This is a genomic window from uncultured Maribacter sp., assembly GCF_963974015.1.
Lineage (GTDB): Bacteria > Bacteroidota > Bacteroidia > Flavobacteriales > Flavobacteriaceae > Maribacter.
The window spans coordinates 1-57,671 of record NZ_CAXBBZ010000017.1 but is presented as its reverse complement, the minus strand read 5'-3'; the positions used below and the strand labels follow the sequence as shown (position 1 = coordinate 57,671).

The 57,671-nt window shown below is 32.2% G+C and carries 43 protein-coding genes (1 of these 43 running past the window's edge); 21 read left to right on the top strand and 22 right to left on the bottom strand.

Annotated features, from left to right (window positions below):
* A protein-coding gene (locus AACZ41_RS15860) for an Ig-like domain-containing protein (protein WP_339629584.1) crosses the window boundary here: on the top strand, nucleotides 1-1,391 show its 3' portion. Its footprint begins 196 nt before the window's first position; only the last 1,391 of its 1,587 coding nucleotides appear in the window; the start codon falls outside the window, past its left edge; it ends in the stop codon at nucleotides 1,389-1,391.
* Nucleotides 1,392-1,568: 177 nt separating this feature from the next.
* Nucleotides 1,569-2,381: a glycosyltransferase family A protein gene (locus tag AACZ41_RS15855; RefSeq protein ID WP_339629583.1), complete on the top strand. Its 813-nt coding sequence runs from the start codon at nucleotides 1,569-1,571 to the stop codon at nucleotides 2,379-2,381.
* 52 nt (nucleotides 2,382-2,433) lie between these two features.
* On the opposite strand, the gene AACZ41_RS15850 is transcribed toward AACZ41_RS15855, so the two are convergent.
* Nucleotides 2,434-3,441: an NAD-dependent epimerase/dehydratase family protein gene (locus AACZ41_RS15850; RefSeq protein WP_339629582.1), complete on the bottom strand. Its 1,008-nt coding sequence runs from the start codon at nucleotides 3,439-3,441 to the stop codon at nucleotides 2,434-2,436.
* 470 nt (nucleotides 3,442-3,911) lie between these two features.
* On the opposite strand from AACZ41_RS15850, the gene AACZ41_RS15845 reads away from it, so the two are divergent.
* The 8 genes from AACZ41_RS15845 to AACZ41_RS15810 all read left to right on the top strand — a co-directional run bounded on the left by AACZ41_RS15845 (nucleotide 3,912) and on the right by AACZ41_RS15810 (nucleotide 13,864).
* Complete coding sequence (locus tag AACZ41_RS15845) at nucleotides 3,912-5,171, top strand: O-antigen ligase family protein (protein ID WP_339629581.1); 1,260 nt, start codon at nucleotides 3,912-3,914, stop codon at nucleotides 5,169-5,171.
* 19 nt (nucleotides 5,172-5,190) lie between these two features.
* The gene (locus AACZ41_RS15840; RefSeq protein ID WP_339629580.1) at nucleotides 5,191-6,645 is read left to right on the top strand and encodes a lipopolysaccharide biosynthesis protein; all 1,455 of its coding nucleotides are present in this window, start codon (nucleotides 5,191-5,193) and stop codon (nucleotides 6,643-6,645) included.
* A complete protein-coding gene (locus tag AACZ41_RS15835) occupies nucleotides 6,635-7,732 on the top strand; it encodes a glycosyltransferase family 4 protein (protein WP_339629579.1) in 1,098 nt (365 codons plus the stop codon). The genes AACZ41_RS15840 and AACZ41_RS15835 overlap by 11 nt, the downstream gene beginning before the upstream one ends.
* 51 nt (nucleotides 7,733-7,783) lie before the next feature.
* Nucleotides 7,784-9,016 carry a glycosyltransferase family 4 protein gene (locus AACZ41_RS15830; protein ID WP_339629578.1) on the top strand — a complete coding sequence of 411 codons (1,233 nt, stop codon included), beginning with the start codon at nucleotides 7,784-7,786 and terminating at the stop codon, nucleotides 9,014-9,016.
* 132 nt (nucleotides 9,017-9,148) lie between these two features.
* A complete protein-coding gene (locus AACZ41_RS15825; protein ID WP_339629577.1) occupies nucleotides 9,149-10,270 on the top strand; it encodes a glycosyltransferase family 4 protein in 1,122 nt (373 codons plus the stop codon).
* Nucleotides 10,271-10,331: 61 nt separating this feature from the next.
* Complete coding sequence (locus AACZ41_RS15820) at nucleotides 10,332-10,937, top strand: sugar transferase (RefSeq protein WP_339629576.1); 606 nt, start codon at nucleotides 10,332-10,334, stop codon at nucleotides 10,935-10,937.
* A 5-nt stretch (nucleotides 10,938-10,942) separates the two neighbouring features.
* Nucleotides 10,943-11,947 carry a GNAT family N-acetyltransferase gene (locus AACZ41_RS15815; protein ID WP_339629575.1) on the top strand — a complete coding sequence of 335 codons (1,005 nt, stop codon included), beginning with the start codon at nucleotides 10,943-10,945 and terminating at the stop codon, nucleotides 11,945-11,947.
* Between the two features lie 195 nt (nucleotides 11,948-12,142).
* Nucleotides 12,143-13,864: a hypothetical protein gene (locus AACZ41_RS15810; RefSeq protein ID WP_339629574.1), complete on the top strand. Its 1,722-nt coding sequence runs from the start codon at nucleotides 12,143-12,145 to the stop codon at nucleotides 13,862-13,864.
* 60 nt (nucleotides 13,865-13,924) lie between these two features.
* Here the strand turns inward: AACZ41_RS15810 and AACZ41_RS15805 are convergent, their stop codons facing one another.
* From AACZ41_RS15805 to AACZ41_RS15770, 8 genes are all read right to left on the bottom strand, one after another.
* Complete coding sequence (locus tag AACZ41_RS15805) at nucleotides 13,925-14,881, bottom strand: glycosyltransferase (protein ID WP_339629573.1); 957 nt, start codon at nucleotides 14,879-14,881, stop codon at nucleotides 13,925-13,927.
* Nucleotides 14,868-15,974 carry a glycosyltransferase family 4 protein gene (locus AACZ41_RS15800; RefSeq protein WP_339629572.1) on the bottom strand — a complete coding sequence of 369 codons (1,107 nt, stop codon included), beginning with the start codon at nucleotides 15,972-15,974 and terminating at the stop codon, nucleotides 14,868-14,870. Before AACZ41_RS15800 ends, AACZ41_RS15805 begins: the two co-directional genes overlap by 14 nt.
* 42 nt (nucleotides 15,975-16,016) lie before the next feature.
* Nucleotides 16,017-16,883, bottom strand: a complete 867-nt coding sequence (locus AACZ41_RS15795; RefSeq protein ID WP_339629571.1) for a glycosyltransferase family 2 protein — start codon at nucleotides 16,881-16,883, stop codon at nucleotides 16,017-16,019.
* 18 nt (nucleotides 16,884-16,901) lie between these two features.
* Nucleotides 16,902-18,083, bottom strand: a complete 1,182-nt coding sequence (locus tag AACZ41_RS15790) for a glycoside hydrolase family 88 protein (protein WP_339629570.1) — start codon at nucleotides 18,081-18,083, stop codon at nucleotides 16,902-16,904.
* A 110-nt stretch (nucleotides 18,084-18,193) separates the two neighbouring features.
* A complete protein-coding gene (locus AACZ41_RS15785; protein WP_339629569.1) occupies nucleotides 18,194-19,375 on the bottom strand; it encodes a glycoside hydrolase family 88 protein in 1,182 nt (393 codons plus the stop codon).
* Nucleotides 19,376-19,410: 35 nt separating this feature from the next.
* Nucleotides 19,411-20,556, bottom strand: coding sequence for a polysaccharide pyruvyl transferase family protein (locus AACZ41_RS15780; protein ID WP_339629568.1), 1,146 nt, complete (start codon nucleotides 20,554-20,556; stop codon nucleotides 19,411-19,413).
* Nucleotides 20,557-20,617: 61 nt separating this feature from the next.
* Entirely contained in the window at nucleotides 20,618-22,135 is a 1,518-nt protein-coding gene (locus tag AACZ41_RS15775; RefSeq protein ID WP_339629567.1) for an oligosaccharide flippase family protein, read from the bottom strand.
* 57 nt (nucleotides 22,136-22,192) lie between these two features.
* Nucleotides 22,193-23,383, bottom strand: coding sequence for an O-antigen ligase family protein (locus tag AACZ41_RS15770; RefSeq protein WP_339629566.1), 1,191 nt, complete (start codon nucleotides 23,381-23,383; stop codon nucleotides 22,193-22,195).
* Nucleotides 23,384-23,755: 372 nt separating this feature from the next.
* Between AACZ41_RS15770 and AACZ41_RS15765 the strand changes: the two genes are divergently transcribed.
* The 7 genes from AACZ41_RS15765 to AACZ41_RS15735 all read left to right on the top strand — a co-directional run bounded on the left by AACZ41_RS15765 (nucleotide 23,756) and on the right by AACZ41_RS15735 (nucleotide 34,538).
* Complete coding sequence (locus AACZ41_RS15765) at nucleotides 23,756-25,423, top strand: N,N-dimethylformamidase beta subunit family domain-containing protein (protein ID WP_339629565.1); 1,668 nt, start codon at nucleotides 23,756-23,758, stop codon at nucleotides 25,421-25,423.
* Nucleotides 25,424-25,455: 32 nt separating this feature from the next.
* Entirely contained in the window at nucleotides 25,456-27,093 is a 1,638-nt protein-coding gene (locus tag AACZ41_RS15760) for a hypothetical protein (protein WP_339629564.1), read from the top strand.
* 12 nt (nucleotides 27,094-27,105) lie between these two features.
* Nucleotides 27,106-27,876: a glycosyltransferase family 2 protein gene (locus AACZ41_RS15755; protein ID WP_339629563.1), complete on the top strand. Its 771-nt coding sequence runs from the start codon at nucleotides 27,106-27,108 to the stop codon at nucleotides 27,874-27,876.
* A 221-nt stretch (nucleotides 27,877-28,097) separates the two neighbouring features.
* Complete coding sequence (locus AACZ41_RS15750; RefSeq protein ID WP_339629562.1) at nucleotides 28,098-29,324, top strand: DegT/DnrJ/EryC1/StrS family aminotransferase; 1,227 nt, start codon at nucleotides 28,098-28,100, stop codon at nucleotides 29,322-29,324.
* Nucleotides 29,325-29,327: 3 nt separating this feature from the next.
* Entirely contained in the window at nucleotides 29,328-29,915 is a 588-nt protein-coding gene (locus AACZ41_RS15745) for a sugar transferase (RefSeq protein ID WP_339629561.1), read from the top strand.
* Between the two features lie 274 nt (nucleotides 29,916-30,189).
* Nucleotides 30,190-33,864: a PQQ-dependent sugar dehydrogenase gene (locus tag AACZ41_RS15740; protein WP_339629560.1), complete on the top strand. Its 3,675-nt coding sequence runs from the start codon at nucleotides 30,190-30,192 to the stop codon at nucleotides 33,862-33,864.
* Nucleotides 33,861-34,538, top strand: a complete 678-nt coding sequence (locus tag AACZ41_RS15735; RefSeq protein ID WP_339629559.1) for a hypothetical protein — start codon at nucleotides 33,861-33,863, stop codon at nucleotides 34,536-34,538. The genes AACZ41_RS15740 and AACZ41_RS15735 overlap by 4 nt, the downstream gene beginning before the upstream one ends.
* A gap of 117 nt (nucleotides 34,539-34,655) precedes the next feature.
* Here AACZ41_RS15735 and AACZ41_RS15730 read toward each other — a convergent pair whose 3' ends face one another.
* The 9 genes from AACZ41_RS15730 to AACZ41_RS15690 all read right to left on the bottom strand — a co-directional run bounded on the left by AACZ41_RS15730 (nucleotide 34,656) and on the right by AACZ41_RS15690 (nucleotide 45,481).
* Nucleotides 34,656-35,837 (bottom strand): OmpA family protein, encoded by a 1,182-nt coding sequence (locus tag AACZ41_RS15730; RefSeq protein ID WP_339629558.1) that lies wholly within the window; start codon nucleotides 35,835-35,837, stop codon nucleotides 34,656-34,658.
* Nucleotides 35,838-35,957: 120 nt separating this feature from the next.
* Nucleotides 35,958-36,299 carry a hypothetical protein gene (locus AACZ41_RS15725; RefSeq protein WP_339629557.1) on the bottom strand — a complete coding sequence of 114 codons (342 nt, stop codon included), beginning with the start codon at nucleotides 36,297-36,299 and terminating at the stop codon, nucleotides 35,958-35,960.
* Nucleotides 36,300-36,393: 94 nt separating this feature from the next.
* On the bottom strand, nucleotides 36,394-37,533 hold the full coding sequence (gene bshA / locus AACZ41_RS15720; RefSeq protein ID WP_339629556.1) for an N-acetyl-alpha-D-glucosaminyl L-malate synthase BshA: 1,140 nt from the start codon (nucleotides 37,531-37,533) through the stop codon (nucleotides 36,394-36,396).
* Nucleotides 37,534-37,551: 18 nt separating this feature from the next.
* Complete coding sequence (locus AACZ41_RS15715; protein WP_339629555.1) at nucleotides 37,552-40,461, bottom strand: glycoside hydrolase family 3 N-terminal domain-containing protein; 2,910 nt, start codon at nucleotides 40,459-40,461, stop codon at nucleotides 37,552-37,554.
* 93 nt (nucleotides 40,462-40,554) lie between these two features.
* Nucleotides 40,555-41,037 carry an ABC transporter ATPase gene (locus AACZ41_RS15710; protein ID WP_339629554.1) on the bottom strand — a complete coding sequence of 161 codons (483 nt, stop codon included), beginning with the start codon at nucleotides 41,035-41,037 and terminating at the stop codon, nucleotides 40,555-40,557.
* A 41-nt stretch (nucleotides 41,038-41,078) separates the two neighbouring features.
* On the bottom strand, nucleotides 41,079-41,870 hold the full coding sequence (locus AACZ41_RS15705; protein WP_339629553.1) for a (Fe-S)-binding protein: 792 nt from the start codon (nucleotides 41,868-41,870) through the stop codon (nucleotides 41,079-41,081).
* 8 nt (nucleotides 41,871-41,878) lie between these two features.
* Entirely contained in the window at nucleotides 41,879-43,204 is a 1,326-nt protein-coding gene (locus AACZ41_RS15700) for a (Fe-S)-binding protein (RefSeq protein ID WP_339629552.1), read from the bottom strand.
* A 4-nt stretch (nucleotides 43,205-43,208) separates the two neighbouring features.
* The gene (locus AACZ41_RS15695) at nucleotides 43,209-44,174 is read right to left on the bottom strand and encodes an MlaD family protein (protein WP_339629551.1); all 966 of its coding nucleotides are present in this window, start codon (nucleotides 44,172-44,174) and stop codon (nucleotides 43,209-43,211) included.
* Nucleotides 44,175-44,221: 47 nt separating this feature from the next.
* Nucleotides 44,222-45,481: an N-acetylmuramoyl-L-alanine amidase gene (locus tag AACZ41_RS15690; protein ID WP_339629550.1), complete on the bottom strand. Its 1,260-nt coding sequence runs from the start codon at nucleotides 45,479-45,481 to the stop codon at nucleotides 44,222-44,224.
* Nucleotides 45,482-45,624: 143 nt separating this feature from the next.
* Here AACZ41_RS15690 and AACZ41_RS15685 point away from each other — a divergent pair, with 143 nt between their 5' ends.
* Both AACZ41_RS15685 and AACZ41_RS15680 read left to right on the top strand, forming a co-directional pair.
* Complete coding sequence (locus AACZ41_RS15685; protein WP_339629549.1) at nucleotides 45,625-48,387, top strand: putative LPS assembly protein LptD; 2,763 nt, start codon at nucleotides 45,625-45,627, stop codon at nucleotides 48,385-48,387.
* Nucleotides 48,388-48,405: 18 nt separating this feature from the next.
* Nucleotides 48,406-48,786, top strand: coding sequence for a RidA family protein (locus AACZ41_RS15680; protein ID WP_339629548.1), 381 nt, complete (start codon nucleotides 48,406-48,408; stop codon nucleotides 48,784-48,786).
* Between the two features lie 4 nt (nucleotides 48,787-48,790).
* Here AACZ41_RS15680 and AACZ41_RS15675 read toward each other — a convergent pair whose 3' ends face one another.
* The 4 genes from AACZ41_RS15675 to AACZ41_RS15660 all read right to left on the bottom strand — a co-directional run bounded on the left by AACZ41_RS15675 (nucleotide 48,791) and on the right by AACZ41_RS15660 (nucleotide 56,332).
* Nucleotides 48,791-49,642 carry an N-acetylglucosamine kinase gene (locus AACZ41_RS15675; RefSeq protein ID WP_091627211.1) on the bottom strand — a complete coding sequence of 284 codons (852 nt, stop codon included), beginning with the start codon at nucleotides 49,640-49,642 and terminating at the stop codon, nucleotides 48,791-48,793.
* Nucleotides 49,643-49,730: 88 nt separating this feature from the next.
* Nucleotides 49,731-50,732, bottom strand: a complete 1,002-nt coding sequence (gene gap, locus AACZ41_RS15670) for a type I glyceraldehyde-3-phosphate dehydrogenase (protein WP_339629547.1) — start codon at nucleotides 50,730-50,732, stop codon at nucleotides 49,731-49,733.
* Nucleotides 50,733-50,755: 23 nt separating this feature from the next.
* Complete coding sequence (gene pfkA, locus AACZ41_RS15665; RefSeq protein WP_339629546.1) at nucleotides 50,756-51,742, bottom strand: 6-phosphofructokinase; 987 nt, start codon at nucleotides 51,740-51,742, stop codon at nucleotides 50,756-50,758.
* Between the two features lie 162 nt (nucleotides 51,743-51,904).
* A complete protein-coding gene (locus tag AACZ41_RS15660) occupies nucleotides 51,905-56,332 on the bottom strand; it encodes a translocation/assembly module TamB domain-containing protein (RefSeq protein WP_339629545.1) in 4,428 nt (1,475 codons plus the stop codon).
* 86 nt (nucleotides 56,333-56,418) lie between these two features.
* Here AACZ41_RS15660 and tsaD point away from each other — a divergent pair, with 86 nt between their 5' ends.
* Both tsaD and AACZ41_RS15650 read left to right on the top strand, forming a co-directional pair.
* Nucleotides 56,419-57,444: a tRNA (adenosine(37)-N6)-threonylcarbamoyltransferase complex transferase subunit TsaD gene (tsaD, locus tag AACZ41_RS15655; protein WP_339629589.1), complete on the top strand. Its 1,026-nt coding sequence runs from the start codon at nucleotides 56,419-56,421 to the stop codon at nucleotides 57,442-57,444.
* Between the two features lie 16 nt (nucleotides 57,445-57,460).
* A partial coding sequence (locus AACZ41_RS15650; RefSeq protein ID WP_339629544.1) for an RNA methyltransferase PUA domain-containing protein occupies nucleotides 57,461-57,671 on the top strand: 211 nt, incomplete at its 3' end.

The following is a 57,671-nucleotide window of genomic DNA, read 5'->3' as shown; positions in this document are numbered from 1 at the left end:
CAAATGACAATTTCTATAATGGAAATAATATTAAAATTGTTAGTGTTTCAGAACCAAATAATGGTATTGTAGTAATAAATGAAAACAACACCCTAACCTACACCCCTAATACCGCTATAACAGAACCACCTACTACTCCTTCTGAAGAAATTTCTTCCACCCCTGAGGTTACGCCTGTAGAAGATGTACCCTCTGCAGAAACTCCTGCTGAAGAAGTGCCTACCGTGGAAATACCAGCAGATACATTTACTTACGATATAGAAGTACAAAACGAAGATACTAGTACTACCACATCATCTGCAAACGTCACCGTTACTACAACTTCAACCGATAAAATTTCAGATGATGTAGCTTTTTGGCAAAGGAAATTCGATGAAGAACTTAATGATCCAGATGGTCAGATTGATAGTGCTGATGCTACCCAAAAATCACAAAGCGCAAATGAAAATCAAGAATATTACTTTTTAGCATATTATTTAGATGCACATGTATCAATGTGGCAGGCCACTGGGGAGTATAAGTATTTGGATAATGCACTTAAACTTATCGAAAATACAATTGACGATGCCCAATTCGTAGACATTAAAGGTAAACAATTTTTGGGTTGGCCGACAGACCCGAATCACTCTGAACCATCTGCGAAGGGATATCCACTTTGGGAGTCTTTTATGTTTAGATTTGTTTCTTCCCTCTTAAGGGTTATGGATAAATCACCAAACCTTCGTTCTACCAATAACTTACAAGAACGATATAACAATATCCTAAATTTTACAATTGAAAACATTTGGAACAAATGGGAATATGACGGTATACATAATTTGTATAGAATAAATACACATATGTCATCCCATTGGGCAAGAATAGGTATGGACCTTTATTTAATTACCGGTGAGGCTAAATATAAACTTGTATTTGATAATATATCACATGGTACGATGGTAGGTTGGCCGTCTAACTTAAGAAACCAAATTAAAGTAAATTCGAAAGTATCTTCTGCCTTTGTTTGGAATCAAAATTGGACTAATGCAACAATGCAAGATACTTCACATGCAGGAGCTATAGTCTCCTTTTGGGTAGCGGCATATGAAAATTCGATGTATTGGAATAAAAATGACATAGATGGTTTAGTTTCAACATTAAAGAATGTTATTTGGACAGATGCTGACGGCTCAAGGTTTAACAGAAATGTTGATGGATCTGGAGGTTATGATTATTATGGCAGACTTCACGAATGGTTACATTTAGGAAGATTTGACTCCGAATTACAACAACAAATAAAAGATAATTATACCGGTGCTAATTTAACGTACTATGGCATACAACCACTAGGCATTGCAGCTTTAAATGCAAAAATCTTGTTAGATGGTGCTCCTGTGTATCCAGAACAATAAATATCACAAACTTTTTTAAATAAAAAATGGTCGGATAATTTATCCGACCATTTTTGTCTATTGTGAAAACATAGGCTAATTTCACACACTATTATGTCAAAAAAAATACGATATAACACGTTTCGTATTGTTAATAGTATTAGATTTTTACTTTAGCATATTAATTTAATCAATACAATGATTGATATTTCCATAATTGTACCTACATATAAACCTAAGGATTATTTGTATGAATGTTTAGAGTCATTAAGAAATCAAATATCCACCAATTTTACATACGAGGTAATTATTGTATTAAATGGTTCTGATGACTCTTATCAACATCAAATTGAAAAGTATTTAAAAACCAAAAATCTATCGAATTTTTATTTTTATAACTTAGAAAGTGCTGGGGTTTCCTATGCTAGAAATTTGGGAATACAAAAGGCTAAAGGAAATTACCTCTTTTTTATGGACGATGACGATATTTTAAATAATTCTTATTTTGAATTATTGTATGAACATACTAAGCCAAATAGAGTCATTTGCGGAAACATGAAGAATTTTGAGAAAAATATTTCTGTCACTGAGAACAGCTATATGTCTAAATTATTTACGAATGATAATAATTTTGAACAAGGGTCCATACTGAAATTCAAGCGTGTTTTTTCTATCTGTACCGGAAAACTTATTCCGAAATCAAGCATCTCTAAAACTCTTTTCGATACAAAAATACAGATTGGTGAAGATTCGTTATTTATGACTACAATTTCCAGTAAAATACAGGATGTTGTTTTAATAAAAGAAGCAATCTATTTTAGAAGAATACGATTAGGTTCAGCTATGGGACAAAAAAAAAGTTTAAAATATCAACTTAAAAATTCAACCTATTTAATCGGAAAACATTTTAACCTTTACCTCTCGCAACCTAAAGCCTACAACTTCAAATTTTTTACACTCAGAATTTTGGCTATTTTAAAAGGTTTTATTTGGCGATTAATTTTCAGTTAAAACTTTTTTCAACAAATATGTTCCTATCAATTTATTTAAAAAAATCAAAAACTCACAAATAATAGCTTTTATACCATTCTATAAATTTTGAAATTCCATATTTCAATTCTGTTTTTGGTTTAAAACCATAATCTTTTGACAATTCATCTGAATCTGATAATGTTCTGTATACATCACCAGGTTGCATCGGTAACATTTCAATTGTTGCTTTTTTATTAAGTACTTTTTCGATCGTACCTACCATATCCAATAACTTAACAGTTTTATTATTTCCAACATTATAAATTTTATTCAAATTATCAGCTCCTTGTTCTGACTGCACAATTCTAACAATACTTTCAATTACATCATCTATAAAAGTAAAATCCCTTTCTAATTTACCTTGATTAAAAATTTTGATAGCTTCATTATTTAAAATTGCTTTTGTAAAAAGAAATATTGCCATATCCGGCCTTCCCCATGGACCATAAACCGTAAAAAAACGAAGTCCTGTTGTTGGTAGCTTATACAAATGGCTATATGAATGCGCCATTACCTCATTACATTTTTTTGTAGCTGCATACAGACTAACAGGCTTATCTGTATTGTCAGTTACTTTAAAAGGTATCTCGTTATTTAAACCATAAACACTAGAACTGCTAGCATATATGAGGTGTTTTATCTTAAAAATCCTACTACATTCTAAAATATTAAAAAAACCTACCAAATTACTATCAATATAGGCTTTTGGGTTTTCTATACTGTATCTAACCCCGGCTTGAGCTGCAAGGTTACAAACCACATCAAACTGCTCATTTTTAAAAATTAATTGAAGCTCTTCAAATTCTTCAAGTTGAATTCTAATAAACTTAAAATAACCAGAACCATTATATACTTCAGATTTCCACTTCTCTGCTTTTATTTTGGCTATACCTAATTGCCCTAACCTAGCATATTTTAAATTGGGGTCATAGTAGTCATTGATAGAATCAATTCCAACTATAGTATGACCAGCATTCAAAAGTGAAAGGGTTAAATGATAACCTATAAATCCTGCAGCTCCTGTAATAAGTATTTTCATTAATTAATTTATCTAGTATAGTACTTTATCATAAAGTATTACTCAAAAATACCTAAGTTTACTCTTATGGCATTATCTTTTATTACTTATAAGTTGGCCTTATAAACTTAAAATATTTTCAGTGAATAGCTAAACCGAAATTTTGCAAATATCATACTTTTCAAAATCTCAGTAAATGCAAATTTTATAAATTAATTGTGTTATATATAAATCTTCATTTCTATTCATAACCGATTTTATTACGATTTATCCAATTTATTAAAGATAGATAAATGCTTATATCTAATTTAGCTGATATTTATTAATGACCTCTGGTGATTAGTGCTAACTAATTATAGAACTTTTTATTATTAATTCTAAGTTACCTATCCTTAGATAGTGAAATGTTTTATTTTGGCAGCCTTTTAAACTGGAGTAATACCAAGTTGCAGAATTTCAATATGCACAAAATTTTAGATTAATAAATTAAGATGCAATTTTATAAAGAAAATGGTTTGGAATTTAAAAATAATTTGGGGCTTGGTCTACTAATTATTTTAACAATTGTATTTCTAAATGCATTAGGACCCTATCTACAACTGCAAAAAATAACAACTTATGGGTTGGTGCCTTTACTTTTTTTAATTGCTTTAAAATATAATTATCTTCATCCTTTTCGAAATAAGACTGAGTTTTTATTAGTTATTTTAATATTTCTAACCAGTCTTATTTCTGCTTTCACCTATGTTAATTATGGCCATTTAATAACTGGGTATACAAGGCAGCTAAGTGTAATTCTTATTGTTTTTATTCCTTTAGTTTTAAATAACAAATATGATTATACAGATTATTTTCATATAGGTTATATTCTATCAATTTTGACCCTTATTTATATCATGTATATTTCCAATCAATTTAGTTTGCAAAATTTTGCGAGTGAAATAGTACAAAGAGATAAATTCTTAATCAATGCAAACACATATTCGTACTTAATGTTTTTTGCGAATTTTTCTTTGTTCTACCTTTTTCAAAAATATAAGAGAAAGTTTTTATTAATACTATTGATTATAATTCCAGTATTATTTGTTATTGTCTCTTTTGTTACTCAATCAAGATCTGGAATGCTTATTCTTATTTTATCCAATGTAATTTATTGGCTTTTAATCAACAAAATTGAAAAACCAACCAAAATTCAAAAACTATTAAGGTCATTAACTGTAATTCTTATATTGTTTTTTCTTGCGTTTCAGTTTTGGGGATTATATAAGAATTCAACTATTAAAAATAGGTTTGATGTTACGGGTAATAGAGTTGATGCCAGAGAACTTTTGATCATAGAGGCTTTTGATGTATTTACGGAAAATATAATATTTGGAGTAGGCTTAGATCAAATTCCCAATTACACTTCAATAAGACAATTTTCACATAATTCTTATGTAGAAATATTAGCAGAACAAGGTATAATAGGAGGGGTTTTATTATTGCTTTTATTCGGCTTACCATTAAGACAATGCATAATATATTTACTTAAAAATCCCAAGGACATGATTTTAAAATTAAATCTATTGTTTTTGGTAATGTTTTACTTTTATAACATCTTTTATCCTTTTTACAAATTTGGATTTTCGATGCTCTATTTCTTTTTAATTCTCAGTATTCAATACAAAAAAATAAAAGAAATTGAAAATAAGCCCTTAGAGTTATTAGGTTCTAACACTAGTAAAAAATCAATTAACTCCAAAAACATTTAGGATACTGGACCATAAAACTATGTCAATAAAAAATAAAGCTATTAGTAGTTTTGGATGGATTCTTACAGAAGGCCTGTTTAGTCAAGGGTTTCTTTTTATTGTGGGCATAATATTAGCACGTTTATTAACCCCAGCTGACTTTGGCATCATTGGTATTATTACAGCTATAATCGCAATTTCAAATAGCGTCGTAGAAGGTGGGTTCGGAAGCGCTTTAATAAGAAAGGTAAATGCAGACACCACCGATTATAACACCATATTTTATTCTAATCTTACCATAGCCATTATCATCTATTTTCTTTTGTTGCTAGGAGCTACAACAATTTCCGATTATTTTAAAGTACCCTTATTAAGTAAAATAATCCCTTTTGCAGGAATTTTGTTGATTATAAATTCTTTTTCTATTGTTCAACGAGCTATACTCACTAAAGTTTTAAATTTTAAGACACAAGCACTTATTTCAATAATTGCATCTTTTGGTAGTGGAATAGCTGCTATTTATATGGCTTATGAAAATTTTGGGATTTGGAGTTTGGTAACGCTTGCCATACTTCGACCCTTTTTGAATAGTATTTTACTTTGGTACCATAGTACTTGGCGACCCTCGTTTATATTTTCGATACAAAGTTTTAAAGAACTTTTCAACTATGGTTATAAACTACTAATCACCAACTTAATCCATAGTTTTTATAGGAATATTTATTATGTATTGATTGGAAAATATTTCAATACACAGACCTTAGGATATTATACTAGGGCAGAACAGTTTCAAGCACCTTTTTCTTCTAATATAACCACTGCAATACAACGGTTAAGTTTTCCAATTCTTTCAAAAGCACAAAATGACAATATCTTATTAAAAAGTAGGTTTGTCAAATTCTTGAGATACAGTATGTTTCTTAATTTCACTGTAATGTTTGTTATCGCTGCAGTTGCTGAACCAATGGTTATTCTACTTGTTGGTGAAAAATGGAGAGCCTCTATTTTATATTTACAATTATTATGTGTTCCTGGTATACTTTACCCTTTACAAATTTTACATCTCAATTTATTATTAGTAAAAGGATATTCTAATTTGAACTTGAAATTAGAAATAATTAAAAAAATAATTCTCATCCCATTGGTCTTAGTTACTGCATTATTGGGAATTGAAGCCTTATTGTTGGGAATCGTTCTTTTTGCTTTTATTGAATACTTTATCAATAATTTTTATACTAAAACAATAATAGACTATAGTTTAAAAAAACAATTTGAAGATATAATCCCTTTTTTATTATTAGGCATCGCTTTATTTTCATTAATGTATGCAATAACTTTTATTGACATCGGTTATTTAGTTATGATTATCGTTCAACTAATAATCGGAATTACTTTTTTTATAATTACAAATGAATTTATAAAACTACCAGAATACGTAGAAATAAAAGGGAAAGTATTTGAATTCTATAACAGAGCAATTAAAAATGGAAAATAAAATTCACATAGCATTTTTACTTTCAAGAATATTGGTTGATGGCGGTATAACCAGGGTAACCGCAATGCTGACAAAGCAATTTGCTCTTGATGACAGATTTCATATCCACGTAATTAGCTACCAGACAATTCAAAAAGGTGGCTACCAATGGAATACTAACTTATCCTATTATGAGCTAGTAGATGAAGGCGTGAAAATGAAGAAGGGTATTTTCAAGGCAACCGCCAAGCTTAGAACCATCTTGACCCAACAAAAAATCAAAGTCTTAGTAAGTTGTGGTCAAGAAATTGGACCGTTGGGGGCATTGAGTACTATTGGTATGCCTACAAAATTTGTGTATTGGTCCCACTCTAGTTTTAAGGGTAAAACTCATAGTAAATTCAAAAAAATTAATGAACTAGTTACTGCTACATTCACAGACGTAATTGTAAGTTTGACCAAGGTTGACAAAATCAATTATAAAAAGGGAACTCTTGCAAAGAATGTTGTACAAATATACAACCCTGTAGATCCCGCTCTATTGGAACAAAGCCATACATATAATGCGACTACCCATAAAATTATAAGTGTTGGCCGTCTATCATTTCAAAAGAATTTTCTTCTTTTAATTGATGTGGCTAAAAAAGTTTTAGAATCAAATTCTAACATCCAATGGGATATTTATGGTGATGGGTATCAAGAAAATGAACTAAGAAGTAAAATACAGGAATTTGGATTGGAGCAACACGTATTTCTTAAAGGTCATGTTTCAAACATCTATGAAATTTATAAAGAATACTCATTAATGGTTATGACTTCCAGGTTTGAAGGATTTCCAATGAGTTTGATCGAAGGTTTAGCTACAAAACTACCATTAATCAGTTTTGATATACCTACAGGACCTAATGAAATTATAGATGAAGGAGTTAATGGTTTTTTAATCAAACCAGAAGATGTAGATGAAATGGCATATAAAATAATAGAGCTACTTTCTGATGAAAATAAACTAAATACTTTTTCGGAAGCGGCCTTTATATCAAGTGAAGCTTATAGCATGAAATCCATATACAATCAATGGGCCTCACTTTTTATTTCACTGTCCAAATAAGCTAAATACAAAAAATTTAAAATTAATAACAAACCCTATCTAACCCTATAAATGACTATTATCTATTTATACCAATATTTCACAACACCTAAAGTGTCTGGAGGTACGAGGGCATATGATTTGGCTAAGAAATTTGTTCAAAATGGCCATGAAGTTATTTTCATAACCACTTCTCATGGATTTTCCCATAAACCTGAAGGAAGGTGGCAGTATTTAGAACTTGAACAATTGAAATTTCATATTCTTAATATTGAAAAAACATCTAACTCCACATCATATTTTAAGAGGATTATAAATTTTTTAATCTTTATTTGGTTTGCTAGCTTTAAAATCTTAAAAATAAAAGGCGATGTAGTTATGGCTTCGTCTACACCTTTAACTATTGGCATACCAGCTCTAGTAAAGAAATGGAAAGATAAGACCCCATTTATTTTTGAAGCACGAGATGTATGGCCTGAAGCGGTAATTGCCATTGGAGCAATTAAGAATAAAATTGCCCAGTCAGTTCTTTATAAATTAGAAGCGACGATTTATAAAAATGCTACTGCCATTGTTCCGCTTTCTGTTGATATGAAAACATCTATATCTAGACGATATCCTAATTTAAAGTGTCCAATAATAAGCATTGAGAATATTGCTGCCTTAGAACGTTTTAAAGAGGGATATGATCCCAATGTTTCCCTTTTACATCAACATTTAGGTTTCAAGCCAAGATTTACCGTTTTATATGCTGGTACGTTTGGCAGGGTAAATGGTTTAAGTTACGTAGTCGAGTTTGCTGCTAAACTTAAAAATATGGATTCTTCTATTGTTTTCGTTTTAATAGGATTAGGAGCAGAAAAAGAAATTTTAATTTCCAAAGCAAAGGAATATGGACTTTTAGGCAAAAGCGTTTTTATATTTGGCCCAGTACCTAAAGAACAACTACCACAGTATTATTATGAAGTAGATATGGGTAGCTCTTTTGTAATTGCTATTAAGGAGCTATGGGCAAATTCTGCAAATAAATTTTTTGATTCCCTTGCTGCCGGTAGGCCAGTTTTGATTAATCATGAAGGATGGCAAAAAGATGTTTTATTACAATCTAATTCAGGTTTTATTCTACCGCACGATTCAACGAAAATAGATGAAAAGGTGTTAAATGATTTTATCAATTATTCGACAAACCATTCTTTATTAAAAGAACAAAAACGAAATAGTTTAGAATTAGCCGATAAATATTCACTAGATACAGCCGTAAAAAAGTATTTAGATTTATTTAGCTCGATTGGTTTAACTACATAGAATTTATTATTTCGAAGGTAAATTAGAAACTTGATTATATTAAATAAGTTTCAAAAAAGCCTTGTAAACAATAATTGAAATTCCAATCGTTTATTTATTGGTAAATGGTTTATTAATTAAGTCAAAATTTAAATGAAAATAGCGTTACTATTAAGTAGAATAGAACAGACCGGCGTAACAACTCATACCTTAGATCTAACTAAAGGACTAATAGACGAAGGACATGAGGTGTTCCTTATTACTGGAGGTAAGGTTCAAGAAGACAATAGTAGAATTGATGCTTTTTACAATGAATTTGTTTCTTTAGGTTCCCAAGTAAAAGAATTTAAAACCCCAAAAGGAACATTTATCAGCAAAGTTATAATTTCTGTAGGTTCCATCTTCAGTATTATCAAACTTATAAAATCATGTAACCCAGATATTATTCATGCCCAATCGCCTTATATGACATTTATACCATGGTTAATGGGTAAAAACTTCACAACTACAATACATAACACCAAGCTAAAAAAGAATATAAAATTTAAAAACCCAACACATCTTATTGCCATCAGTAAAGAATCTGAAGTAATGAGCCAAAAAATTTTTGGAATATCCCCTAAAGATATAACAGTTGTTAATCACGGAGTATCAGAACGATTTGGAACTTCAATTTCTAAAAATGAAAAAGATCAACTTAAATCCAAATTCAATATTCCCAACGATAAAATAATAGTGGGTTTTGTAGGTAGGTTAACCATAGATAAAGGCTGTGATGTTTTATTTAAGGCAATTAAAAATCTAGATGATACAGTAATCTCCCAGAGTCATTTTATTTTTTTGGGAAGCACCAAAGATTCTTTAGATTACCAGTGGCTTGAACAGAATCTTGAACAAGAAAATATTGACACTTACTGTACTATCGTAGATTTTCAAGATCCAAAACCTTTTTATGACATTTTTGATATTTTTGTATTACCCTCAAGATTTGAATCATTTCCACTAGTCATCTTGGAAGCTATGATGAGTGAATGTGCTACCGTTCGAAGCCAAGTAGAAGGCGCTCTTGAACAAATACAACATGGTGTAAATGGTATGCTATTCCCAAATGAGAATGATGGTGCTTTAACTGCTATACTTGAAAAATTGGTATTGGATGATGCATTTAGAACTGAAATAGCCAATAAAGGAAAATCAAAAGCGTTAACTGAATATACCATCCCTGTGATGACAAAAAACACATTGTTGGTGTATGACAAAATTCGGGTTGATTGATTCCTATATTTAAAGGAGATCAATTAATTAAAACTAAACTACCTTTTAAAAGTACTAAATTATGTATCGCCACATTAAGCATATAATGGATTTTATTTCGGCGTTGATTGCCTTACTTTTACTGTCTCCAATTTTTCTGATAATTTCTATTGTGCTTTTATTCTCCAATAAAGGAAAACCTTTTTTTGTACAAAAAAGGCCTGGAAAGAATGGACAAATTTTCAGTATTATAAAGTTTAAGACCATGAATGATAAAAAGGATGCAACAGGTAATCTCTTACCTGATTATCAGCGAATAACTTCATTTGGAAATTTCATTCGAGAAAAATCTTTAGACGAAATTCCCCAATTACTAAATGTATTAAAAGGAGACATGTCTATAGTAGGTCCTCGTCCCCTACTCGTCTCATATCTACCTTTATATTCAGAAGAAGAAGCCAAAAGGCATTTAGTAAAGCCAGGTATTACGGGTTGGGCCCAAGTAAATGGAAGAAATGCTATTAGTTGGAAACAAAAGTTTGAATATGATGTCTGGTATGTGAACCATATTGGATTTTGGACCGATTTAAAAATACTTTTCAAAACAGTAGGAAAAGTTTTTAATTCTGAAGGGGTATCGGCTAGCGAAGAAGTTACTATGGAATTATTTACAGGAACAAAGGACTAATTGAAATGATGAATATAATTACCGACAGACAAGAGTGGAAGAATACGTTGATGGAATTCGAATCTTATGACTTTTATCACACCTTCGACTATCATAGCTTATCAAAAAATGAAGATGAAAAACCTTTACTTTTAGTTTATTCACAGGGTGATTTAAGTATCGCTATACCTTTTTTAAAACGTCATATTGCAGGAACACCCTATTTCGATTTCACCTCTGTTTACGGCTATTCAGGACCTATTTATAAAAATATACCAGAAAATTTTGACAATGTTGCATTTCTTAGCGAGTTAAAAGATTACTTGACTACCAACAAAATTATAAGTGTTTTTTCAAGGCTTAACCCTTATTTAGATCAACAGTCTTTAATTTTAAAAAACCTTGGTGAAACACCTGTAAGTGGCAAGGTAGTTAATATTGACTTGACTAAAAGTATAGAAGAGCAGCGCACACAATATGGCAAAAGCACCAAAAACCGTACAAATAAATGCCGCCGGATCGCTACGGTCAAAGAAGTAACTACCAAAGAAGACTTAGAAACTTACATTGATATTTATTATGAAAACATGGATCGTTTAGGAGCTTCTGATTCATATTATTTTTCAAAAGAGTACTTTTTTAATTTTCTTGAATGCGAAGATTTTAAAACCCGTGTACTATTGGTCATAGAAAATGAAACAGGCAAGGCGATGGCAGGATCTATGTTTGTTGAATCTAATTCTATTGTACAGTTCCATTTGTCCGGCACCCGCACAGAATTCTTGAATTGGGCTCCTGCTAATCTTTTTTTAGACGAAATGAGGCTAATTGCCACAGAAGAAGGCTATAAAATTTTCAATCTTGGTGGAGGTCTAGGCGGTCAACAAGATTCTCTTTTTAATTTTAAAGCTTCTTTTTCAAAAGATTATAGAGACTTTAAGCTTTGGAGATATATCGTTGACCAAAAAGTTTATGATACCCTGTCGAAAGAAAAAAAAGGCTCCTATTTCCCCTTATATAGGCTAACATAATTTGACTACTGATATACCTAACGAACCCAACAAAAAGTTAAAATTAAATTCACTTGTTAAAATAAATTACATTTCATCGAATATATAAGTAGTTAATAGACTAAATACAAGATTGGGCCGTATTATTACGAAGAAAAGAATGTTTTACAATAAAAGAAGTCCCAAGCTTTTGAATAATAAATATAATACCTACTTATGAACATAAGAAAATGCCCCTCGATGATTTTGATCATCACCTCTATTTGTGCTTTTTTAATTACTTCTTGCAGCAAAGATGCCGACCTTTTATCTGAATACGTAATTCAAGATGATCAAAATTTATCTCTTAATAATTTATTGGTAAACGATACTTTTACTACTACCCGAAACAGCACTATTATTTTAGATGTTCTTGCTAACGATAATATTACCAATATCGAAAATGTTAAAATAACTTCTACTACAGATCCAAAATTTGGCGAGATTGAAATATTAGAAGATAATACCTTAAAATTTGTAGTCCCAGAAGTGATTCACGTAGAAGAAACGGAAGCAGCAGCAGTAGAGACAACTGAGGAATCAACCGTAGCACCTGCAGATGAACCAACGGTAGAAACTGCAACAGTAAACCCTGCACAAGAAATAACGGAGGAAACAGTAACTGAAACTATTGTATATACTACGGAAACTACAAATTCCGATAATACGGTTCAAACTGATTCTGCAACGGTTATCGTAACTATAGTTGAAGAAAATACTAATCAATTTAATTTACTATCAGTTACTGAATTAATTGCTAAAGCAGATTTTGCAATTTATAATAGACAGTTACCTTCAGCTCTAAATGATACAGAAAATGAAAGCTATAATGGCGAATATGGCAGAATATTACGTATTTGTGAAAATGGAGATCAAGGAGATATCTATAATTTAGATGTTTTACAAGGTATGGTTGCCCTTTTTGAAGCTTCTGGTGATAAAAAATATATTAACGATGTTATAGAAGCTTATACAGTTCTTTTTAATACAGCTAAACCAAGTAAAGATTTATCTCAAAGTGGCGCATCATTTGATGATAATTATTTAAGTTGGTGGGGAAATCCAAATTTTAATTTGACCTTAAGTGGAATTGTAGGTCAACAGCAATTATCTGAAAGTAGAAGTTTTATGCACCTATCAAGACTTTTATGGGTTATGCATCATAGTCCTAATTTAAGAGGTGAAACCAATAGCAAAAATGGCAATACTTATCAAAAAGATTATGAATATCTTTTAAACTTTTTGGAGACTAATTTTTGGGACAAATGGTTCGCTAGAAATTCATTAATATTTCAACATTCAGGAGTTGACAGTTCTGCTGCATGGGCTTATATCGCATGGAATTTATGGGATATCACTAATAATAATAAATTTAAAACCATATATGATAGATTCAATGAGGATATAGGTATTGAAGGCGTAAATGGAGGTATGAGACAGCATCTTGATACTAATTCTAAAAATAGTTCTGCTTATCAATGGAACACTAGTTTCAACGATAACCCTTATCAAGGTCGTTCAATTACAGATCATGGGCATGCAGCGCGCGTAGTAAAATTTATGGTAGAAGATTACACCAATGGAGCTCAATTTTACAATGAAATTGATATGCAAAAATTAATGAATTCTATTTCTGTATTTTGGCCAAACTCATTAGAAGCTGAGGGTGAAATATATTACTGGATGGATGGCGAGTTTCAAACTGGTTATGAGAAAAAAAGAAATTTCATGCCAGAAGGTTGGATGAGTTTAGGACGATTTGATGAAAACCTACAATCAAGATTTGAAAAAATGTTTACAGGCTATTTTGATGAAAACAGAACAGAAGGAGTTTTTTGGGGTGAATTAGCTTATAATAAAGCCTATTTAGAAGGAAGCATAAAATACCCTGAAAATTAATAGTTGGTTTACCAAAAACTGTTTATTTTTTAAAAAAAACTAATAACTACTACATCAAATTCAATTAAAACTACAATATATAAATTTAAGTTTTTCCATTGTCTGTACCATATTAAATTCGTCGATATACTGTCTTAAATTTTCATCAGATGCATCGAGTGCCTTTTCTAAAGCTAGAGCAAGGGTCTCTGGGTTATCATCACATGCTGAACAACTTGTTGTTTTTTTTGCAATGATTTCCAAATCACTAACTTTTGTACTAACAAATGGTTTATTACATGCTAACATTTCTTTTACCACATTTGGCCATCCTTCATAAGAAGAAGTAAGCAATAGAACATCCATGCCGTTCATAAAATCACATACCTCATTATGTGGAATTTTACTCATAATAATCAGTTCGGTATTGGGCCTGCGTTCTTTTAATAGTTCAAATGCCTTACTTGCCAACCAAAAACGCTTTACAGGAGTATTGATATCAACTGCTGCGAATACCACCTTTTTTATATTATCATTATTTGAGCCGGACTTAGGCTTGAAGAAATCCAAGTCTATTGGATCAACAATGGTAGTGACCTTAGTATTTGGAAATTTCTCCAGAACTTGACTTTTCATTCGTTCAGACATTACGATTACATGCTGAACTCTATTAAGTGAAAACCTAGTCATGGAATTACCTAAAATAATTCTTCCTCGGTCTAACAAAGACGGATTAGGAGCTGTATACCAATCAGAGCCCTTCAACGAAATTATTCTTGTACCATGCAGTAAACTAGTTATAAAACCAACGGCAGAACCATATTGGGCGTGTACTATATCATAATTTTTTGAAAGCTTTCTAAGGTGTAAACAATGTTTAACAAACGAAATAGGGTTGCGTAAATTATTTAAAAAGTAAATATCAGCCTCCTGCTTAATAAATTCATATTGATTGAACATCCAACCACCACCCTTTCCTGTTCCTTTTTCGAAATTATGAATCCAAAGTATTCTTTTTCTTTTATTAGTATCGCTCATTAGAAAACATTATTTTTTCAATTATTTCTATCAGTTTTGAAACGTTTGCCTCTGTCGAAAATAAACTAATTGCAGATTTCTTGATTCTATTACTCTGCATTAAATATTTTTTTTCACACAAAATGGTAGTTATTGCCTTTGGCATGAAATCAAAATTTCCTTTGCAGTCTATTCCTAAGTTATGATGTGTCATTAAACCATCAGGATCAGAGTTCAAGGCCACTACTGGTGTACCACACATCCATGCTTGAATAAAGGTATTTGAAAATCCCTCTGAAACTGAAGTATTTACGAGAACACCAACTGTTTGTAAAAAAGAATTGATAAAAGAATTCTCTTTACTACCATGATAGGTTAAATTATCACAGTCTTTTATTTTTTCATACAGCCCATCCCCATAACTGTTATCAGGTATTTTACCTATGACATGAAATTCATATTTTTCATTTTTTAAAAGAGTAGATAGCTCCAAAAAAACCTCCAACTGTTTTACTTCACGGGCATTGCCTATCCATAGAATATGTTGTTTATTTCTTTCAATTTTCTCAGCAATTATCTCAGGATGCATGTTAGGTATTTTAGCCATAGGCTCATAACCCCATTTACTAATCTTATCTACTTGATAATCGGTTTGACAAATAATATTTGGATTGGTGTGGATAATTTTTCTAAATAAATATCGCTTTAAAGAACCACGCAATCCTTTAGAAAATTCAACAGAGTAATTATCTGCTATATGTAAAATAAATGGAATTTGGTTTAGCTTTGCGTACTTAGATAACTTAAAGGTAAATGTATTTAATATTCGCTGGTAAATAAAAGTGGGAGCTTCATTTTTAATAATTTCATGAACCTTGTCCATGAAATTTTTGTACAGTAAAATTCGTTCTTTGATAGTAGTATCAATTACTAGTTCATAGATTTTTAAACCAGAATGATATGAAATTTGTTCTTTAACATGACCTGCAGATATAAATACAATTTCATAGCCTCGTTTAGTTAATTCCTGTGCAATTATTTTAGATTGATATTCTGCTCCACCTTTAATAAGAGGATAGAACGGAACAAAAAAACAGGCTTTCAATTTGGTCATTATTATCTAATGTTTTTCAGTAAACACTTTAGGAAAGTATTTTTAATTTTTCAGCACCTTCAATTTTAGTCTTTCATAAACATATGAAGCTATATCTACGAAGTTTATAAAACCAGAATGTTGACTGTAAAGCATAACTAAACAATTCATTCTACCTTGAACAAAATAATCGTGCATGTATACAAGGATTCTATCCTTTTGATATTTTTTTTCATGTTCAGATAAAATTCCTTCTGTATCAACTTGATATACTCTGGTTTTATTTGGATTAGGTATTTTATAGGAAGCCCTATTCTCAGCGTCTTGGATATAATAAGAAAGAATTTTATCTATTAGATAGATTTTATGATTTCGAGCTAGTTTTTCAAAAACCTCCATATCCTCACCATGACTAATACTTGTACTAAATAAATCTATTTGAATCAAAGTAGACTTTCTAACGCAGAATGTGGACATATTGAGAATATGAAAACCAATTTCATTGGTAACCGCAAAAAAATCAACATACCCTTTTTTATGTGCAACATAAGACTTGATAATATCCCCATTTGATGTTCTAGTTTCATAATCTGTGGTAATTATCTGAACCTCTTTTTGTTCTTCAATTACTTCGACAATATTTTTTAAGAAATCGATATGCCACAGATCATCTGCATCTAAAAATGAAATCCAATCATACTTTGCAGCATGTACTCCAGTATTGCGAGCACTAGAAACGCCTCCATTTTCTTTTTCTATAAGGCGAATACGTTTGTCTATAATACCATTAACGACACTAGCACTATTATCTGTTGATCCATCATCAACTATTAGTAGCTCAAAATCTTTATAGGATTGCGAAAGCACAGAAAAAATCGTCTTTTCTATACTTTGTGATTTGTTATATAACGGAATAATAATTGAAATCATTCTTTTAAATACATTAATCTATCTAGTTAACGCCTTATTAGAGGAAGTAGTACTTAATAACATTAAAATCATACCTTGAGATAATTCACTTTCCCCAAATTCTAAACTATACTTATCAACTCCAAAAGCATCACCTGAACACCTATCTAAAATACCATTTTCCTTAATAAATGGTTTAAAGATTGTTAAAATCGAATCTATTGTATACGTTCCTGGTTCTAATACATTTGAACCATACATAAGCATGGTAGATGTTGAAGAATCAAAACCTTTAGAGGTTCCTGGAAACTCGGTGTACAAAGTTGAATCTTTTAAATTTTTAATGTTTTTCAAAAAACTAAGTTTATTCTGTTCCATAAACATTACGGTATCCAATTCTGAATTTAAATTGGACATTACAGATTCTAAAGCTAACATATACCAACCCATTCCCCTTCCCCAATTATTTGGACCTAAACCTTTTTCTAATTTTAAGTCTATAGCATGAAATGGAAGAGCATCTTTACCATCTAAACCATATGTCATAAAAAATTCAAGTTCTGACTCTGCTAGTTGAATCGCTTCTCTATTCTTAAATTGCAAGCCATATTCCATTAAAAAAGGGCAAACCATACCAATGGCATCAACAAATAAATCATCCTGATGATCTCGATACAAAATTATTGAATATTTACCATGCTTAGTTACCATGGTCCTCAGTTTGCCATAAATAATATTGGCCATCTTTTTATACTTAGAATTTCCAGTAATTTTATATAATTCTAAGGCTGCAAAGCCCAAAGGCACTTGATCCACATATTCAAACTTAAAAGCTAATTCTTCACCGTTAAGATAATAATCGTCAAAAACGGGTATGACTTTTTGAACCAAAGTTGAATCAAACTTATTTCCATATTTAATCAAACCTAGAGCCAAATACGCCCTTGGGAAATTATAAATACGAGTGGTTTCATCTAGACGTAAGGCTCTAATTTTATCAATAAAATTATTAGGACGGGCCCAAGGCATGTGCATTTTAGTTGATGAAAACATTTCAAACGAAGCCTGTACCAGTTTACTTTCAACTTGATTATTATTAGTACTTGACAAATAATTTGGTTTGTTAATTTTTTCAATAATCTGAGGTAACAAGTCAACACAGAAAAATAAAATATTAAATATTAAAGAAAACACTATTATTATAACAAATGATTTTTTCATCAAATTGTTTTTTATTTTCATAAACCTATTTTATGTTAAATATTGACTTCTTCAAAAGCATAAATATCTATTTATGCAAATGTAAAATTCATTTAACTGAAAAATCATTATTACTTTGTAGAACTTAACAATAACAATAACATACCCTGTGAGAATTCACTTGTCCCAAACTCCAAACTATACTTATTAACACCAAATGCCTCAGCAGAACAATAATCAAGCTTTCCATTATCCCTAATATATGGCTTATAAATATTTAATATTTCTTTCTTAGAAAAAACACTAGTTTTCATGACATTTTCGCCATACATCAACATTGTTGAAGAAGAAGAATCAAAATCATTGGATGTTCCAGGAAATTGTGTGTAAATAGTTGAATCTTTTAAAACTTGTAAAGAATTAACGAACAAAGCTTTTTTTGGTGCTTTTAATAAAAATGTATCTTGTATAGAAATGGAAGTCATAGGCATTGATTTTAATGCCAACATATACCATCCCATACCTCTACCCCAATTATTCGGCCCCAAACCTTCTTTAGTTTTTATATCAACAGCATGAAACGGTAAGCCAGTATCGGCATCTAAACCATATTCAGTAAAAAAGGAAAATTGAGATACTGCCAAATCAATTGCTTCTTTGTTTTTGAAATAACTCCCATACTCCATTAAAAATGGTACAACTAATCCGATAACATCTACCAAAATATCATTTTGATGATTTCTATATAATATTAGAGAATAACCATGATGTTGAATAACCATAGCCTTTAGTTTTTTAAAAACTAAATCTGCAACATTCTTATATTTTAAATCGCCCGTGATTTTATACAATTCTAATGCTGAATAAGCTAATGGAACTTGATCAACATACTCGAACTCAAAGTTTAATTCATCATTATAGATATAATATTCATTATAAATAGGAATAACTTTATTTAATAATTCTTGGTCAAATTTATTTGCATATTTAATAAGTCCTAAAGCCAAATAAGCTCTTGGGAAATAATTAATGCGATTAATGGCTTTTGTTCTCAAAGAACTAATTTTCTCAACGAAACTTAGATGCCTTCCGTAAGGCATATGAATCTTTGATGAAGCAAACATATCAAAAGATGCATTTACTATTTTTTGTTCAACTTCATTATGGTTAGCATCTTTTAGAAATATTGGTTTTTCTAATTTATGCTTAGTTACTGGAAGTATATCAATACAAAAAAAAAGAAGATTAAAAACAATTGATAAGGGAAAAACAAACCATATCAATCCTTTCCTAATCAATTTTATATTTATCATAACTTGTCATTTATTCTTTTAAATATAGAGCATGGTTAAAGATTATTTTTTAAAAATTCAATAGATTCTTTTCGTTCTACCTCCAATTTAATGTTTACGGAATCCCAATCAATATCTTCGTTCAAAAGTTCTGGCGAAAAATCTGACACATCCAATAAAAGTCTATTTTCTAATCCCAATTGTTTTAAAATAGAAGTGAAACGTGAAAGCCCCCTTCTTTTGTTTCCTATAGAAATAAATTTTTTATTAAAAATGATGGAAAATAAAGTACCATGAAATGAATCGGTAATAATATAATCTGCACTCATAAAACCATTAATCCATTCCTCAACGGGTGGGAAAATAAATTCATTTATGTTTTCAGCTGATAAATTTTGCATATCCTTTCTTGGCATTGCAGTATAATGATTAGTATTCAAATATTTAGCGGCTTTTTCCTCCATATCTATATTGTCTACTGATCGGTCTAGAATATATGTAAATAGCCTACCTTTTGGTTTTGTTAATTGGGCCTTTTCAACCAGATCCTCATAATCACGTTTATTGATTAACAATGTTGGGTCTAACACCCTAACTGCATCCACTCCTAATTTTTTTTGACATAAGGAAATTCCAGAATCTTCTCTTACAGAAATTGCGTTGAACATTTTGGCCAACCTTGCGCAATTTTCTGTTTCTTGAAGAGAATACTGCCAATGGTCCACTCCAAACGAAGCAGCGTAAGAGATTTTCTTAATAGAAGAAATAGGCTCCAAGAAATCATAAAAATAATTTAAAATAGAAGGTGTATAATTAGGTCTCCACACCTGATCACTACCCACAACATAACCTTCAAAATTATACGCTTTCACATCTTCAAAATTAAATATAGCAGGCACCAAATTAGTCTTATGAATGTAACGCGCTACAAATTTCGCAGAATGCTGTCCAATAATTTTTTTATTTCGTTTAGAAGTTAAATCGGGTCGAATAACAGCCCCCCCCATAATTAATTGAAAAACCTTTTGCTTTGCAAATGAAATACGCTTACGCCAATTAGGATAATTGCTAACATCATTATTAATCAAAAGGGTTTCATGGCCCAAGGAAATTAAAGCTTTTTGAAGGGCATAAGCCTGCAAAAGACCACCGTAATTAGAATGTAAAGGAAGGGTTAGAATTGCGATTTTTCTTTTCTTCATCTTTTGTTTATATTTTTATTGTCTATCAAACAAATTATTTGCTTAATAATATTTGGTATTATTAATTTCTTTTTAAAAGCTTTACCATTGGCTTTTTCAATAATTCCCGTTCATAAGTATTCATACTCGAAAACCAAAAAACAGGTAAGTAAACCATACTAAATATACAAATGGCAATTACCAATTGACCAAAGGATTCAAATTTTATTCCTTGTATTAAATAATATGTACCCATACTAACAATCAAAGGTGCTATTGACATTCTTAAAATTTCTCCCCAAAAGTGAATCATATCTATATGCTGTTTGCGGTGATAATAGATATTCATGATAATTACATTGCCCAATACCAATCCTCCAGCTATGGCATAGGCAATTCCTAACCCTCCAAATTTTTCAGCAAGCAAAATCTGGAAAACGAGACTAACAATGGCCATTGCAAAATAAAGCCACGATCTAAATTCCATTTGGTTTCTAGCCTGTAATATGGTAATACCCAGATTTTGGATCAATGGAATGGTTAGAGCAATAAAAAACAATAGAGTCATACTAAAAGCTGCCTCATAATCTGGCCCTGCCCAAAGAATTATAAATTGCCTTCCAAATAAGATGAATCCAGCCAAAATAAAGGCCATAACTACATATTGAATCCTTCCTGTTCTCACAAACAAATCTGAAATTTCGCGGTTAGTAGAATTACTGGCTACCATACCTGTAACCTTGGGTAAGAACACTCCAGAAATAGCGGTTGAAAAACCCATATACATACCTTGAAATTGAATGGCAACCGCAAAAACTGCTACAGCCGCGGTTCCTAAATACATCCCTAATACAAATTGGCCTGTACTCCAATAAACCTTATTCATGATGATGTTCAAAAAAATATAGAACGAGTAGATACTGACCTCTTTAAGAAGTCCCAACTGCATATTCTTAAAAGAAACTTTTATTTTTATTTTATTCTTACAATACCAATAATTTAAAATCAAGGTAGCCAAATTCAGTACTGTTGCGAGCACGACCATACCGACGGCTCTATAACCCATTTCCAACAAAAGAATCATAATCAAGGTATTCAGCACAATCCTGCTTAATGCAATGACCTTCACAAAAATAAAATTCTCGTATGCAGAAATAATCGACCCAAAGATGCTTAACGGAAAAGTAAAGGCTATATTAAAAACCATTAAGAGCATCATAATCTTAGCTTTGCCAAGTTCATCTGGGGTCATCGTCTCACCAAATAAATTTTCAACATTAAAATAGAGTCCTAAACCAATAAAAAATGATAAAATACCGATTATGGAATAAAGAATGATAAAAAGACCAAACATGGAATATTGCTCTTTTAGTTTACCTTCGGCTCTAAACTTTGCAGTATATCTTACAATTGCATTTCCAAATCCAAAATCTAAAATTGTCAAATAAGCGATTACAGATCCAACCAGCGCATATAAGCCATACTCACTTTTACCCATCATTCGTAACATATAAGGAGTATATAGCAACCCTACAATATTACTAATAGCTAATACTAAATAAGAAAGTACCGCCCCTGCTTTTAATTGATTTACAGCCATTAAATAATTCTATAATTAAAAATACAATACATTATTGCTCGCTTATGGAATTAAAATTTAGGGCAATATATCTTTCTGATGATTCTTCTTGTTTATTACAATAGATCCTATTAATATTCCAAAAAATATCCATGCGAAAATTAGACCAACACTACCTCCACTTTTTACCATATTGGCTAACACAACAATGAATAAAGCCATGTAAAGGGAATGTCCAAAATTTCTTGTGCTAACAGTTAAATCCTTTCCCAACCTAATCAGAAATGTCATAAAAAAAATCAATCCAAGAATTCCAGAAGTTAACCAAAGTTCTAAAACTAAATTATGAGGCTGTTGATATATTCCACTATATATTCTCATTGTAGGCATCATACCTGGATTACCAACACCAAAAATGAAATTGTCTTGAATAATGCGATAGGCAGCTTCCCATAACTTAGTTCTACCAGAAGTATCACCTCTTTCAATAGAGTTTACAATTCTATTTCGAAAATCAACATCATTCGTATAAATAAATGAAAATAATCCAATAGAAAATAATGTTGACAATAACACCATTCCTATTTTCTTAATAGCTTGCATTTTGCCTAATAGAATAACAATAAAAAGCCCTATTAACAAAGACAACAAGGCTCCTCTTGACCCACTTTCTATTAAAAGATATAAAATTGGAATCGTCAAAATCAAGGAAAAAGCTTTTTTCTTAAAACTATTATCACGGTTAATGAATCCGTAAATCAATAATAATAACGCTAAAGTAGTCTTCATACCAGTCTGATTTGCATTTTCTCCAAAGAGAAAAAGACGCCCCCCATTATATTGTTCTCCAATACCAAAAAACATGTACATTGAGGCCATTATAAACATTCCAGCTACATAGACATTTAAAATTCCCTTTAAGACTTTATTATCAAGATTAATATGTGCACATATAAGGGTCATTACTAAAACAAGCTGTAATAATCTAATATTAATTACATCTCCTATTGAATTTGCATATTGGTCATTGAAAACAGTGGCCATGATTCCTGCCAATATAAATATAATCAAAGGAGATAAATATCGAGATATAAAAGAAAAAGTCAAATACTTTTTAATGAACGGTAAGGATGATATAAAATAGGGAATTATGCCAATCTTCGCAATCGAAATGGTGTTAGCAAAACCAAAAGGATCCCAATATTCAAAACAGGCAGAGAATATAAAAATGTATAAACAAACCCGATTAACTTTTATTAAAAAATCCATTTGAAAAACTGCTAAATGACCTATACTATTTAAGCTTAATAGTCATTAAGCTTTTAATATTTTTAAATTAATTACAAAAATAAGTTCATGTTAAGCAAATACCTAATTAATAAACTTTTCTTTGTTTAATAGATTTTTTTCAATGATGAAATACCATTTTATATTTACCAGTACAACAAATATTTTCAGAGAAACAATAGTTTATTATATATCAAACGCATAGTATTATAGAATATTCTTTAAATATTTTTATTCAAAAAAATATTTAAACATAAATAGCGTTAAATACATTATGGTAATTAACAAAATATTTCCAAAGATCGGAATGTTTTATAAAACAAGAAGTTGATCTTTCAACTATGATTCATATAAATGAATAAGTTATTAAACGTAAATTGGAAATTAGAAAACCCTGCAACGAATCGGGAAATTGAAGGTTTTGCATCCAAAACTAGTATTAATAAAGGAGAATCAATTAATCTATATATTAATACCAATTCTGAATTTTTATCACTTTCTATCTTTAGAATGGGTTGGCACGAAGGTAAGGGGGCTTTACAAATTAATAATTCTATTACCCTTAAAGGAAACCAACAAAGCATACCCTTACCAAATGAAGACACAGGGTTAATAACTTGTGCTTGGGATAATCCTTTTGAGTTAAAAACAGATTCTAATTGGACGACTGGTGTTTACTTAGCCAAATTAGAAGAACAGGAATACAAAAAACAAAGCTACATCATCTTTGTTGTAAGGGATGATGAGGCTGTAGCAGATATACTTTTTCAATTACCTGTCACTACATACCAAGCGTACAACTACTGGGGTGGCAAATGCCTATATAACCACGGCAGTGGTTCTTTGGAAGATTGGGGAGCTGTTTCTGGTGAGAAAGCTAAAAAAGTATCTTTTGACCGACCTTATGCCAAAAGTAACAATCCAAAAGCTGCATATGGTATGGGTGCCGGAGATTTCTTGACCAATACCAGACCGGTAACTTCCCATAATTATCCTATTAGCAGTGCGGGTTGGGATTACAATATGGTAAGATGGCTAGAAAAAAATGACTACAATGTAAAATACTGTACAAACATAGATATTCATATAAATCCCAAAATTTATTCAAAAATTAAGATATTTTTATCGAATGGTCATGATGAATATTGGTCGCATGAAATGCGAAAGAACCTAACAAATGCACGTGATACAGGCACTAATTTGGCCTTCTTTTCATCCAACACCATGTATTGGCAAATACGATTGGAAGAAAACCAGTTAACTGAGCAAAAAGACAGAGTTATTGTGTGTTACAAGGAAAAGCAATTAGACCCTATACAATCTGAAAGATCTACCATTAATTTTGAAGATATACCTGAACAAGGATCACAGGCAAAATTAATTGGTATTCAATATTATGCAGATCCAGTTTTAGGGCATATTCGAATTACCAATCCTGAACATTGGATTTTTAAAAATTCAGGAGTAAAAAAAGGAACAAAGCTAAAGGGTCTTTTAGGTTATGAAATTGATGGAATTTCTAAAGATTCACCCGATAACATTACAATATTGGCTTCTACCAAATGTAGAAAAGTTAATTCTGGTTCGAAATTCATAATAAATCATATGATTGGCAAAATAACTAATCCAATAATTAAATTTTCCAACCGATTTCTAAATTCAAATAAAGAAATAACCAATATTCACCGCATATTGATGATATCAATTATTGCAGCAATTGCATCCATTATAGGTTTGACTATAAGTAAAATCATTCCATTAATAGGCTTTATCACCGCTATCATGTTATTTCTAATTTGGTTCCTTAAATTAAAAATGACTCCGCGATATGAGTCTAATATGACGATATATAATAGCAAATGTGGAAGCAAAATATTTGCAACTGGAAGCATGCAGTGGTGTTGGGGATTAGATAATTATAATGTTCCTCAACTACGAGATGACCATATTTCTATAAGTGCAGAAATTATAACTAAGAATCTCTTAAAGGGTTTTGGGGCAACGCAAAAAAATATATCTTAATATTTAATTGAATATAATAACAAACCATTTTAATGGACCAACCCAAACTAAACATTGCCTTAATTTTAGAAGGTAAAAAGATAGATAGATGGCAATCAGAAATGATTTCAAATATAACAAACTCTTATTATGCCGAAATAAAATGGTTGATTAGATTGAATTCAAATCAATCTAAAACTAAAAGAAACTTTCCTTTTTATAAAAAATCTTTTTGGCATCAATTATTTATAAAACTAGACCAAAAAATATTCAAAATAAAACCAAATGCTTTTGATGAAATTAATTTTAATTCTATAAAATTTAACGCCGAAATTAAAATATCAAGCACTAAAAAATCCTTAAACAAAGAATCTAAAAAAAGGCTTGATAAATTTATTGATAAAAAAATTGATGTCATATTAGATTTATCTGAGACTAAACCTGAATTAAATTCGAAGAATTTATCTAAATATGGAATATGGTACCTTACATTTTCAGATTACACACCTAAAAATAAAAACTTATCAGGTTTACTTGAAGTTTTACACAAAAAGGATTATATCAATTCTAGGCTTATAGTGAGTTTTGAAAATCAAAATAAAACTCTAATTAGCTCAAAATCTTTTGTTGATATAACCAGTATTCATAAATCTAGAAATTCTGTTTTTTGGAAAACGAGTTTATTCATCCCTAGACAACTTGAAAACCTTTACAACAATCGTCAGGAATTTGTTGATAGGATAAATAATCGTGAACCGTTATCCTCATTAAAAATCATAGAAAACAACCCAAGACTACTTTCATTATTTAAGCATATATTTCGAACCACAAAAAATGTAGTGAAAAATAAATTATTTAAACACTTCATTTTTAATCAATGGATTCTACTCTTTAAGGTTTCTGAAAACTATAAAACAAAAGATTATTCTAAGGAATATTCAAGAATCACACCTCCTAAAGACCGAATATGGGCCGATCCATTTATTTATAACAATAACGGTAAGTATTTTGTATTCATTGAAGAAATGTTGATTAAACAAAATAAAGGGTTTATATCAGTAATGGAATTGAGTATTAATGGTACATTTTCAAAGCCAACACCTATAATTGAAAATGAATATCATATGTCTTATCCTTTTTTATTTGAAGACAATGACCACTTATATATGATACCTGAAACTGGTAGTAATAAAACGATAGAGCTATACAAATGTGTGGATTTTCCATATAAATGGGAATTTCTAAAAGTCTTACTTGAAGGAGAAAAAGCTGTAGATACTACTGTTTTAAAATACAATAATAAATATTGGATTTTCACTAATATAAAAGAAGTTTTAGGTGCATCTGCCCATGAAGAACTATTCCTCTATTATACTGACGATATTATAAACGGTAAATGGAATGCCCATCCAAAAAACCCAATAGTTTCAGATGTACGCTATGCAAGACCAGCTGGTAATATTTTTGTTAAAGACAATAAACTTTATAGGCCTGCTCAAAATTGCTCCAAAAGATATGGATATGGTATAAACATACAAGAAATAATTTCTTTGAATGAAAACGAGTATGAAGAAAAAAATGTTGATTCCATTTCACCTAATTGGGCGAGCGATTTGCTAGGTACCCATACTATTAACCATTGTGAAGGTATTACCATAATAGATGCGCTTATTAAACAATCTAAATTTTAAAAATCACAATTTATGTATCAAAATTCTTCTGAAAAACACCTCATCAGCATTATTAGTCCTTCCTATAACTCAGCAGAATTCATTGAAGAAACAATCAATTCTATTTCCGCCCAAACATATCAAAATTGGGAACTAATCATTGTAGATGATTGTTCAAAAGATGATACGGTCAGTATTCTAAAAAAAATATCTGAGATTGATAACCGCATAAAATATTTTACGAATACAACCAATCAAGGAGCAGCGATAAGCAGAAATATAGGTCTTAAAAATGCTAGAGGAAGATTTATAGCATTTCTCGATAGTGACGATTTATGGTATCCGAAAAAATTAGAAATTCAGATAAATTTTATGTTATCAAACTCATATCCTATTTCATTTACATCATACGAGCTCATAGATGAAAAGGGGCTACAGTTAGGTAAAATAATACAAACCGTTGAAAGAATAGATTATCAAGGCTATATGAAAAATACCATTATCGGTATGTCTACTTCGATGATCGACACCCATATTGTAGGTAAAGACTTTAGATTTACCAATATTAGAACCAGACAGGATACATACCTCTGGATAACGCTATTAAAAAAGGGATTTAATGCATATGGCATTAATCAAATATTGGCAAAATATAGGGTTCGATCAAATTCCATTTCAGCCAATAAACTTAAAGCCGCAAAGAGAGTTTGGTATCTTTATTACAACTTAGAAAAACTTGGTATAGTAAAATCTACTTACTATTTCAGCTTTTATATTTATAATGCATTAAAAAAAAGAATGTAAATAAATTTCAGCGATCTGTCGTTAAATATACTTGAATTCTTTTCCAAGGTTAATTTAATTTATATTTATTACAATGAATTAACCGATATAAGTGAGTAGTTAAACTAGTTTATATTAATTTTACAAGAAATTTATAATTCTCACGTTATATTTGTTTGACTTATAATTTTTCTAACATTGTTCAATGAACTTGAACAATTTCATATACATAGATATTATTTATGATTCCATTTTCACCTCCATACATTAATGAGAATGTCATTAAAGAAGTGGTAGATTCCTTAAAATCCGGATGGATAACAACGGGTCCTAAAGTTAAGGAGCTAGAATACGAAATTGCGCAATTTGTAGGTTTACCAAATGTACTTTGCGTTAATTCATGGACTTCTGGCGCCATTATGATGTTACGTTGGCTTGGATTGGAAAAAGGAGATGAAGTTATTATTCCATCATATACATACTGTGCAACTGCCCTAGCGGTGATACATGCTGGTGGAACACCTATAATGGTTGATGTAAATGATGATTTCAATATAGATGTCAAATCCATTGAAAAAGCAATAACATCAAAGACCAAAGCAGTCCTGTCTGTCGACTTTGCAGGTTTTCCATGTGATTATTCTGAAATTCAAGAACTTGTAGCAAGTGAAAAAATTATAAAATTATTTAAGCCAACTTCTCAAATTCAAAAAAAATTAGGCCGTATTTTATTTATTTCGGATGCTGCCCATTCCCTAGGAGCTAATTATAAGAATAAAGGTATTGGACATTCGTGTGATATTTCAATTTTCTCTTTACATGCAGTAAAAAATATTACAACCGCAGAAGGTGGTGCTATTGTTATAAATATGCCTAAACCATTTGACAATGAAAATTTATATGGAAATCTTAGGTCTATGACCCTAAATTGTCAAACAAAAGATGCATTCTCAAAATCTCAAGGTGGTAATTGGAAGTATGATATCACAGGTTTAGGCATGAAAATAAATATGGCAGATATAAATGCTGCGATAGGTCTAGCCCAAATAAAGGAGTATCCTACATTATTAGAAAGAAGGAAATCTATTTTTAAAAAATACAGTAGCGAGTTCAAAAAATTTAATTGGTCTATTGAACCACCTACGTCAACCAATGAAAAAGAATCTTCTTATCATTTATATCCATTACGGATTAAAAATATAAATGAAGAACAAAGAGATGAAATCATAAGTTTAATTAGTGCACAGCAAATAGCCGTAAATGTTCACTTTATACCGCTTCCTTTACTAACTTATTTTAAGGATTTGGGGTATTCAATAAAAGAGCATCCAAAAGCTTACAATAACTATAAAGCAGAAATTAGTTTACCTATCTATCCTCAATTAACTGATGAGTCAGTCGATTTAGTTATTAAAACAACCATCGACTGTTGTGAACAAGTTTTAAATACTGTTTCCAAAACAGTTTAGCATATGCTTAAGCGTATTTTTGATTTTATTCTCGCCCTAATTGGTATGTTATTTCTACTTCCTTTATTTCTACTTATTTCAGTTTTTATTAAAGTTGATTCTTCTGAATCTATATTTTATAAGCAAATAAGGGTAGGAAAAAATAATAAAGACTTCAAACTACTTAAATTTAGAACCATGGCTACAGGTTCTGATAAAAAAGGACTAATAACCGTTGGTAATAATGATTCTAGGATAACAAAACCAGGGGCCTTTTTAAGAAAATACAAGTTGGATGAATTACCACAATTAATAAATGTACTTATTGGCGACATGAGTTTAGTTGGCCCAAGGCCTGAGGTTAGAAAATATGTTTCCTTATATACTGAAAAACAACTATATGTATTATCAGTAAAACCAGGCATTACCGATATAGCATCGATTAAATTCAGTAATGAGAATGAATTATTGAAAGGACAAAATGAGCCTGAAAAGTTTTATATAGAAACGATAATGCCTGAAAAATTAAAACTAAACTTAGAATATATAAATAAAATGAGTTTTTTTTACGATTTAAAGTTAATCTTTATGACTTTTCAGAAAATTCTATAGCTACTTTATTTTTTGAACACTACCTTTTTAGTGTATATTAAATACTTTCCTTTTAAATAGATAGAATAACAGAATTTATGACTACCTCTAGATTTGTGGCATTATTTTTAAAGAATTATTTCCACATTAGAACTAAAATAAACTTCAACTCAATCAAAATCCATCAAAGTAAATTCTAAATTAACACGACATAATTAGTATTTTCGCAGAGCTATTTAAAAACCCTTTAGTTTGCGAGTTTTATATTCATAACAATTCCCCAACGAAATTATCAATGAAATTTTATAGGTTTCTCTATGTTATTTTTGACTTATTAGTCATTCCTTTTATTTCCTTTAGCCAAGATATTTCATACCAAAATGCTTTCCCAAATTTATCGTTCAACTTTCCTGTAGAAATACAAAGTTCAGTAGATGGAACAAACAGAATGTTTGTTTTAGAGCAATCAGGAAGAATAAAAGTATTTCCCAACAGTAACATCGTAACTACAGATGAACAAAGCGTTTTTTTGGATATTTCTTCAAGCGTAGCTTATAGTGCCGGACAAGAAGTTGGATTATTAGGAATGGCATTTCATCCCAACTACATTACGAACGGATATGTTTTCGTCTATTACATAGACAGTACAAGTAATTATAGGATCAATATTGTTCGTTACAAGGTGAGTGACACCAACCCAAATGCTCTAGATACATCATCTGCTACCAGTATTGCTCAATTCACGAAAAACCAAAGTGATTCCAATCACAACGGAGGAAAAATTGCTTTTGGACCAGACGGCTTTCTTTATATATCTATTGGTGACGGTGGCGGTGGTGGTGACCCACAGGGCAATGGACAAAACTTAAATACCGTATTTGGCAGTTTACTTCGAATCGATATAGATATAGATGGGAATAATCCCATAGAAAACAATCCTGATCTTCCCAATGGAAATTATGAAATACCTTCAGACAATCCTAGAGTTGGCCAAACCGGATTGGATGAGTTATATGCATGGGGAATTCGAAATACTTGGAAATTTTCTTTTGATTTAACCGGTAATCTTTGGGGTGCAGATGTAGGGCAAAATGTTTATGAAGAAATAAACCTTATTAATAAAGGTGGTAACTATGGCTGGAACAAATTTGAAGCTAACTCTCAACCAAGTTACGGAACAGGAACAACTCTTGCAACAAACCCAGATATTAAACCAATTTTCAATTACGATCATAATGCCGGTGATCTATCTATAACCGGTGGTTATGTTTATAGGGGAAGCTTAACCAATTCCATACTTCAGAACCGATATATATATGGGGATTATATTTCAGGTAGAGTATGGTCCTTAAACTATAACGCTTCAAATGGAAGTACTTCAAATTCTTTATTATTTAAAACTGATGGAGAATTCATCTCCTCTTTTGGAGAAGACGAACAAGGAGAACTTTATTTTTCTGGGTATGGGCCAAGCGCTAAGATTTATAAACTGATTGAGGAAGTAACTGGACCCGTAACAAACGTAGTAAATGGTGTAGGTGAATGGAAAAGTATTACTTCTAGTACTGATGGAATCGTGGAATGTATTTTAGAGAGCGAGGATCAAAAAATATATTTAGGAGGTTCTTTTTTGGTCGCTGGCGGACAAACAGTTAATAATATTGCCATATTAAACCCAGATGGTTTATGGCAATCTATTGGTGCAGGAAGTAATGGAACCATTTTTTCAATGGCCATATCAGAAAATGGTTTACTCTTTGCAGCAGGTGATTTTAATCAGATAGGAGGAATCAATGCAAACAATATTGCATATTGGGATGGTACTACATGGTCTTCTATGGGTTCTGGAACAGACGGACCTATTTCTAAAATAAAGTTTGACAATAACGGTAATTTGTTTGTGGGAGGTATTTTTACATCAGTAAATGGCATCACTGCCAATAATATTGCGAAATGGCAAAATGGAATATGGAGCAGTTTAACAGACGCAACTACATCCATTTCGGGTACGAACAATGAAATACGTTCAATTGCAATTGATGAGAGCAACATACTTTATGTAGGTGGAAATTTCGATACAGCAGGAGGTAATTCTGCAGCACGAATAGCCCGCTGGGATGGCACCAACTGGTCGGCCCTTAACCAAGGTACCAGTGGATTTGTTCAAGCTATTGCCATTACCTCAAATTATATATACGCAGGTGGTAATTTTGCCTTGGCAGGCGATCAAACCGTTAATAGAATTTCTAGGTTTAATAGAAGTACAAGCATTTGGGAAAAAATGGGTGATGGCTTAAGTGGAAATGTCAACACCATAGAAATTAAGGGCTCAAACATTTATGTTGGTGGAACATTCGAAACAGCTAGTGACATTACCAATACCAATAAAGTAATGAACAATATTGCCAGATGGAGCGAAGACAATGGCTGGGAAGCATTGGGATTAAACACAAATGTTGGAGTAAACACAAGGGTCAATTCTATGGTATTTACAAAAAATGACACTGAATTGTTTGTTGGCGGTAATTTTTCTATCGCAGGTAATCTAAATGCTGAAAATATAGCGTTATGGTCAACCGGTTTTTGCTCAGAAGATAGCATTATTCCTGAATATCAGGTAAATGGAACATGGCTAAGTGGAAGTAACACCTTAACTGTAAATGAAGGAGACTCATTGATTATCAGCATGCTACCTAATAACAAAACCTTCATTTTGACACTTCCTGACGGAACACAGGTAAATGGAGATTATTCCTTGTTAAACATAATACCATCAAAATCTGGAACATATACAATAACTACTACACAAGGTTGTACTGAAAATCTGCAACTCACGGTAATTTCAGCTATTGACACAGACGAAGATAATGACGGAGTTGGCAACGATGAAGATATTTGTTCCAATACTCCATATGGAGAAACAGTAAACGAAAACGGTTGTTCCCCATCACAATTAGATGATGACATCGATGGTGTTTTTAACGATACAGATGAATGCTCTAATACAACAAATGGAGAAACAGTTGATACCGAAGGGTGTTCTAGTTCGCAATTAGACGAGGATAATGATGGTATACCTAATAATATTGATCAATGTCCAAGCACACCTAATGGTGCTATTGTAGATTTAACAGGATGTATAGTAGCAACATCTCTAGATGACGATAATGATGGTGTTAATGATGAATTAGATAGTTGCCCAAACACACCTTTTGGTCAAAATGTTAATTCAGTAGGCTGTACTATACTCAATTCATTTCCTTCAAATCAATTTAAAATAACATCTACTGGAACTACTTGTATTGATATAAATAATGGTTCTATTATAATTGAATCAATAACTCTAGATTACTTCCTTGCAATTTTAACTGGGCCAAATACAAATAATTCAAAATCATTTTCTGAAAATTTAAATTTTACAGATCTAGAAAATGGAGAATATAATCTTTGTATTACATCAGTTGAGTTCCCAAATTTTCAAAATTGTTCTAAAATTATAATTAGCGAACCTACACCATTAGATGTTGAGTTAGACTTTGACCCTTCAACAAACAGTGTTACACTAAAGATGCAAGGGGCAAAAGAGTATACTGTAGAAATCAATGGCAAGAGTATGCAAACTGAAAGCAAAGAATTAATTTTACCGTTATCCGATGAAATAAATAATATAAGTGTAATTACAAATCAGTTGTGCCAAGGTAAATTTGAAGATATTGTTATTTTAGAGAACTCATTTTTGATCTATCCAAACCCGGTTAATGAAAGCCTTTCAATAGATTTAAAATCATTGACTTCTGATACCATGGAAATAGCTATTTTTACAGAAGCAGGACTTTTAGCCCATTCTGAAACTTATTTAGTTAAACAGTCAAAAATTGAATTGAATACCAGTGCACTTAGCACAGGAATTTATTTTTTAAGATTGAAGAATGACAAAATAAATAAAACCTTCAAACTTATAAAACAGTGAAAAAAGTTGGGTTTTTAATTTTCATAATAATAGCATTCCAATCATGTGGAGTAGATTTGGATGTTTTAGAATACGCAAAAAATAATATAAATTTATTCCTTGTTTTCCCTGAGAATGATTCTCAATGTACTGAAGGTATTGTTGTTTCCGATACGGATAGCGAACTAATTTTTAAATGGATTGATGATAGTAATAATGCTCCATATATTTTACATTTAACCAATATTGCTAACTCTCAGACAGAATCATATGAAAGTGAGTCTACAGAGGTAGCCATTACACTTGAACGAGGTGTTATTTATTCATGGTACGTTACAGGAAAAATTAATAGTAGTAGCGAGGTTTGGAGTTTCTATAATGAAGGACCTGGTCTTGAATCAACAATTCCGTTTCCTGCCACAGCTATCTCTCCTGTTTCTGGAGCATCAATTTCCCGAACTAGTACTACCGTTAATTTAATTTGGCAATCAGAAGATTTAGATAATGATATTGTTGGTCATGACCTATATTTTGGTGAAGCCAAAGATCCTATACTATATGGTACTGATATTATTGAAACTAGATTTGATGATATACCTGTAGAGGCAGGTAAAACCTATTATTGGAAAATAATTACTAAAGATAGTGTTGGCAACGAATCTACATCGCCCATATTTACCTTTTCAGTGGGCTAGTGTAAATTTCTTTGTAGTAGAAGCTACAAAGAATAATCTGAGATATTATTTTGTAAAAAAAAATTGCCCATTAATCTAATTTCTGACTAATGGGCAATTGAAAATATTCTTACTTAGTTAAAATTCGATTATTTCGAATTCAGAACGTCTGTTAACTGCATGTTTTTCTTCAGGACAATACGTGTTATCATCACACTCATTTAATAATATTCTTTCGCCATAAGCCTCTGTAATTAATTTATCATCAGATATACCCTTAGTCAACATATAATCTTTTGTCATGTCAACCCTACGTTGAGATAACCAATCATTATATGAGGATGCTCCCCTTGAGTCAGTATGTGAGGTTATTTTTAATTTCAGGGTCGGTATTTCATTCATAATCAATACTAATGAATCTAATACAACCTTAGACTTACTGCTCACAGCCGATGAATTCAAATTAAAATATACGTTACCTAATTTTTCTATTCTTGCTTTTATAGCATTCTTTTTATTGTTAAGAGCATCTAATTTTGCCTTTTCAGCAGCGGCTAAGGCATCCTCTGTTCGTTGCTTTTCTAGCCTTTCTGCTAATAATGCTTCATCTCTTAATCTATTTACCTCATTAATAGAATCGTTTTGACGTTGTTTTTCCTTCTCTATGGCTGCTAAAAGCTCCAACTTTTCTTCACCTCTTTTAGATAACCCTTTCTCGATTCCAAATTGATAAACTACACCTGCAGCATGCTGAATATGGTTGGTGGCTCCGTCCCCTTTACTCATAGACCATTTACCAGAAGAATTAAAATCAAGTCCCCAACGATCAGAAAACCATGTTCTAAATCCTACTACTGCATTGTAAGTACCTCTACCCAAATTATTAGCATCTGTATATCCAGCTCCTATACCTACATATGGATCAAACCATCCTGTCTGTCCAATTATTTGATTTAAATCGTATGTCAAACGTGCATCAAAACCATAATAAGGTATATCATCAGCCAAAATTACTCCGTCTATAATATTATCCTTCAAATACTTATTATAAGTACCAATAGCTTCAACTCCCAAACCATTTTTAAAATATCTTCCAATACTTACTCTAGAAGGAAATGGAACAAAATTCCATTCTTGCCCTACGTTGAATATACCATCAAAAACATTCCCTGAATCATCAACGGCATTGAAACCAACTCCTAAAATCCACGAACTCTGAACTATACTATCTTTTGCTGTGATTTGAAGTTCATCTTGAGCAAAAGTTAAATTAGTAGCTAATAATAGCATCAAAAAGCCAAAAACTTTAGTAGTTTTCATAATTATAAATTTGGGTTATTAAGTTGTAAAACTAATTTTAGATAAGGTAATAGGCAAATAAGTACTATATAAAGTAATTAAAATCGATTGGTAGTTGAATGTAGATTAATTAACGACGAATTACCGTTGAACCTTTAGAGATTTCGAACTTAATCGTAAGTTATAAATACTGAAAGGACTTACAATCAATTTGTTTTGTTTCTTAGCCTTGGATTCGAGCTTATGTACTATTAAGCTATCATCACTCTCATTTATTTCTAAATCTACAAAATTTGATGTTTTACTATCTCCACACCAGACTAAAAGCATATTTTGAGTAAAATCTACTACTGGAGGGACTAAACCTGGTTTTCTTGTCCTATTAATTTTACCGTAAAAAGTATTCAAAGCCTCTTGATCTCTAATTAAAAAATAATCTTCTTCTTCAAAACCGCTGTAATTTTCATTCAAGATGTTCTGCATACTAGTTTCATTAGAATTTTGTAATTCATTAGTAACTGAACTTTTACATGAATTCAATTGGACTATAAAAAAAAAGAACAAAAAAATGAGGAATTTATACATTCTTGAAACGACCTTTAAATGCCCTCTCATAAACTTCTTCGTAAAGCGGTAATACCTTCTGTATATCAAATTTATGTGCTTCATTAAGCGCATTAAGTTTAAACCTTTCTAGTACTTCATCGTTTTTCAAAATAGTGATAGCCTTAGCGGCCATATCTTCAATATCACCAACATCGCTTAGAAATCCACTTACCCCTTCTTTGTTCACCTCAGGAATACCACCCGCATTACTAGATATTACAGGTACTTTATTAATCATTGCTTCTAAAGCAGCAAGGCCAAAACTCTCTGTTTCCGACGGTAAAAGAAACAAATCTGAAAAACATAATATTTTATCGATTTCATTACTATTGCCTAAAAAGATAACCTTTTCAGCTATACCTAACTCCTCGCAAAGTCTTTCAGCGCCTTCTTTTTCAGGACCTTCGCCCACCATTATAAGCTTAGAGGGTATTTCAATCTGTATTTTACTAAATACCTTAATAACATCAGGAATTCGTTTAACCTTTCTAAAATTACTGATATGCGTAACTATTCGCTCGTCTTCAGTGGCCATATTAGAACGTTGGCAATCGGTAAAGGTTGTACTATATTTTTTGGCATCAATAAAATTAGGTATAACTTCTATTTCCCCTTTTATATCAAAAATTTCCAAAGTTCCCTTTTTTAAGCTCTCAGACACAGAGGTCACTACATCAGATTGATTTATACTAAAAGTAACCGCAGGTTTATAAAAAGGATGCTTACCTACTAGGGTTATATCGGTACCATGAAGTGTTGTAATCATAGGAACAAAAATTCCTTCTTCCTCTAACATTTTCTTAGCCATATACCCCGCATATGCATGTGGTATGGCATAATGAACATGTAATAAATCAATTTTATGAAGCTTTATGGTATCTACCAATTTACTGGATAATGCCAACTCGTAAGGTTGGTAATGAAAGAGTGGGTATTCTGGAACGTGAACTTCGTGAAAGAATATTTTATTACTTAACAACTCTAAACGCACTGGTTGCTTGTAGGTTATAAAATGAATCTCATGACCTCTATTGGCCAATGCGATTCCTAATTCTGTCGCTACAACACCACTACCACCAAAAGTAGGGTAACATACTATTGCTATTTTCATTACTACAAAACTAGCTTTTTAATTTAGAATTGAGTCGTAAATGACTTGTTGAATTCTAGTTCTTAACCCAGATTTAACTAATAAGGTATTAGATGCAGATGGATATGTTCTGTTAGATAAAAACACATAAACAATTTCTTCTTCAGGGTCTGCCCAAGTATAGGTACCTGTAAAACCACTATGACCAAAACTTTTTCTAGAAACACAACCACAGGTTGGTCCACTATGTTCTAATTGTGGTTTATCAAAACCCACTCCCCTACGCACATTCTTATCGCAAAAATAGCAGGTATTAAATTTCTTAACTGTTCTAGAATCAAAAAATTTGGTGCCGCCATAATATCCGTTTTGAAGATACATTTGCATAATCTTCGCTATATCATTTGAGTTACTAAAAAGTCCGGCATGTCCTCCTACTCCTGCTTGCATTGCTGCCCCCATGTCATGAACATAACCTTGTACAGTACCGTATCTATAATAATCATCTTCTTCTGAGGGTACTACCATATTTTTTTCAAACTTTTCTAAAGGATTGTATGAAGTATGGTTTGCACCTAGACGGCTATATAGAAAATTATTGGTCAAATAATCCAAGGGTTGACTATAATTTTCTTCAATAACCTTTTTCATCACATAGTAAGGTACATCGCTATAACGGTACCTATTAGACTTTAAATCTTGCCTCCCAATTCTATTATAAATCGAATCTTTGTAGGCATCTGCCAAATAAAGATGATCATAAACTTTAGTTGAAAAACCTGGCAATGGCGAATTTCGATAAAACTCACCAGAAGGCTTTCTATTTTCATCTAATGTATTAATGTAAAAAGGTATCCAGGCAGGCAAGCGACCATAATGGGACAAAGCCTTTAAAACGGTTACATTTTTTATTTCGGTATCGGAATAATTTGGTACTAATTCTTCAAAAGTATCATTCAATCCAATTTTACCTTCTTCTTCCATCTTCATTACCATGGGTAATGTTGCCAATATTTTTGTCAATGAAGCAAGATCATAGATATAATCGTTCGTTATTTCTTCTTTAGAATTATAAGTAGGCTTCCCAAAACTTTTTTGATATATAACCTTGCCTTTTCTTGACACTAAAATTTGCGCTCCCGGAAACATTAAACTATCCAACCCATTATTCACTATGCGGTCTATTTCGCCTAACCCTTTCGAACTCATACCTACCCGCTCAGGTATACTATAACCAAGCCTACTTAGTGATTGTGTTTTAATTCCTAAATTCACCGGAAAATCAGAGTGTGCACTAACTGGTAGTTTTCCTGAAGCCCCTACCGCACCAAAAAGAACTTCGGCTGTTTTCTCTTGAGCTATATCGCTATTCTGATAAGACATAACCACTGCATCAATATTTTGAAATGACTTGATATCAGACAAAGCATAAGGTTTAGCAAATACACAAAGTATAAGATTAGACGTTCTTTCGGCCGCAATCACTTGCAACCAATTTAGCTCGGTTGCACTAAACTTGTAATCTTTCCATGGGCTTTCATTGCTTTTATGATGGCCAATTATAACAAGGTTGAAATCTTTTAATTTTACCTTTAAAGTGTTGATATCATTCGCATCTACTACTGTTATGTTAGCATAATTTTTCAGTCCTTTCACAAAAGCATCATTAGAAGCATCACCGAACTTCACATAGGCGATTTTCTTATTGTCCAAATTTTTGATAGCCAATAGGTCTAACTTATTCTTTACGATAGTAATGGCATTCTCAATGGCCTCTTCATAAATGATATCGTCTTCTAAACTGTTTAAATCATCATATAGATTATCAATGACAATTGGCTCGTAGTTGTTCAACCCTGCTTTGTATTTCGCGAGCAAAATCTTTTTAACGGAATAGGCCAAACGCTCTTCGGTCAACTTTCCTTTGTCGTATGCTTTTGCCAATTTTAATTTAGATTCGACTATATTTTCTGGCATTAGAAGCATATCATTACCAGCCATAAATGCTGCTAATTCTACACTTCCATCATTTCCGGTGGTTGAAACACCTTTCATATTAAGTGCATCGGTAAAAATTAAACCCTTGTAACCAAGATCTTCTTTTAAAAGTCCTGAAATTATTTGCTCAGAAATAGAAGATGGTAATCCCTTTTTTATTTCTAATGCAGGCACCTCTAAATGGGCTACCATTATACTGCTTAAACCAGAAGCAATCATTTTCTTAAAAGGATATAACTCTAAACTGTCTAGTCGTTTTCTTGAAAAAGGAATTATAGGTAAATTATGATGTGAATCTACTTCAGTATCGCCATGACCTGGAAAATGTTTACCATTTGCCAAAACGCCTGCACGCTCCATACCCTTTGAAAATGCGATTGCCTTTTCAACTACATTATCTCTATCCTCACCAAACGAACGATTACCTATTATTGGATTATTTGGATTGGTATTAATATCCAAGTCTGGAGCAAAATTTATTTGCACGCCCAATCGTTTTGCGTGCTTACCAATTTGATAACCTATCTTTTCAACCACTGAACTATCCTGTATGGCACCTAAAGTCATATTCCATGGAAAGGCATAAGTAGAATCTAACCTCATGGATAGTCCCCATTCTGCATCCATACCAATTAATAAAGGAACTTTTGATGCCGCCTGATATTCATTCGTAAGCATGGCTTGCCTAACAGGACCACCTTTAGAAAAAATAACTCCTCCTAAATTCTCTTTAATAATCAAACTTTTAATTTGATCAGTTGCTTGTTTATTTTGATTTGATGCGACGCTAACCATGAATAATTGACCCAACTTTTCATTTAAAGTCATTTTATCATATTGTCTATCCACCCAAGTCTTTTGAGCTAGACTATCTTTAGTAACTAAAGGATTTTGAGCAAGAAGACCTGAACAACAAAATAACCCACAAAAAATTATTAAAATAAGGCGCATAAAATTGTATGTACTGAGATAACTATTATGGTATGAAATTATTGCATTTCATCGATAAAACCCAATAATAATGATAGTTAAGAAGAAATCGTTTTATAGAAAACGAGCATGCCAACTCTCAGAGGCTGGTACTTCCCAATGTTCAAGATATTCCCCTTTATTGGTTACCAAGTTATTAAATACAATGGTATTCTTTGAAACTGCTTTTTGCTTCGCCATTGCCTTAAAGTCAAGTAAGCTTTTATAAGCTACGAAGTCCCCTTGTTTATAAGACACATTCATTTTATCTAACAACAAAACATCGTATTTCTTTTCCAATGCTTGAATAAAATGAACCGATGCATCAATTGAACAACCCGTAGCGCTTTGTGAATTCTGATCTAATGCAATAACTATGAATCTTTTGTACTTTATTTCATACCCCGCATTTAAATCATTGCCATGAGCTGTCCAATTTTGTAAAAACACATCAATCTCTGACCTTATATCAACTAATTCATCTTCAGAAAATGAACGGCTACATTGATATATCCAAACTCTTGCAGTCTCTGGTAACGTGTTAAAATCTACTAGCAAATTATATGATTTAGATATTAAAAAATTAAATAATGAAAAATTTACAGATCTTCTGCGGTAGCAATCAACTCTGCAATATCCATAACTTCGATTGAATCTTCTTTCTCCTTATTCTTAACACCGTCAGTCATCATGGTATTACAAAAGGGACAACCTGCTGCAATTATATCAGGTTTTATTTCTAACGCTTGCTCGGTACGTTCAACATTCACGTCTTTATCCCCTTTTTCGGATTCTTTAAACATCTGCGCACCGCCTGCACCACAACAAAGACCTCTTTGTTTACAGCTTTTCATTTCAACTAACTCTGCATCCAATTTTCTAATTAAATCCCTTGGCGCTTCGTAAACACCATTAGCCCTTCCTAAATAACAAGGGTCATGAAAAGTGATTCGTTTTCCTTTAAACGTACCACCTTCCATTGAAATTCTACCTTCGGTCAGTAGTTGTTTTAAAAACTGTGTATGGTGAACAACTTCATAATTACCCCCTAAACCAGGGTACTCATTTTTAATGGTATTAAAACAATGAGGACAAGCTGTTACTATCTTTTTAATTTCATAGGCATTGAGCACTTCTATATTGGTAACTGCCTGCATTTGAAACAAAAATTCATTTCCTGCACGTTTTGCCGGGTCGCCTGTACAGCTTTCTTCTGTACCTAAAACAGCAAATGACACATTGGCCTTGTTCAAAATCTTAACGAAAGCTTTTGTTATCTTTTTTGCCCTGTCATCAAAACTACCGGCACAACCTACCCAAAATAAAACCTCAGGAACGGTACCTGTAGCAAAAAATTCTGCCATTGTAGGCACTTTCAATTCACTTATCATATCTTCTTTTAAGATTCTTTACTCCAGTTTAAACGATCCATTTGGTTAAATGGCCAAGGTGCACCATTATTTTCAATATTACTCATCATGTTATTCAAATCTGTTGGAGCAGCAGATTGTTCCATAACTAAATATTGTCGCATATCCATAATAATAGAAAGAGGGTCGATACTGATAGGGCATGCTTCTACGCAAGCATTACAAGAAGTACAAGCCCATAATTCTTCTGGACTTATAAAATCGTTTAATAATTGTTTACCATCATCTTTAAACTCACCATTATTCTCATCTATATTCTTACCAACTTCCTCTAGGCGGTCACGGGTATCCATCATTATTTTACGAGGAGACAATTTTTTACCTGTTAGATTTGCCGGACATTCACTGGTACACCTACCACATTCGGTACAGGTATAGGCATTTAATAATTGAACCCAGCTTAAATCTTGAACGTCTGAAGCACCAAATTTATCTGGTACTTCAGCATCTTCAGCAGGTTCTGCATACGGATCGGCATCAGGATCCATCATCATACGCACTTCATCTGTGACAGATTGCAAATTCTTAAACTGTCCTTTTGGAGTTAGTTTACCATAATAAGTATTCGGAAACGCCAGAAGTATATGTAAGTGCTTAGAATAGTACAAATAGTTGAGGAAAAATAAAATTCCCGCAATATGTAACCACCAAGCAGTACGTTCAACTATTATTAAAGTTGAAATAGATAAATTTTCGAATAATGGCGCTATAAAACTACTTATCGGAAACGACCCTGCTTTAGCATAATGTTCTGCCCCCATTTGTTGCAATTGATAATCTGCTGCATTCATGGTTAGAAATAAAAACATCAATACCAATTCGATATATAGAATAAGGTTACCGTCTTTTTTTGGCCAACCGACCATTTCTGGTTTAAAGAATCTTTTTAATCGAATAATATTTCTTCTTATCCAGAAAACAACTACTGCAATAATCACTAATAATGCCAATACCTCAAACGATGCAATTAGAAAATCATATAACCCACCTAATACCGAAAACATTCTATGTGTACCAAAAACACCATCTAAGATAATTTCAAGTACTTCTATATTTATTATAACAAAACCAACGTAAACGATAATATGAAGAAAACCTGCAATTGGACGAACGACCATTTTAGATTGACCTAAAGCAATCTTTGCCATGTTTTTCCACCGTTGTGGCTTATTGTCCTTTATAGATACTTCCTTACCAAGGAAAATATTTCGTTTTAATTTTGAAATATTCTTTACAAAGAAACCCACACCAACTACCAGTAAGAGTATAAAAATAATATTAGGGAGATACTGCATAAATTTATTCTTCTATTTTATCAGCTGGGTCTTCTTCAGGAACTGTATAATCCTTTTGTTTTTTACCGAAGACCGAAACGTTAACATAGCGTTTTGGGTTTAAACGGAAATCTTGTAAGAGTAGCTCTAATTCTCTACTACTGCTATTCAAATTTGAGTATAGCTCCTTATCGTTCATCAATAAACCTAAGGTACCATCGCCATTTTCAATTTTTTGGGCTACTTGATCTAAACTGGCCATTGTAGATTCTAAACTTGCCAAAGTACGCCCCAAACCAGCAGAATTTAAGGAGTCTGAAAGTTTAGCGAAATTTGAAGTAAGCACTTCAAAATTCTTAAATGAATTATCTAACTTTTCCCTATTACCCTCAAGTACGCTATTAAGTGAAGTAGTACTCTTATTAAGACTTGTTATCAAAACATTGAGACCTCCAATAACCTCTTTCAATTCCTTTTTTGTGTTAGAATCTAAGACAGAATTTACATTAACTAAAACAGAATCAGCTCCAGATATAGCAGACTCGAACTTACGTACCAAAGGAGTTAATTTTTGTTGCGCTAAATCTGTAATACCTGGTCTTGTCTCAGATTGTAACGTATCACCAGATTGTGCAATACCGGTAGCGTCAAAAACAGGTCTAATCTGTAAACCCTTACCTCCTATTATACCGGTATCATAAAGTTCTACCAGACTATTTTTAGAGAATTTAAAGTCATTACCAACCGTAAAAGTCACTAATAAATTCCCTTTTTCATCTAAAAACTTTATATCATTTACTTTTCCAACACTAAACCCGTTGATTGAAACGGTAGTACCAGATTGAAGTCCACCAACATTCGGATAAACCGCATAGAACGTTTTACTGTTATCAAAAATAGGAGTGGATTTCAAAAAGCTGAATCCCATGATAAACAAAAGAATACCTCCTATTACAATAATTCCTGTTTTTACTTCTCTAGATAGTTTCAAGCAATCATATTTTTGTTATACTCAAAATTAGGAATAATATTCACACTTTAAGGGGTAAATTCAGAAACCTCGTCCAGTGCTTGTTTAATAGGAATTCTTTCTCCAAATTTATAAGCCACAATGTACGCTGTTTTATATCCTTTTTCTTGCGCTAAGGTTTGCATCATTTTCGCTTCTCTATATGACCTGGTTTCCCCGTACATGTAACGATATAAATTTTTATAGGGTTCCTGTGACAAATTTGATAGACCATTAAAGTTAGCAGAAGTAAGTTGTACATTTTTACTACTCGCCATTAACTGAATCTTAAATATAATTGATTCCACAACTTCTTTTGAGGAAATAACCTCTTCTGGTTTAGCTTCAACTACAGTATTTTCTAATTCCTCTTTTACTTCTTCAACTTTTGCCGGAACAGCAATCGGTTGTTTCTTTTTTAGTTCAGCGATTTCACCTTTAGATGGTTCAATAACAGCTCCTTTATTCTTTTCTGTTTTTTCTGCAACTTCTTCTTTAATTGGTGGCGATTTTGATTTCTCGATGGTGGTTTCCACTGTTTTAACAGTTGGCTTAACACCTTCTTTATAATGTAATATTGCTTTTGCAATTGCACTTCCAATTTCATTTTGACCTTTAACTGAATTTAAATAAGCACCTTCGTCTTTATTGGTCAAGAACCCCGTTTCAACCAAAACGCTAGGCATAAAGGTTTGATGTAACACAATAAAACCAGCCTGTTTCACTTGTCTATCGGTCCTTTTTAAAGAGCTTGAAAAATTTTCCTGAATCATGGTAGCTAAAGCTACGCTCTGATCTAAAAATTCTTCTTGCATTATTGTGAGACCAATTACAGATTCCGGTGAATTTATATCATAATCAGCATATCTATTTTCGTAGTTATCCTCTAAATAAATTACGGAGTTCTCTTTCTTGGCAATTTCAAAGTTTTGCTTATTGGCATGTAGTCCAAGCACAAATGTACCTGCACCATGTGCATCTGAGGTATGAGAATCACAATGAACTGAAACAAACAAATCGGCATTTGCCTTATTCGCCACCTCACCTCTTACATATAAATCGATGAAAGTATCATCTTTACGTGTGTAAATAACCTTTATATCTTTATTTTTAGATAAAATTTCACCTACTTTCAAAACAATATTAAGTGCAATCTTTTTTTCCAAATAACCATTACCCAAGTTACCTGGGTCATGGCCACCATGACCAGCATCCAATACAACAATAAAAGGGTCATCGGACTTTTTTACCTTATCTAACCTTGTAAAAGATTGAAGCAAAAATGACATTGCTATAACTAGTGAAATGCAAAAGAATTTTATATTCATAAGTACTAGGCATTATATAGCCCTGATAATGGTTAAATTTATTGTAACACCCTACATTAGGATTAAAAAATATATGTAAGTTTGGCATCTTAAATACTGGCTCATTGGACAGCCAAACCTTTACAAAAATAGGATATATAGCCTTGCAATCAAACAAACAATACTTACTTTTCCTATTCGTGGTTTTTGCCGGTGCTTTTTATGCCTTCGGACAAGAGGGAAAAATCACATCGTTAAACATTAAAGTAGAGAAAGATTCTATTATCGCCCCACTATTCCCATCCACAAGCATTAGAGATTCTATTTCGGCAGACTCATTAGCCGCTGATTCTATTAATAAAAAGCCCCCCTTATTATTGGATAAAATAACTTATAAGGCAAAAGATTACGTAAAATTAAGTCAAAAAGAAAATAAAATATATCTCTACAACGAGGCAGAAATTTACTATCAGGATACGGAATTAAAGGCAGGTATAATCATAATGGATTATATAAAAAACGAAGTTTACGCTGGTAGAATGAAAGATTCTTTAGGCAATTATTCCCAACTACCCTATTTTAAACAAGGTTCTAATATTGTTATACCCGATTCAATACGATTTAATTTCGATACCCAGAAAGCATTAATTTGGAATTCACGAACCGAACAACAAGCCGCTGCAGGTCAATTAGGTAGTGATGCCATGAAAGTATACGCCGAGATTACAAAAAAGGAAAATGATTCGGTATATTTTTTAAGTGAGGGTAAACTTACTACATCTACGGACACCATAAATCCTGACTATTATATTAGAGTAAGAAAGGCAAAATTCGTACCCAAAAAGAAGGTTATTGCAGGTTTTAGTAATTTATACATTGCAGATGTACCTACTCCTATAGCTATGCCATTTGCTTATTTTCCACTTTCTGTTGGTAGATCCGCAGGTATTTTAATGCCCTCTTTTGGTAATGATCCTAACACAGGATATTTTCTTCAAGATATGGGGTACTATGTTCCATTAGGTGATTACGCCGATGTAACACTCTCTGGAGATTTTTACACGAATGGAAGCTATGCTTTTAGATCGGCATCTATCTACACCAAAAGATATAAATATAGAGGGAATGTTAACCTGAGATATGAAAATCAAGTTCGTAGTCAAAAAGGCTTTAGCGATTATAGCTTGTCAAGAAATTACAACATTCAATTCTCACACTCACAAGACCCTAAATCTAGCCCGAACTCTAGATTTTCGGCCTCGGTCAACTTAGGTAGTAGTGAATATTACAGAAATTCGCTACAACAACGAAATTTACCAAACACTCAAAACAATACCCTATCGTCTTCTATTTCATATTCTAAAACATTTCCTGAATATCCATCGGTAAACATGAGTTTGACCGCAACACATTCACAATTAACATCACCAACCGCAACCGCATCTGACACAGATAATATTAACATGACCTTACCAACCTTTCAGGCAAGTATGGAACGTATTTATCCTTTTGCAAAAAGAGATGGTATCAAAAAAGGTATTATTGACAACATAAACTTTCAATATGATGTTAATGCCCAAAATAGGTTAACTACTAACGATGATGATTTTCTAACTTCTAGAATGTTCGATAATGCTAAAGTTGGTGCAAGACATCGTATTCCCTTAACAACAAACTTTAAAGTGGCCAAATTTTTCAGCGTTAGTGTTGGTGGCAACTATGAAGATGTTTGGACTTTAGAAACGTACAATCAAAGCTACGACTCGGAAACTGAATCAATAGTACGAGACACCGTAAGTGGTTTTGATCGTTATAATAAATATAATTTTAGTGCAAGCATTGGTACAACACTATATGGAACTTTTGATCTAGGAGAAGACAAAAAGATTCAAGCGATACGGCACACCATGCGCCCATCAATTACTTATGGTTACGCACCATCTTTTGACCAATTTTATGATGAATATATTGACGGTGATGGCGATGTTGTTCAATTTAGCCGTTTTCAAGGAACCTTAAACGGTGCACCTTCATTAGGCAAATCTAATAGTTTAGGATTTTCTTTAGCCAACACCCTAGAGGCTAAAGTTAGAGATAAAGATTCCACTAAAATAGAACCTAAAAAAGTTTCTTTATTAAGTAACTTCAATATCTCGACAGGGTATAATTTTGAATCTGATTCGCTTCGTTTAAATCCTTTAACCGTTAATGGTGGAACGAATATTCTCGATAATAAAATGTCTATTAACTTTTCGGCAGGTCTCGACCCCTATGCTATAGACAATAACGGAACTAGGATAGACACTTGGAACATTGACAATGGCGGTAGTCTTTTTAGACTGACAAGGGCAAATGCCAACATATCATATTCCATTAGTAGTGAAATGTTCGGCAAAAAAGATGACGATGAAAAAGAAGAAGAGGAAGACCCCTTCGATTATGTAGCACAAAGTGGCGGTAGGGACGATGATCTTTTTGGTAGAGCCGATAATTTCAATGACAATCCTGTTCGTAAAGATGATAAGAATAGTGATGTAGAAAACCCTATATATGGAACAAAAATACCGTGGAACTTAAGACTTGCTTATTCTGCGAGTTATACAAATTCTGCAAGACAGAATGAATTTAGCAGCCACTCACTAATGTTTTCTGGCGATATAGAATTAGCTCCGAGATGGTCGGTAGGCGGGTCTTCTGGATATGATTTTAAAAACCAAGGCTTCACTCTAACGCAACTACGCTTTCAACGAGATTTGAAGAGTTTTACCATGCGTTTTAATTGGACACCTTTTGGCCAATACAAAAGATGGTACTTTTTTATCGGTATAGATTCATCTATTCTTAAAGATCTTAAATGGGAAAATCGAAGTCAGCCCATTAGAAATTAATAAAATTCAATTTACAATATGAAAAAGATAATTAACACTTCAAATGCCCCAGCCCCAATTGGGCCATACAATCAAGCCATTTTAAGCAACGGAACACTATATATTTCTGGTCAAATACCATTAAATCCAAAAAATGGAGAGTTAGTTTCTGGAGATATAAAAAAGGAAACTAAACAATCAATGGAAAATTTAAAGGCCATTTTAACCGAAGCTGAAATGACCTTTGAAAATGTTGTGAAATCTTCTATATTTCTTAGTGATATGAAACAATTCACCGAAGTGAACGAAGTATATGCATCTTATTTTAATGCGGAAACTGCACCTGCCCGAGAAACCGTAGAAATAGCAAATCTACCTAAGTTTGTAAACGTAGAAATTTCCATGATTGCCGTAAAGTAATACTTTACATATTTGCTTGGTGAAACTCTACCAAACCTTCAATCGGTCGTTGTCGAATTACACCTACGATTAAATCATTTCTTAATAATACGGAAGTTAGCTCATCTCGCAAATAATGGGCAATACTTCCAACAAAGTTAATTGGCACTTTAGTAGCCAATTCAAATTGCATTACATAATTATTAATGAACTGCTGAAATCCTTTATCTATAACACCTTTAGAATAAGGGTGGTCCTTATTTTCTATCAAAAAACGTGCAAACGTTGCAAGATAAGTATTAGGGTTAGGTTGCTTATATAGGTTTTCTTTAATCACATCAGCATCTAGATCATGTTGCTTGGCAAATTTGTGCGCTAAATCTGCAGGCATTTTGTGAAAATAATAATCCCTAATTAATTTACGTCCAAAGAAATTACCACTCCCATCATCCATTGGAATATAACCCAAAGATGTTACTTTTTGAAATAATTGATTACCATCATAGTAACTACAATTAGAACCTGTACCAAGTATACAGACAATACCTTGATGACCAACTTTCGTAGTAGCAAATATTGCCGCATAGGTATCTTCTTTTACATCAGCTTTAGCATTAGGAAAGAAATCCTTAAAAATAGCTTTTAGAAACGCTTTCATACGATCTGTTCCACAACCCGCACCGTAAAAATATAAGTGAGTTACTTTTTCACGGTTTTTAGAAAGTTCAAAGTTATTAGCTAAGCGATCTTCTATTACATCTTTTGTCAACACCTCTGGACTTAGGCCCAAAGTTTGAGTTAAAAAAAGTTGTTCGCCATTTTCATCCAAAGCAATCCAATCAGACTTGGTTGCGCCACTATCTACTATTAAAATCATATACCGAATGTCTTTAAAAAATAAACCTGAAAATAAGGAAAAAATGCCTCATTTTCAGGAAATATTTTTGATTATACCAAAATGTTGGCTATAACGTATTTACGTGTTGAATAAGGTCTACCATTTTATTAGAGAAACCTGCTTCGTTATCATACCAGCAAATTAATTTGAAAAATTTAGAATTTAACTCGATTCCTGCACCAGCATCAAAAACACTTGTGTGAGTTTCACCAATAAAATCCTGAGATACAAGTAATTCCTCAGTATATCCTAAAACACCTTTCAATTCACCTTCAGAAGCAGCTTTGAATGCCTTTTTAATTTCTTCGTAAGAAGTTTCTTTCTCTAAACGTACAGTTAAATCAACCACAGAAACATCTGCTGTAGGTACTCTAAAAGCCATACCTGTTAGTTTACCTTTTAAAGCAGGTATAACTTTAGTAACCGCGACAGCTGCACCAGTTGACGCAGGTATAATGTTCAACATAGCACTTCTACCACCTCTCCAATCTTTTCTTGAAGGACCATCAACTGTCATTTGAGTAGCAGTTGTAGCATGAACAGTAGTCATCAACGCTTCTTCGATTCCGAATTTATCATTCAAAACCTTAGCCATTGGTGCTAAACAGTTAGTTGTACAAGATGCATTTGATACGATAGTATCAGATGATTTAGCATCTTTATGATTAACTCCCATCACAAACATTGGAGCATCTTTAGAAGGCGCTGATATAACTACTTTTTTAGCACCACCATCGATATGATATTGAGCCGTTTCTAAAGTTGTGAAAATACCAGTACATTCAGCAACAGTTGTTGCACCTACTTCATCCCACTTACAATTCTTAGGATCTCTTTCTGCAGTTATACGAACAGTTTTACCATTTACAACTAAATGACCATCCTTCACCTCTACGGTTCCTTCAAAAGCACCATGAACCGAATCATACTTAAGAAGGTAAGCTAAATGCTCTACATCTAACAAATCATTTATTGCAACGACATCAACATCTCCTCGTTTTACCGTTGTTCTGAAGACCAATCTTCCTATTCTACCAAAACCGTTTATTCCTACTTTTAAATTTGACATTTTCTTTATTTTAACGTTTAATATTATGTTGTCATTATTTCTGAAACCCTAATCAGTTCCTTATCAATTTTTGTATGCCCTTTTATTGCCTTATTAATAGGCGTTAAGGTTAACTTATTACATTGAATACCTACCATTAAGTTAGTTTTTCCTTCAAGCAAAGCTTCCACTGCCTTTACTCCCATTCTACTGGCAAGAACTCTGTCGTAGCATGATGGCGAACCACCTCTTTGCATATGACCTAGAACAGACACCCTAACATCATAGATCGGCAAATGTTCTTCAACGTATTCCTTTAGTTCGAATACATTTTTACCAGATTTATCACCTTCAGCAACTATAACGATGCTAGAAGATTTTCCAGACTCCTTGCTTCTTTTCAAGGATTCTAACAATCTGTCAAGACCAAGATTTTCTTCTGGAATTAAAATTTCCTCTGCACCAGCACCAACCCCAGCATTTAAAGCAATATGGCCAACATCTCTACCCATAACTTCTACAAAGAATAGTCTGTTATGAGAACTAGCCGTATCTCTAATCTTATCGATACACTCTACCACCGTATTAAGAGCAGTATCGAAACCTAAAGTAAATGTGGTTCCGAAAATATCGTTATCAATTGTACCAGGTATACCCATTACTGGAAAGTTGAACTCCCTATTGAATATCATTGCACCAGTAAAGCTACCATCACCACCGATAACAACAAATGCATCTATACCAGCTTTTATAAGCTCATCGTGCGCTTTCTTTCTACCCTCCGGTGTTCTAAAATCATCACATCTGGCAGACTTAAGTATAGTACCACCTTTATTTATGATATTATTCACACTACGGGCATCCATAGGTTTAAAATCCCCTTCTATCATACCTTGATACCCTCTGTAAATTGCAACGCAATCTACCTTCATATAGGCACAGGTACGAACAACTGATCTTATGGCTGCATTCATGCCAGGAGAATCACCACCAGAAGTCAGTACTGCTATTTTTTTTATTTCTGAAGACATCGAAAAATTTAAGCCAACGAAATTACTAAATCTTAATACAATAAAGAAATAATGTGAGTCCGCATTTTCAACAGAAATTAAAGAAAACGTTTTAGTTGTGACATTTTACTACAATACTTCTTAAATTTCCACATTTCTTAACAATAAGCACACACAACGTTATCAATTTATTGATTTTGGTTTATCATAAAATCGAATTAAACTATCATTTCCCATTACCGAAGAAGGGGTCTCTTTCAGTTTATTTGGCTCTTCAATTTCTATTTTTTTAGTTAAGATTTTTCTAAAAAGTTCTTTAAAATTATTAAAATCAACCTCATAGGATAATCCAGCCCCTTGGGTTGAGCCTTGCTGGTCAGATAAATATGCCTGAATTTCACTTTGCCTACTAAAAAATTTAGCGCTTAAGGTACCTTCTTCATTCAATAAAACCTGTATTTCAAAATCACCAGCCACCAGTGTTTCACTAGAAGCACCTACTGGTACACCAACCTTACCATTGAATAATATCCTATCTGAAATTTGTGTTGAAACTGTTACCCCAATTCGGTCATCAGTTTCAATATCGGCAGACCTATCTAGGATACCTTGTTCATACGAAAGGCCAAGATTGAACTTATCATTACCCCCACTTAAAATAGAATTTAAAATACCTGATGCACTTTGAACCAAATTACCGGTAATTGCCTGCTGACTAATACCACTTTGTGAATTAACAAAAGTACCTTGAGCTAAAAGAAATATGGCATTTTTCTCTTCTACTGTTGGATCTTGAAGTCTATATTCTAGTTCCGATTGTACTATTGAGCTTGTTCCCGGAAAATCTATTCCAAAGTCAATATTTGGACTTTGAAGCTCTCCTGTTAAACGTATTATAACATCTGTTGGAATTCGTCTAGTAAAACCTGGATCATCTAACAAAGGAGCTGGATTAGCATTAAGAGAATAGACCGCTTCCATATCCAATAAAGCTTCTAAGGGCTTCTGGTCCCAATTGATCGTGCCTCCTGGCTCAACCTTAAACTTCTTATCGATTATTCCACCGAATTTATAATTATACTCGCCCGTTACAACAACGAAATCACCATACATTTCAAACTTGCCATTGGTATTGATTTGAATCAGAATAATACCTTCACCTGTACCTTTCAAAGAGCTACCCGTTTTAGTATCTGTAACAATTTCCACCTCTGCATCTGGAGTAACATCAAGATTGAACTCCAACTCCAAACCTTGGTATTCTTTTAACTGTCGTTGACCTTCTATTCTTTGTCTATCGTTTTTTTCTATAAAATTTATAAAAGAATAATCCCCTACACTGGCTACATCGCTTAATGGAATCTTCAACGAGGTACCTTTTGCCGTAGAACCATCAACCGTAATATTCAAGGCCGTGGTAGGACCATAAATACGTCCGGTACCATTTAAATACCCCGTACCATAGTATAACTCGCCTTCTTTAAATTCGGTATTCAGAATTAAGAAACGGTTATTCTTGGTATCTACATTTAAATCTAATACCCAATTTTCGAAAAAACTGTGAGTGATTGTTCCGTCTAAATTTGCACGTGTACCTTTAGCTACATCCTCCAATGCAATATTTTCAAAATTGAAAGTTTGGTCAGAAAGCACTACTCTAGAACGTGGTGCAAAACTATAATCAACATTTAAATAAGGCACAGCTATACCGGCATTATCCAAAGTAAGAAGTCCATTAAAACTCGGATTATCCACATTACCAATTATACTTACCTGACCATCAATATCACCTCGTATATTATCTATAACCCCTTCACCTAATGGACTAAAAGGCTCTAAACTAAAATTATTAAAATTGGCTAATAAATCGGCTTTAGGGATATCGCCTTTATTATCGATACTACCCAGAACGCTAAACTTTTCTAAACCATTATCAGTGAGTTGCGAATTAACTTGAAATTCAGTTAAATCTTTGTTACCTATAATATTAATCGCCAAATCACCCAAAGGAATATCATTTATACCAAAGTGTTCGATATTTAAGTTTGATGAGGGTAAATAAATACCATCTTTTTGCAAAACATTTAAAGTTCCGTTTACCTCACCTTGTAATTTAAGGCTATCGATGACCGGGGTAATTTTATTTAAAGAGACTATTTTGAACTGCAATTGAAGATCTTTATACGTAGAATCCGCTAGTTGACCTTTTAATCTAATTTGCTCTTTCTCCTCATTGTTCATTACAATTTCTTGAATTGTAATGCTATCCAGTGCTCTATTCAATATTACCTTATTCTTAGAATCACCATCTTTATTCAAAACCCATTTATTCCCCTTAAAATTAACATCGGATGTTTTTAAACCTATGACCGATTTATTTTCTTTATTAAACGTGTGGTAGAAATTGAGGTTGTAAGAATCATTGAAATCACTTCCTCCTTTAAATTCAGACCTAAAGAACAAAGTATCTTTAAGAGTAGTATTTATTAAATTAAAGTCTTTAAAATTATAATAAGGAGTTTCCAATTCCCCAACCGAAACAAATGTATTGAACAGCGGATTTTTATTATCTATACGTACTTCTATATTATCTGCTACAGTACCAAAAGCTTCAATACTAGGTGATTCAAAATTGAGTTTAAAATCACCTTCATCGGCAACAATATTTCCTTTTATAAACGTATTGGGATCAAATCGCACTTCAGGAAAAAATACATCAACAATTTTATTATATATTTTAAAATTGAAAGAAAGATTTTGACCATCAGAAATTTGAAATGGCCTATAGTTAGTATAAATACTTCCTAACGAATTTTGAACAAGCTTACTTAATTCTCGAACTTTAAAATCACCTTTCATAAAACCGGTAATAATATCTGGAGAATTTATATTTATAATACGTGCTTTCTCGTCATCAAAACTAGATGTTATAGCAAAATCTTCGAAATAATAGGTGTCATTTACATTTTGATAATTCGTTTGAGTGAACTTAATATCCCCTACGATATTATCTAAACTTGTCCCAGTAATATCCATATTCACGTTACCTTTAAAAATGGAAACGCTATCGTTAATGAAGTTAAGTTTCTTTAAATCGGCATAATCTACTGAGGCAATAAAATTGAAATTATTTCTAGTCTCGGCAAAGTTAGCTAGACCCTTAAAGTTGAATTTTAAGTTTTCATCATTACTTATCAAAGACCCATCGAATAATTGATCTTTTATGATACCCGAAACTCTTAAATCTTGATAATTATATTTATTAAATTCGATTGAATATACTTGTCCTATAACTTCGGTATTCAATCTTTCTTTAACAAAACCCTTACCTTCTACATTAAAATCTAGGGTAGTTTTACCTAAACTTTTGTTTTCGGCAAAATCTCCTAAATCAAAATCGATTAAAGAAATAAATCCTTTATAAGTAGCATTATCTATATTATTGAAATTGCTTAATACGACATCAGCATAACTACTACCGATAGCTGTATTTAAGTTGACTTTTGCATCTATTGATGAATTGGTGATCAATGCTTTACCACGAATCGTAAATTGACCAAGCTTACTGAAAGTTGATGGTAATGATTTACCAATTAAATTAGGCAATAAAGCATTTAATTGATAATAACTACTTGTTACATTTTTCATTTCAGCATTTAAGCTAAATGGTTTTTGCTTACTAAATAGATTTTTAAAATTGAAGTCTCCACGAATACCGGTATTATCAGAAAAAAGAAACAGATTATCTGTATTGAGGTCATTTAAAACACCGATTATATCAGCGCTGAAGGTTACCTCTTTACCTTTTCCAAACTCATTATATAGCAAATTAATCTCATCAAAAGCTACCTTAGACTCTTTAAAATCCGCAACAACATTTACTTTGTTCAAAAAATCACGGAAATCTTCTCGATTATAATTAAAAACCAGATTACCATCTAATTCAGATAAAGGAGTTTTTATTTTAAGGGAATCGAAACGCATTTGCTGCTTGGTATACTTAAAATTAGTGGCCAACCTATTTACCTTTAAACCCCTATTGCTATAAAGCGACATATCTCGAATATCAGCAGTCACTTCTGGTCCAAGTATAAGAAAGTTATCCGCGCTTATATTCAGACTATCAAAATTTAAAATAGTAGGTTTTTCTAAATTCTCGTCAATATATTTAAATCTACTTTTTTTTATATCAACTTGAGAAGACCATAACTTGAATGGGGGCGTATCAGGTGCTCTAGGGTTTCCATCATCAAGTTTATCTACAAAGACTTCAAGGTTAGTATTTTCTTCACCAAAATATGTCTTCAATTTAAAATTCAATTCGTCGACAGAAATATCGCCAAATTCTAAATTTCCTTGAGCCAAATTACCAATACTAAGAATAGATGTTTTGAGTTCATTTAGATAGAAAAGCGTATCTTTTTTATAATCTTCTATAAAAACCCCCTCTAACGCAGTATCCCAAGAAATCAATGAAAGTTTTAAACGATTAATATTAATATGAGTGCCATACTGCTTATTAATTTTCTTCGTAGCATACTGAGCCAATAAAGTTTGAACTAGCGGCAACGAAAAAATCAGGGTACCTAAAACACATATCAGTAAAAGCACCAATACTATTCTAACCAATATTTTCCTAAGTTTTTTGATAGGGCTATATGTTTTACCTTTGTTATTCAAACTTTATTCCAAATATGTTGGAACACGAAACAATTTATATACTTGCTATAGAATCTTCTTGTGATGATACCTCTGCGGCAGTTTTAATGAACGATAAAGTGCTTAGTAATGTTGTCGCCACCCAAGCAATTCACAAAGAATACGGAGGTGTTGTTCCAGAACTGGCATCAAGAGCGCATCAACAAAACATAGTCCCCGTAGTCGATCAAGCAATAGCCAAAGCAAATATCGATAAAAAACAATTATCAGCCATAGCATTTACAAGAGGACCTGGCTTAATGGGATCTCTTCTTGTAGGCACCTCTTTCGCAAAGTCATTGTCCTTGGGTTTGCAAATACCTCTTATAGAGGTGAATCATATGAAAGCTCATATTTTGGCACACTTCATTAATGATGATAGCATGAAGCCGCCTAAATTTCCTTTCTTGGCATTAACAATAAGTGGTGGACATACTCAAATTGTGCGGGTCAATGATTTTTTTGATATGAAAATTATAGGACAAACCTTAGATGATGCCGTTGGTGAAGCTTTTGACAAAAGTGCGAAAATTTTAGGTTTACCTTATCCGGGGGGACCTTTAATTGACAAATATGCCGCTACTGGAAATCAGCATAAATTTGAATTCCCTATTCCGAAAGTGAAAGAGCTCGACTTTAGCTTCAGCGGATTAAAAACCAGCATCCTATATTTTATTCAGAAACAAACCAAAGAAGCCCCAGATTTTATCAAAAATAATCTTGAAGATATCTGCGCATCCATTCAATATACCATAATAACCATTTTAATGCGAAAACTTAAAAAAGCGGTTAAGTTAACAGGTATTAAAGAGATAGCTATAGGCGGCGGAGTTTCTGCAAATTCTGGCATTAGAAAGGCTTTAATGGACGCTCAAACTAAATACGGATGGAAAACCTATGTACCTAAGTTTGAATATTGCACCGATAATGCTGCCATGATTGGTATAGTTGGGTATTATAAATATAAAAATGAAGTTTTTGCGCAGCAAGATGTGACCGCAAAAGCGAGGTATTTGATTTCTTGATTTAACCAAAAATTGTATGCAACTATTTTATAATTCTGATGTAAAAACCAACGATACTCATTTTACTTTCGACACTAATGAAAGTAAACATATTATCAAAGTGCTTAGAAAGAGAAAAGGCGATGAATTATGGATTACAAATGGTGTAGGTTATTTATTTAGAGCCAAAATTATAGATGATTCTATTAAGAAATGTGAGGTTGAACTCATATCTTCAAAAAAAACAC

What these genes read in the sequence shown, in the direction of transcription:
- AACZ41_RS15680 (WP_339629548.1), top strand. Translation starts at nt 48,406, where the DNA reads ATGAAAAAGATAATTAACACTTCAAATGCCCCAGCCCCAATTGGGCCA.
- AACZ41_RS15845 (WP_339629581.1), top strand. Translation starts at nt 3,912, where the DNA reads ATGCAATTTTATAAAGAAAATGGTTTGGAATTTAAAAATAATTTGGGG.
- AACZ41_RS15820 (WP_339629576.1), top strand. Translation starts at nt 10,332, where the DNA reads ATGTATCGCCACATTAAGCATATAATGGATTTTATTTCGGCGTTGATT.
- AACZ41_RS15700 (WP_339629552.1), bottom strand. Translation starts at nt 43,204, where the DNA reads ATGCAGTATCTCCCTAATATTATTTTTATACTCTTACTGGTAGTTGGT.
- AACZ41_RS15780 (WP_339629568.1), bottom strand. Translation starts at nt 20,556, where the DNA reads ATGAAGAAAAGAAAAATCGCAATTCTAACCCTTCCTTTACATTCTAAT.
- AACZ41_RS15745 (WP_339629561.1), top strand. Translation starts at nt 29,328, where the DNA reads ATGCTTAAGCGTATTTTTGATTTTATTCTCGCCCTAATTGGTATGTTA.
- bshA (WP_339629556.1), bottom strand. Translation starts at nt 37,533, where the DNA reads ATGAAAATAGCAATAGTATGTTACCCTACTTTTGGTGGTAGTGGTGTT.
- AACZ41_RS15800 (WP_339629572.1), bottom strand. Translation starts at nt 15,974, where the DNA reads ATGACCAAATTGAAAGCCTGTTTTTTTGTTCCGTTCTATCCTCTTATT.
- AACZ41_RS15815 (WP_339629575.1), top strand. Translation starts at nt 10,943, where the DNA reads ATGATGAATATAATTACCGACAGACAAGAGTGGAAGAATACGTTGATG.
- AACZ41_RS15725 (WP_339629557.1), bottom strand. Translation starts at nt 36,299, where the DNA reads ATGCAGAACATCTTGAATGAAAATTACAGCGGTTTTGAAGAAGAAGAT.
- AACZ41_RS15785 (WP_339629569.1), bottom strand. Translation starts at nt 19,375, where the DNA reads ATGATAAATATAAAATTGATTAGGAAAGGATTGATATGGTTTGTTTTT.
- AACZ41_RS15715 (WP_339629555.1), bottom strand. Translation starts at nt 40,461, where the DNA reads ATGCGCCTTATTTTAATAATTTTTTGTGGGTTATTTTGTTGTTCAGGT.
- AACZ41_RS15835 (WP_339629579.1), top strand. Translation starts at nt 6,635, where the DNA reads ATGGAAAATAAAATTCACATAGCATTTTTACTTTCAAGAATATTGGTT.
- AACZ41_RS15810 (WP_339629574.1), top strand. Translation starts at nt 12,143, where the DNA reads ATGAACATAAGAAAATGCCCCTCGATGATTTTGATCATCACCTCTATT.
- gap (WP_339629547.1), bottom strand. Translation starts at nt 50,732, where the DNA reads ATGTCAAATTTAAAAGTAGGAATAAACGGTTTTGGTAGAATAGGAAGA.
- AACZ41_RS15775 (WP_339629567.1), bottom strand. Translation starts at nt 22,135, where the DNA reads ATGGCTGTAAATCAATTAAAAGCAGGGGCGGTACTTTCTTATTTAGTA.
- AACZ41_RS15825 (WP_339629577.1), top strand. Translation starts at nt 9,149, where the DNA reads ATGAAAATAGCGTTACTATTAAGTAGAATAGAACAGACCGGCGTAACA.
- AACZ41_RS15740 (WP_339629560.1), top strand. Translation starts at nt 30,190, where the DNA reads ATGAAATTTTATAGGTTTCTCTATGTTATTTTTGACTTATTAGTCATT.
- AACZ41_RS15690 (WP_339629550.1), bottom strand. Translation starts at nt 45,481, where the DNA reads ATGTCATTTTTGCTTCAATCTTTTACAAGGTTAGATAAGGTAAAAAAG.
- AACZ41_RS15855 (WP_339629583.1), top strand. Translation starts at nt 1,569, where the DNA reads ATGATTGATATTTCCATAATTGTACCTACATATAAACCTAAGGATTAT.
- AACZ41_RS15830 (WP_339629578.1), top strand. Translation starts at nt 7,784, where the DNA reads ATGACTATTATCTATTTATACCAATATTTCACAACACCTAAAGTGTCT.
- AACZ41_RS15770 (WP_339629566.1), bottom strand. Translation starts at nt 23,383, where the DNA reads ATGGATTTTTTAATAAAAGTTAATCGGGTTTGTTTATACATTTTTATA.
- AACZ41_RS15730 (WP_339629558.1), bottom strand. Translation starts at nt 35,837, where the DNA reads ATGAAAACTACTAAAGTTTTTGGCTTTTTGATGCTATTATTAGCTACT.
- AACZ41_RS15750 (WP_339629562.1), top strand. Translation starts at nt 28,098, where the DNA reads ATGATTCCATTTTCACCTCCATACATTAATGAGAATGTCATTAAAGAA.
- pfkA (WP_339629546.1), bottom strand. Translation starts at nt 51,742, where the DNA reads ATGTCTTCAGAAATAAAAAAAATAGCAGTACTGACTTCTGGTGGTGAT.
- AACZ41_RS15805 (WP_339629573.1), bottom strand. Translation starts at nt 14,881, where the DNA reads ATGAGCGATACTAATAAAAGAAAAAGAATACTTTGGATTCATAATTTC.
- AACZ41_RS15755 (WP_339629563.1), top strand. Translation starts at nt 27,106, where the DNA reads ATGTATCAAAATTCTTCTGAAAAACACCTCATCAGCATTATTAGTCCT.
- AACZ41_RS15760 (WP_339629564.1), top strand. Translation starts at nt 25,456, where the DNA reads ATGGACCAACCCAAACTAAACATTGCCTTAATTTTAGAAGGTAAAAAG.
- AACZ41_RS15705 (WP_339629553.1), bottom strand. Translation starts at nt 41,870, where the DNA reads ATGATAAGTGAATTGAAAGTGCCTACAATGGCAGAATTTTTTGCTACA.
- AACZ41_RS15795 (WP_339629571.1), bottom strand. Translation starts at nt 16,883, where the DNA reads ATGATTTCAATTATTATTCCGTTATATAACAAATCACAAAGTATAGAA.
- AACZ41_RS15790 (WP_339629570.1), bottom strand. Translation starts at nt 18,083, where the DNA reads ATGAAAAAATCATTTGTTATAATAATAGTGTTTTCTTTAATATTTAAT.
- AACZ41_RS15850 (WP_339629582.1), bottom strand. Translation starts at nt 3,441, where the DNA reads ATGAAAATACTTATTACAGGAGCTGCAGGATTTATAGGTTATCATTTA.
- AACZ41_RS15675 (WP_091627211.1), bottom strand. Translation starts at nt 49,642, where the DNA reads ATGATTTTAATAGTAGATAGTGGCGCAACCAAGTCTGATTGGATTGCT.
- AACZ41_RS15840 (WP_339629580.1), top strand. Translation starts at nt 5,191, where the DNA reads ATGTCAATAAAAAATAAAGCTATTAGTAGTTTTGGATGGATTCTTACA.
- AACZ41_RS15765 (WP_339629565.1), top strand. Translation starts at nt 23,756, where the DNA reads ATGAATAAGTTATTAAACGTAAATTGGAAATTAGAAAACCCTGCAACG.